This is a genomic window from Chitinophaga filiformis (assembly GCF_900102545.1).
Taxonomy (GTDB): domain Bacteria; phylum Bacteroidota; class Bacteroidia; order Chitinophagales; family Chitinophagaceae; genus Chitinophaga; species Chitinophaga filiformis.
In genome coordinates, this window is sequence record NZ_FNBN01000003.1 from 718146 (window position 1) to 775816 (window position 57671).

Consider the following 57671-nt stretch of genomic DNA (forward strand, 5'->3'; position numbering starts at 1 on the left):
TCTATAGACACTTTTTATAGCTTTGCTATCAGGGTGTATGTGATAAGCCGGTCTTTCCGGAAAGCCATCCATTTTGATCGTATTTACCCCTCTTCTTTCCATTTCTTTTTTCAATATCACTTTATTTTCTTCCGGAAGATTGGTCCTTGTAAGATCAATGTTTTCTAGCTGCGTCTGTTCCGTAACATATTCAGTCAGCAGTTCTGCTGATGCAGGGGCCAATTGATTGGCCTTAGCTCCTAAAGCCCGTGTAGAGGGGGCATAACCAAGATCAAGGCTTTTGATGCTTTTATTCGTTTTCAGCGCAGTAAACAGGCGTTGCATGCCTTTATCGGCAATACCGCAACTAGCCAGGCTCAGGTCCTGCAAGGTGGTATTGCTGCTTAATGCCGGCGCCAGTGCAGCCACACCTTCATCGCCAATGTTGTTTACACTCAGGTACAGGGACTTCATATGGCTGTTGCGGAGCAGCATATCATTTACATGTTTCATGGTGCTGGTAGTCAGGTAGTTTCCGCTGAGATAGAGCCTTTCTATGGTGTCATTCTCTGCAAGGAATTGCAGTAGTGTATGTAATTCTTCACCTACGCAGGTATTGACAAGATCAAGCGTGCGGATGTGTTTATTTTTTGACAACAGCTGCATAAGTGATGCTACACTTTCTCCACCGATCGGGTTCCTTTTGAACCAGATGCTTTTTACACTTTGGTTTTCTTCCAATGCTTCGCAGATAGCTTTACTGCCTGTATGTTCAATATAATTGCAGCCCAGGTAGACGGTTTCAATAGTACTGTTTGTCTTCAGCAAATCTGCTACTGCCATAGCCCCGGGATCACCAAAGGCATTAGTCCCCAGTAGTATATGTTTTATGACCGTATTGGTCTTTAATGCGGCTGTCACCAGTTCAATACCTTCCACACCTAGTTTCTGTTTACACATATCCAGGCGGCCGTCTGCCGTAACGGTGCCAACGGGGAAAGCCTTGTCTGTAGCCGGCAGCGGCTCATTGCCTGACAGAGAGTCAATAACTGGTTGCAGCTCCTGTCTGGAGAAGGGGAAGGTAGTCACTACGTTATCAACCGGACAAATTACCTGTGCTGTCTGCATATAAATGGATCTCTTGTTTTTATAGTTATTAGTGTTGGGTTACCACGCGTGTGGCAGATAGTCTTTGAGAAAATGGCCGAACAATGGCAGTTCAGGTAAGGATATACCTCTCGCTATGGGATCATATATCCTTGCCATACCGTCTGTTTCATCCAGCGGAGGTACGAAGCTTTCTTCTTCATACAGGCGTTCTTTTTTAGGATGGGGATTCTCCTGGGTGATCCAGCCGGTATCCACGCTGTTCATGAATATCTGGTCCTGCGCGTACTCCTGTGCAGATGTTCTGGTCATCATATTCAGGGCCGCTTTGGCCATGTTTGTATGAGGGTGGAACGGCGTTTTGGAGTCACGGTTAAATTGTCCTTCCATGGCTGAAACGTTGATGATAAATCGCCTTTCAAAGGGAGATTGTTTCATCATCTCTTTCAGCTGACTATTAAGCATGAAAGGTGCTGTGACATTCACCAGCTGCGTTTCCAGCATCTCTCCGGGATGTATGTCCTGGAGGAGTGTGCTCCAGCTATTGCTTGTTCTCAGGTCCACCTGCTGCCTGTCCTTATCATAGCGGTTTTCCGGAAACGCTGTTGCTGTTTCATGTGGCAGTAGCTGTTGTTCATAATTGCCAGTCAGGAACTGAAAAGGCGTTGAGAAAGCGAGGCATTGTCTTACGGCTTCCGGCAGCATATCCACATTGCTTTCTTCAAATTCAAACAGGTGCCGGTAAAAGGCTACCGGTCGTTTGATAGTTTGGGCGGCATTATTTATGAGGATGTCCAGGTGCTTTTCCTGTGTTTGCAGGTATTGTATAAAGCTATTTAACTGAGACAGGTTACGCAGATCCAGGGCTACTATTTTCAGCCGATGGCTCCAGGCGGAGAAGTCTGCTTCCTGGCTAAACCGCATGGCACAGTCTTTTGCAAAGCGGGTAGTTACCCATACTTTGGCGCCATCCCGTAACATACGCAAGGCAGTGAGATAGCCTATTTTTATCCGTCCTCCGGTGATCAGTGCAATTCTGCCTTCCAGGTTGGCCTGCTGATTTCTACGGGTATAATTGGTATCAGCACAGGTAGGGCAGAGCATATGATAAAAGAAATGCACCTGCTTGTACGGTGTTTTGCAGATATAGCATCGCTGGTATTTATTAAGTTCCAGCGGCTCGTTGATATCGGGTACATGCTCCGAATCAGGTAACTCGTATTTGCGATGCATGGTGGTGCGTGCCAGTACTACCTGCTTATCGTATTGTTTCAGTAAGCTTTGTCGCCGGGATAACTTTTGTACCTTTTTTAACGACAGGAGATGTGTTGATACGACAGGCGTGTCCAGTATTGCTTCAGCAGCCTGTTGTTTGTTATCTTTTTTGGCCCGCTTATAGAGTTTGGTTACCAACCCTTTCAGGCTCAGGGTGTCCAGTGATTTATCAGGATCCCGGGATAACACCTGCAATACCTTAATACACGTATCCCACTCTTCTTTTGTGAAATCATTCTTCATAGGAAGGGATCTTTAGAGGGATAAAATTATAAAATATATATCTATCTAAAGAACTTGTCTGGAACGCTGCTATTCAATAAAGGTTCTTCCATCGTGGATCGTGTATAATCCGCGATGGAAGTGGATTGAAAACCAGTGCGTTAGTTAGGTGTCTGGCAGTTGCATAAGGGGAAGGAGTTTACCGATATCTACAATGAGATAGTTACATCAGGTATATAGTGGGGATTGCTTTTTTGAGGTCACAACTTGTGACCTCAAACTGTCAGATTCATGTGTGTTATATGATCTAATGTAGCATCAGGAACGTGCGTATGCCCTGCAACGTAACACTCGGGAATATCCCCAGCCAGCATATCAGCCCAGCCATGATCACCAGCGTGATATAAGTAGATATATGGAAGAACGGATGTACCGGCTTAGGTATCGCCTCGGCAGATACAGTTGTAGAGAACAGGGAATTAATGACACGCAGATAGTAATACAACCCGATCACACTGCTCAGTACCAGCACTATCAATGGTAACCAGACAGCCTGGTGTACACCGGTAGACAGTACAAAGAACTTCGCCAGAAAACCGGCTGTCAGTGGAATGCCTGCAAGAGACAGCAACGAGATAGCCAGTACAGTGGCGATGATAGGCCTTTTCCATATCAGGCCATCATATGTATGCAGCTCTTCCGCTTCATGTTGCCTGGAAGATAGGAGGATAATCACCCCAAAGGCGGATAATAAGGTAATAGAATAAGCCGCCAGGTAAAAAATAGCGGCTTCAGTCCCGGCATCGTTGCCCGGAAGGAATGCCACGAGCAGATAGCCGAAATGCGCAATAGATGAATAGGCCAGCAGGCGTTTCAGATTACGTTGTTGCAGCGCCAGTATATTGCCCGTTACCATAGAGGCAATAGCAATAACAGAGAAGATAGTGACAGCTAACGGATACTGCTGCAGATGAATGCTCTGTGCAAAACGGAGTAACATGGCAAAGGTGCCTATCTTGGAAATGGTGGCAATGAATGCAGTAACAGGAGAAGGGGACCCCTGATAAACATCTGCCGCCCACAGATGGAATGGCACCAGGGCCAGTTTAAAGCCGATAGCGACGATAATAGTACCCAGTCCCATCAGGAATAAAGGCGTTGATCCTACTGTTTTCAATTGCTCCGCAATACCGGAGAATTTCATACTACCTGTTTCCATGTAGATGAGTGCCATCCCAAACAGCAGGAAGGCGGAAGAAAGCGCTGCCAGTACAAGATACTTCATGCCTGCTTCCACTGCATTGTTCCTGTTGCGCAGGTAAGCAATCAATGCATACAGGCTTACACTCAGTAATTCGAGTCCGATGAACAGAGAGATGAAATGCTGGCTGATGGTCAGTATCGCGGCTCCCAGCGTGGCAAGGAAAAGGAGTATATAATATTCTTTCGGGTTCTCTTCCCGTTCTTCAAAATAGATATATGAAAACAGCCCGATTACCAGCACCGAGAAAATGATCAGACCCGTGAATACTGCTGCCTGCCCATCTACGATAAAAAGTGGTGGTATCTCTTGTGGCAGTGTATCCCTGACATACCAGGTGGCAAAGACAACCAGGCACATCATCAGGAAGCCTACCACCTGAATAACAGTATGGCTTAAGCGGAAAGCGATCAGCAATATAACAACGACGGATGCCATTGCCAGCACAATGAAAGGAAGCAGGGCTGAAAGTTGTAGCTCATTCATGGAGTAACGGATGAATAGTAGATAAATGTTGCACGGTATTGATAACAGGTTGCGGGAATAGTCCCAGGGCCACTATACTGATGCTCAGCGCGGCCATAATAACCAGTTCCCTGGCACTGATGTCTTTTACAGGCTCTGTAAAGTGCTGTTGGCCCATGAAGACTTTCTGCAGCATACGCAGGGAATATATCGCTGAGAGGATCAGACCCAATGTGGCAATGATGCTGAATACCGGATAATTCACAAATGCTCCCAGTAGCACAAAGAATTCAGCAATAAAGTTGCCAAGTGCCGGCAGGCCGGCAGATGCCATGGTAAACAGTATCGCAATGCCTCCCATACCTGACATAGATGTCCACATGCCTCCCATACGATCTATGTCTCTGGTATGCAGTCTTTCCTTCAGCATGCCTGCCATGACGAAGAGAGCGCCTGTACTGAGACCATGTGTCAGGATCTGCATCACGACTCCCTGCATGGCGATATTATTGAAGGAGAAAACACCTACCAGCACAAAACCCATATGACTCACAGAAGTATATGCGATCAGGCGTTTGAGATCAGTTTGCGAAAAGGCCAGCAGCGCGCCGTAGATAATGCCTGCTACGCCGAACAGTATCATAATGGGTGCGATGTCTACAGCACTTTCCGGGAAGAGTGGTAGTACAAAACGGATGATACCGTAAGCACCTGTCTTCAGTAATAAACCGGCCAGTACAAGACTACCTGCTGTAGGCGCTTCTCCATGTGCATCCGGCAGCCAGTTATGGAAAGGTACTACGGGCAGTTTAATGGCAAATGCAATGAGGAATCCGAGCATAATCCATTTCGCTACGCCCGGAACCATCGTGGTATGCAGCAGGCTGAAATAGTCGAAAGTATATTTGCCTGTCTGGTCGCCGTGAATGAAGTATAAAGCCAGTATAGACAACAGCATCAGCAAACTGCCTACCTGTGTAAAAATGAAAAACTTATAACCTGCATACCGGCGGCGGGCATCCCCCCACAAGATGATGAGGAAATACATGGGTATCAGCATTATTTCCCAACAGAAATAAAACAGTATCATATCCATGGCAACGAATACCCCACTGATACCTGCCAGCGTCCATAAGAGGTTAAAGAAATAGAACCCCGTTTTTTCCTTAATCTCCTTCCATGAACAGAGTACGGCCAGGATGCCGAGGAAAAAGGTAAGGAGCAGCAGTACATGGCTGAACCCATCCATGGCTACATGGAAGCTGATACCTAATGCCGGTATCCAGTTTGCCTGGTGATTGATATACCAGGAAGTATTATCCGGGAAGGCCTGGTAGACGCTAAAGAGCCAGCATGTGATCAGTAGATCAACCGTAACGGCAAGCAGGGCAATCCACTTTGCCAGCAAGGGCGAGGTTCGTGCCACCAGCCAGCTTACGATGCCTCCTGCCAGTAATATGCATATCATCCATATCAGTATCATAACAGTAATTGTAAGGTGATGATAAACAGGATACCTATCAGCACACCCGTTACATACCATCGCAGGGAACCATTCTGGGATACAGAAAAGATCCTGTTGAGATAGAGATTCGCATTAGCGATGGCAGTGTATAGTTTATCGGATACATCAGATTTATTAATGCCGGTAATGAACATGAAAGGTCTTACCAGCAACATATCATAAAGCTGGTCGAATTTCCAGCCTTTGTACAGGAAATGCCGTACGTTCATCAGGCCATCAGATTGCTTCCAGCGCATGAGCAGTTCGCTTTGTCCGTAGTACAAGACATAGCCGGTATAGATGCCGAGCAGGGATACTACTACGGCGATGAACTGAAACACTATTTCATGCGGCAGGTCACCCTTCATGATTGTGGTAGGTAAGGCCTGTTGTACCAACTCAGAGAAAAGGGAAACGTGCATAATATTGTGCGGCCATTCTATCCATCCAACGGCTACTGAGAAGAACGCCAGTATGACCAATGGAATGGTCATTGCGTTGCCCGGAAGATGCCCCGGTGTTGTTTTCATCTCTCCCCAGAAAACGACCAGTATCAGCCTTGTGGAATAGAATGCAGTGATGAACGCACCCATCAATGCTAATGCCCAGAGTACAGGATGGCCGCCATTGGCACTCCAGGCATACCAGAGGATCTGATCTTTACTAAAGAATCCTGCAGTCACCAGTGGCAATGCGGCTAATGCTGCTGCGCCTATTGTAAACGTATAAAAGATGACAGGCATTTTCTTTCTAAGTCCCCCCATTTTAAAGATGTCGTGTTCATGGTGCAGCGTTTCAATAACCGCACCTGCGGCAAGGAATAAGAGGGCTTTAAAGAAGGCATGTGTGAAAAAGTGAAAGATGGCAGCGCTCCAGGCGCCTACACCCAACGCCAGGAACATATACCCGATCTGGCTGATGGTAGAATAGGCGAGTATCCTCTTAATATCTGTCTGCACCATGGCACTGCAACCTGCAATGAACAGTGTGACCGCTCCTATGATAGCTGTAACCTGCATGGCAATAGGGGAGAGTTCAAACAAGGTATGCATCCTTGCGATGAGATAAACACCTGCTGTGACCATGGTAGCCGCATGGATCAATGCGCTAACAGGCGAAGGACCCGCCATTGCATCGGGCAACCATGTCTGGAGTGGGAGTTGTGCGGATTTGCCTATTCCTCCCGAGAGTAGTAATAACGCGATCAGTGTAATGGTGTGAGCACCACTGCTGAATTGCTGGGGCGCCTTTGCCAGTATATCAGGGATATATAGCGTACCCAGTTCTTTGAAAAGCAGAAAGAGACCGATTATCATAGCAGTATCACCGATACGGGTGATTACAAAGGCTTTATTCGCCGCCCGGTAATTGGCGGGTGTTTCATACCAGAAGCCGATGAGCAGGTAACTACATAACCCCACGCCTTCCCAACCGAGGTACATCAATACCAGGTTGTCGGCCATTACCAATGTCAGCATAGCGCAGACGAAGAGGTTCATGCTGGCAAAGAAGCGGGCATAGTCCCTGTCCTCACGCATGAAAGCAATAGAGTAAATATGGATCAGGGCTCCTATGAATGTAATGATGCAGATGAAGACAAGCGACAATGCGTCCATACGCAGACTGACATCTGCTGATAAGTGGCCTGTCACAAACCAATGCCATAATACCTGCCTGTAGGCGCCCGTTGCCGGTGGGGATTGCAGAAAACTGGCACTGGTAATAAGCGCAATGAGTGCGGACACGCAGATACTGCCGGCCCCGATACCTGCAATGAGGTTGCGGGACAGCCGTTTCCCCGCCATTGATAACACCAGGAAACCCAACAAGGGCAGGGCAGGTATCAGATACAGGTAGTGTTGCATATAAAACTTAATCTTTTAGTTCTTTGAGTTCTTCAACATCCAGCGTCTTATGCTGATGCTGGATCTGTAATACCAGCGCCAGTGCAACAGATACTTCTGCTGCTGCCATGGCCAGGATGAACAGGTACATCACTTGTCCGTCAGGCTGCTGCCACCTGGATCCTGCTGCTACAAAGGCCAGTCCGGCGGCATTGAGCATGATCTCAATAGAGAGCAACATGAAGATGATGTTCTTCCTTGTGAGTACGCCTGCCAGTCCCAATACAAACAGGATAGCGGCGACTATTAAGACTGTATGTGCGTGAAGCGTTGACATCAGTTCAGGTTTGGATATGTTTGAAGGAACCTGTGCAGGCTCTTTTTCTTGTGTTTACCGATATGTGCGGCCCCTACGATGCCCGTCATCAGCAGGAATCCTACCAGCTCTACCGCAATGATATATTCCCCGTACAGCGATAAGGATACCTGTTTCGGTGTGACTACCGCAGCAGGCATACCTGTAGGATCGTCCTGCAACAACAGTACTGCCATCTCTGCCAGCAACACCAGCGAGAGTATTGAGGGGCCAAGCCATGCCCGCAATTGCAGCCATTCCTTTTCCTGTTGGGCGGTCTGCTTACCAAGGTTCAGCATCATCACCACAAAGATGAAAAGCACCACAATAGCGCCTGCGTAAACGATCACCTGCAATGCTGCTGCAAAGGGTGCTCCCAGCGAAAGGAATGTTACCGCGAGCGCCAGGAAAGACACTACCAGGTACAACAGCGCGTGGATGGGCTGATACCGCGTGATCACCATGATAGTAGACAGGATTGCAATGAATGACGATATATAGAAGACCAGAGACATATCCTTATATTTTCAGGGTAATAAGCTTTTGATATCTACCGGGGTTTCTTCATCTTTCCCCTTGCCTTTTTCCTTCACACCTGCATCGAGACCCGCCACGTTATAGAAGTTATAACCGGGATATTTCCCTTCGCTGTTGATCAGCAGGTCTTCCTTTTCATACACCAGGTCCTGGCGTTTGTATTCCGCCATTTCAAAGTCAGGGATGAGCTGGATGGCATACGTAGGACATGCTTCTTCACAGTATCCGCAGAAGATGCAACGGGAAAAATTAATGCGGAAGAATTCGGGGTATCTGCGACCCTCTTCATTTTCTGTTGCCTGCAGGGCGATACAATCCACCGGGCATGCAGCAGCACACAGATAACAACCTACACAGCGTTCACCGCCATCAGGATCTTTTGTGAGCACGATACGTCCTCTCCATCGTGGATACAGCGGCACCTTTTCTTCCGGATATTGTATTGTGGCCTTTTTCATGAAGAGGTGCCGGAAGACCAACCACATTGTACGCAGATGACTAATCATTATTATAAGTTTTATGTTACGTCATTTAAGATTTCAGCCAGAGTGCAATTGCACCGGTAACCAGCAAATTGAGTAATACCAGCGGCAACAGCAGTTTCCAACCGTACCCCATCAGCTGATCATACCTGGGGCGTGGCAATGAAGCGCGCATCAGGATGAAAATGCCAATGAAGAAAAATGTTTTCAGGAAGAACCATACCACCGGAGGCAGGAACGCTGGTCCCAGCCATCCACCGAAAAACAAGGTGACCGTCATCGCAGAGATCAATGAAATGCCCAGGTACTCGCCGATAAAGAACATACCGAATTTCATTCCTGAGTATTCCGAGTGGAATCCCGCTATCAGTTCACTCTCTGCTTCCGGTATATCAAAAGGTAGGCGATGTGTTTCAGCGAGGCCGGCGATAAAGAATATAACGAAGCCGACAGGTTGTGTCACAATAAACCACATGTCCTTCTGTGCAGCAACAATGTCTCCCAGGTTGAACGACTTACTCAGCATCACAACTCCCATCAGGGAAAGCCCCATGAACACCTCATAGGCGATCATCTGTGAAGCGCCACGCAATGCACCGAGCAGCGAATATTTATTGTTGGAAGCCCATCCGCCCAGCACGATGCTATACACACCCAATGACGACATAGCAAGGAAGAACATCAGGCCAACATTCAGATCGGCTACCACGATGCCTGGTGCAAAAGGTATGATGGCAAGCCCCATCAACACACTGGCCACGACGATAGCAGGAGCGAGGATGAATACCCATTTATCTGCAAAAGGAGGGATCCAGTCTTCTTTAAAGAAGAGCTTCAGCGTATCGGCCAGTACAATGAACAGTCCGAGCGGACCTGCACGATTAGGGCCTAACCTGTCCTGCCACAAAGCCAGTAGTCTGCGTTCTACCCAGATGAGCCCCGCAGCGATATTCAGGAATACAAAGAGTACGCCTAATACGATCCATATGTGTTGCATTACAGTCATACAGTTACAGTTGAGTGGTTGATCCATGCACCCCAGCTGAGTGCTTCCATACCTGTCAGTCCTGCAGGCACCAGCATAATGCCGTCAGGTAATGATTCATTGATAGAAAGCGGGAGTGCGTATGTTTTTCCATCGCTTTTTACGCTGACAGTATCCCCGTTCTTTAACTGGGCCTGTTCCGCATCGCGTTTGGATAATGAGACATAAGGCTCGGGAGATTGTGAAGCAATTCCTTTTGTGTATACGCTTAATTCGCCGGAACCAAAGAGATGATACTGTGGTAGCAGCATCCATTTGCCAACACGGGGCGTAAATGCATCGGGAATGTCTTTGGAGAATACAGGCGGTGTCGTGGTCTGTTCAAATAGTCTGACGCCGGGATCTCCTCCTTTCAATGCACCACCAGCTTCTTCCTGGTACTTGGTTACAGACTGGCCGGAGTTCCATCCGGGCGCCCAGAAGAAAGGGATAAGGGGAGAAGGCGGCAACCCCCTGTATCCTTCCATTGTATATGACAGCGATGAGTCGTCGTCCTGTAGCGGTTTAGGCTCGCTTACCGTCATGTTGGCCAGCATAGCTGTACGACCGCTATAGCGGTGTGATTCGCGGGGAATACGGGCGCCATGTATACGGAAGTCGTGTGGCGGCGCTACCCGGGATACACCTGCAAATTGCGGGTACTTATTTTCCAATGCCACCAACAGATCTTCCATATGTTTTGCATGGCCATTGGAGACAGTATTCAGCAATGCTTTGACGTCAGCGAGCCATTTGAAGCTTTCCCTGATCTCACTGTTTGCCGGCATGAACACCTGGCTACTGCGTTGTGCACGGGCTTCATTATTTACGAAAGTACCATCAGCCTCGGCGAATGTAGCAGCGGGAATCAGTACATGCGCTTTCTCTGTTGTGCGGTTGTGTAAGGTGTCGAGAACGACGATATGTTTACACTTGCTGAAGAAGGCGTCTACCTTGGCCGCTGGAATACTACGGTAAAGATCGTTTTCCAGGATGATAGCGGTAACATTGTTTGCAGCGCGTTGTATATTGGCGACTGCCCTGTCGAAAGACGACGCACGCATCATAGCGAGCCCCATGCTGTTACAGTCCTGCATAACAAATGCCAGCCCTGCTTTCTTTTCATTGATGTGAAGCGCCGCAGCAATATCAAATGCAGCCCTGATCAGCGCATTGTTCCAGCAGGAGGTGCCCGCAATGATCACAGGATGTTTAGCTTCCTGCAGGGCTTTACTGATGTCAGCAGCTTTGGCAAGGAGCTCTTCGCCTGCATGGGGAACCTCAGGTAGTGAAGGATTAAGTATATGGGCAATGGCAAAACCCAGTCTTGCCATATCATCCGGCGCGGCCTTCATGGTAGCGGAGGATATCTCGTCAAGCGGTGAAGGAAGCATGGTCACGTTGGCCAGGAATCCTTTGTCGTCCTGCACCAGTTCTTTGATAGCCGCATCATGCCAGGTGGGAATGGGTAGTTGTTCAGTAGTATGTGTGGCAGCTGTCTTCATGACCGACTGCCGTACCGCCAGCGCCATAATAGGAGCCGTATTCCAGATGTCTTCACCTAGTACCAGCACAGCATCTGCCTGTTCAATCTCGTGCAGGGAAGGCGTGTGTATACAACCTGCCTGCAAGATGTCCACTATCTTCTGTTCAACATATACCAGGTCGTCTGGTACACCCTGATAAAAGTTTTCTTTACCTACCAGTTCCATGAGGGCATAGTTACTCTCAAGAGACGCTCTTGGGGAGCCGATGCCGATCAGGGTATGTCCGCTTACCAATGTACGCATGTATTGCAGTACCGTGTCATGTCCTGCGGCCTCTATTGCCTGATTGCGGATGAGTGGCTGTGTGATACGGTTTTCGCTGTTGACAAATTCATATCCGAAACGTCCTTTGTCGCACAGAAAATAGCCGTTCACTTCATGGTTATACCTGTTTACAACATTGCGTAGCTGTCCGTAACGCTCGCCGGCAATGGTATTACAGCCAAGACTGCAATGCTGGCAAACGGAAGGTGCATTGGTGAGATCCCATTTGCGGGTATAATGTTCTTTTAAAGTCTTATCTGTAAATACACCTGTAGGGCATACTTCCACCAGGTTGCCACTGAAGGGACTTTCCAGTACACCGTCTTTTTCTCTGCCGAAATAAACATGATTATGCGCGGCGAACACATTGAGGTCTTTTCCTCCTGCATAATCGTGGTAAAAACGCACGCAGCGGTAACACTGGATGCAGCGGTTCATTTCATGATTGATGAGAGGACCCAGGTATTGATTGGGATAGGTGCGCTTTTTGAAATGATAGTGCCGGTAGTTGTGGCCTGACATTACCGTCATATCCTGAAGATGGCAGCAGCCGCCTTCATCGCATACGGGACAGTCATGCGGGTGATTGGTCATGAGCCATGCCACGACCTGTGAACGGAAAGTCTTCGCTGTTTCATCTTCGACAGAAATACGCATTCCGTCTTTTACACCTTCCATACAACTCATGACCAGACGACCACGGGTGTCTTCTTCATCTTTAAAGACCTTTATTGCACATTGGCGGCAGGCGCCAACACTGCCCATGGCGGGATGCCAGCAGAAGTAGGGCAGATCAATTCCGAGGCTCAAACAGGCTTCCAGCAGATTCTTACCTGCTTTTACATCGAAGGGTTTGTTATCAATATAAATTGTAGGCATGTGGAGATGTATTTATACTATTCTTCGTCAGTCATACGGACATTTTTTATGCTCAATATGTTTTTCAAAATCATCACGGAAATATTTCAATGCACTCTGCAATGGTTCCATCGCGCCGGGCGCTAATGCGCAGAAAGTATTGCCGGGGCCAAGGAGTTGCGTATGCATGTTCAGTAGTTCGAGATCTTCCGGTGTACCTTCTCCTTTTTCGAGAGATAGCAAGATCTTTTCCACCCAGGGCAGGCCTTCCCGGCAGGGCGTACACCATCCGCAGCTTTCCTGTGCGAAGAAGTGCTGCAGGTTATGTACGAAACCAACAGGGCAGGTGCCGCTATCCATTACGATCATGGTACCTGTGCCTAAGCGACTGCCTGCGGCTGCAACAGATTTGTAATCCATTTTGATGTCGAGGTGCTGTGTAGTGAGAAAGTCAGTAGAAGCGCCACCGGGTAATGCGCCTTTCAACTCAAATCCATTTTTCATACCACCGGCATGTTCTTCGATCAGCTCGCGCATGGTAACACCCATGGGTAGCTCCCATGTGCCGGGTCGTTTTACTTTGCCACTTACGCCATATAGTTTGGTGCCGCCATCGTCACTGTAGCTGAGGCCTTTGAACCAATCAGCGCCATTGTTGACAATATGGGGCACACAGCAAAGTGTTTCCACATTATTCACGATAGTGGGTTTGCCAAACAAACCGCTGATCTGCGGAAAGGGCGGTTTAGCCCTTGGTGTGGCGCGTTTCCCTTCCAATGCGTTCAGCAGGGCAGTTTCTTCTCCACACATATAGCGGCCTACACCGGTATGCAGGTGCATGTCCAGGTGGAAACCACTCCCCAGGATATCCCTGCCAAGGTAACCGGCATCATATGCTTCCTGGATGCTTTTCCGGATAAGGTCTGCCGCCTTGTGATATGCCCAGCGTAAGAACACATAGGAGATTTCTGCCTGGATGGCGTAAGCGGCCAGGATCATGCCTTCTATCAGCTGATGTGGATTACCTTCCAGCAACAGTCTGTCTTTGAAAGTACCCGGCTCCATTTCGTCGGCGTTGGCAACAAGATATTTGGGATGAGGCGCCTGGTCGCCCATAGGCACAAGGCTCCATTTAATGCCGGTGTTAAAGCCGGCGCCACCGCGTCCTTTCAGGTTACTGTCCTGTACCAGCTTCTGTAGTGCAGCTGGCGACATACCTCCTCCACATACCTTGCGCACGGCAGCGTATCCGCCCGTCATTTCATATTCTTTCAGGTTAAGCGGCGGGCGATCGGGATGAATGTTCCTGGTAAGCGGGCGTTCCATTGTATTATGCATATTTTTTTAAGATATCGTCCAGCATTGCAGGCTCCACATCACTGTACAGATCTTTGTCGATCATCAGCGCAGGAGCGTGATCACAGCAGCCGAGGCATACATTGGGCAGCAGTGTAAATCGCTCGTCTGCGCTTGTTTGTCCCATACGGATCTGCAGCTTCTCTTCGAGGGCTTTATGTAATGCACGGTATCCCATTACATAACAGGAGATACTGTCGCAGAGCAGGATAATGTGTCTGCCCACAGGTCTGCGGAAGATGAGATTGTAGAAAGTAGCGACACTGTCTACTTCCGCAGGACTTATTTCCAGATAGTCTGCAATGGCCTCAACGCTTTCGTCACTGACCCATCCGCGGTGCTGCTGTACAATTTTCAATGCCTCGATCACTGATGCCTTTTTATAAGGCACCAGGCTTATTTCGTGGTCAATTGCCTGTTTTTCTGTTGCTGTAAGCATAAAAAAGTTTATTTCACTATCTATCTATATCTGCCAGTACATAATCCACGCTTCCCAGGATGGAAAGCAGGTCTGCCACTGTATAACCTCTACTGATATATGGCACCATCTGCATATGTGCAAATGACGGAGTGCGTATACGTGTACGATAGGATGAGGTGTTACCATCGCTCACCAGGTAATAGCTGTTAGCTCCTTTTGTAGCTTCCACGCAGCTCATCGCTTCTCCGGGAGGGATAACGGGTCCCCAGCTCACATTCAGGAAGTGATTGATGAGGGTTTCTATATCCTGCATGGTATGTTTCTTAATGGGAGGAGTGGTGAGTGGGTGGTCTGCCTTATAGTTTCCTGCGGGCATATTGTTAAGGCATTGTTCGACGATGCGGAGGCTTTGTCTCATTTCTTCCACCCTAACGAGGGAGCGGTCATAACAGTCGCCATTCTGGGCTATGGGAATATCGAAATCAAACATCTCGTAACCGGAGTAGGGCCTTTTTTTGCGGAAGTCCCATTCGAATCCGCAGGCCCTCAATCCAGGCCCAGTCACCCCCCATTCGATAGCCTCTTCCAATGTATAGACACCGATGCCTTTAGTACGGGCTTTTATGAGGCTATTCCGTAGCACCATGTCATTATATTGCTTCAGTTCTTTCGGGAAGTGGGTGATAAACTCACGTACGAGTTTGTCCCATCCCGCTGGCAGGTCCTGCGCTACACCACCTATGCGGAACCAGTTAGGATGCATGCGGTCGCCGCAGATGGCTTCAATGATGTCGAAGATCTTTTCCCTTTGGGTGAACATGTAGAATACGGGAGATAGTTGACCCAGGTCCTGCGCAAAGGTTCCGAACCATACCAGGTGGCTGTTGATGCGGAATAGTTCGCAGAGCATTACCCTGATCACTTTTACTCTCTCGGGTACTTTGATGCCTGCCAGTTCTTCTACTGCGAGAAGATAGGCGAGGTTGTTCATTACACCTCCGAGGTAATCTACACGGTCTGTATAAGGGATATAGGTGTGCCAGCTCTGGCGTTCACCCATTTTTTCTGCCCCGCGGTGATGGAAACCTATTTCGGGAACAGCGTCTACGATCTCTTCTCCATCAAGTTGCAGGATGATGCGCAGTACTCCATGGGTACCAGGGTGCTGCGGACCGATGTTCAGGAACATAAAGTCGGAGTCTTCGCTGTGTGCCTGCAGGCCCCACTCTTCGGGCTTGAATCGCAGTGCTTCCTGTTCCCGGTCCTGTTTTTCATCCCACAGGTGGAATGGTCCCATTTCTGTTGCCCTGGCGGGATATTCTTTACGGAGGGGATGGCCTTCCCAGGTGAGTGGCATCAGGAGACGAGTCAGATGGGGATGGCCTTCAAAGCGGATTCCAAACATGTCGTATACTTCCCGTTCATACCAGTTGGCATTCTGAAAGATGGTAGTGATGGATGGGAGGCTAGGGTATTCGCCTGCCAGTGCTACCTTGATGCGGATGAACTCATTGTATTTGAACGAGAACAGGTGATAAACAACGGTAAAATCAGCAACAGGTAATTTCTCTTTGCCGGCCCTGTCCCGTTCGTCTATCCCTGATAGATCGTACAGGAGCAGAAAGTGATTTGATTTCAGGTACCCGATAACGGCTTGAATACTTCTCTTACTTGTCCATAGTGTAAGTATTCCGTCGGCTGTTATCTGTTCCTGAAAGGTGTCCGGGCCGAATCGTTGTATCAGTTGTCCGAGTATTTTATGTTCCGTCTCCAGCATATTTATCCGGTTTTATATTTCGTCGATTCCTCTGAAGGAGGTCATGTTAGTACGTATATCGCGTCTGCTTTCTTTCATCGAAGGCATATGTGGTTTTATTACTCCCTGTTCGCCGATAGTCCAGCTGAGCGGGCGGGCTTCCTTACCTACTGCATCGGCGAGTAGTGTCAATCCCTGCATAAATGCGTCGGGTCTTGGCGGACACCCGGGTACATATACATCTACCGGCAGGAATTTATCTACGCCCTGTACAACGCTATATATGTCATACATACCTCCGCTGTTGGCACAGCTTCCCATGGAAATTACCCAGCGGGGTTCCATCATTTGTTCATGGAGCCGTTTGATAATAGGGACCATTTTAATAAAGACGGTGCCTGCGATGACCATGACGTCTGCTTCGCGCGGCGTACCACGGATCACTTCTGCACCGAATCTTGCGACATCATATTTACTGGTGATACTGGTAGCCATTTCAACGAAACAGCAACTTAGCCCGAAGTGGAATGGCCACATGGAATTTTTGCGTCCCCATGCGAGGAGGTCCTGCACGGTAGTGAGCATAATACTTCTGCTGACAGCTTCTTCCATGCTGCCGTTTCCCGAGATATGGCCCGACTGATCGCCTGGCTTACTTAGCCACCATTTCATTTTGTTTCTGTTTTTGTTTGTAGGCTTTTAATATTTTGCTGGCATCTGCTCCTATGTTCAGGGCGCCAATGCCCCACTCGTATATCAGTACGACTACAAGTTGTGCGATAAAGAGCGCTACGCCGATATAACCGGGCCATCCGAGGTCATAGAAGCCAAGGGCCCAGAGCATGATGAATACGGCCTCCACGTCGAAGATGACGAACAACATGGCGACCAGATAGAATTGTACGGAGAAACGAATACGGGCAGAGCCGGTTTGCTCTATACCACCTTCATAGGGCTTGTTGGTGGCGCGGTCGTTGTGACGTTGTCCTAATATATAAGACAATGAAAGGATAGCAGCAAGTAATATTACTACCAGGCCAGCATAGAGCAATAGCGGCCATAAGGGAATACCTTGAGTTTCGTTTCCCATAACGTAAAATTTTCCCGGAAGAGGAATACAGGGGTATTCTCTCCTTTTAATAGAAAAGAAAGATGGTCCTTAATCCGATTTGACATACCATATACCTGACTAACGAAAGCGTAGAAGTGGTACGGACAGTCTAACGTAATTAGTACTTAGCTGATGATGTAATGTTCGAGGTTCTGAATAATGAAGTCTTTGTTGCTGATGACATATTTCAGAATGTCACCGATGGAGATAAGGCCGGTCAATTGATTGTTTTCGATAACGGGGAGATGGCGGATGAACTTATTCGTCATCAATTGCATGCAGTATTCAACTTCTGTATCAGGTGTAACAAATACCGGGCTATCGGTCATAATGTCCCTGACTAGTGTTTCTTTGGAGGAGCGTCCTTTCAGGATGACTTTGCGTGCGTAATCCCGTTCTGTGAATATGCCTATCAGTTGTCCACTTTCGTCCACTACTACTAGTGCGCCTAAATTTTTTTCTTCGAGTACTTCCAGTGCTTCGTACACGGAGCAGGTTGTGCAGATCGTGTAGACCATGTTTCCTTTTATTTGCAGGATATTTCTAACAGTATCCATAACAAAGAATTTAAGGAAGTGACTTTACTATTAAGTTAGGCTTTTTTTGAATAAAAACAACTTTAAATGTGGATTTTAAATTTAGAGAGCTGATAAACGGTATCTGATAGGGGCGTTGCGAGCCCTTTACAGGAGCAGGTTATAGGGATATTTAGTTTAATATATCATCAGGTAGTATATCTATGACGACTAATATGGATAAGTCTGTTGTTATTGTTGCGTCTTTCTTCTGAAAGGTCATCCTGCTGTTCATTTGTTTCAGATGCGAATGGCGCGTAACGTGTTGAAAAATAGCGTACCTTGCACACAAGATTCTCGTTAACAAGCAACTCCAAAACAGCAGCAGGCTTCTACCTGACAGACGGGATAGTATACAGGTATTGTCAAAAGAGCATGTGAATTTTAAAGCCAATTTGTTACTATTGAGCAAATCCACGTATCAGCAATGTGATCCGCAGTGAAGCAAAGCAGTGCGATGAAATTACTATGTTCCAAACAGTAGCAGTGTATAAAGCTTAACCAATTTTAGCTTATCTGTTATCGGCAGCGTTCATCATTTATCACCAAAATCATACACCATGAAAAAGGTTCTCCTTCTTTTCTTGCTCATTCCTCTATTGGGAACAGCACAAACGAAAACAGTACTTTCAATTAACCGCGTATTTGCAAAGAATGATAAAGTCGCCCAATTTGAAAAAGCACTTGCCAGCCATGCGCAGAAATTCCACAAAGGCGATTTGAGCTGGCGGGTATGGAGTATAGAATCAGGTCCGGACTTCGGTGGCTATCTGATTACTGAGGGACCTAATACCTGGGATTCTCTTAATAACCGTGGCGATATCAGTGCTGCACACACGGCAGACTGGAACAATAATATAATGCCGTTGATCGAAGGGCGAGGTTCCGGTGAATATTATGTTTTCCAGGCTGATTTGAGTACCGTGCAGCTCACTGACTATGCTGACAAGGCAGTGATCAACCATATAACGGCGAACCCCGGTAAAATTGCCGATGTGCAGGAGCTTACCAGGAAGCTGAAAAAGGTATGGGAAGCCGGTAAAGAGTCCGTTGCAGTGTACGCTGTGGCCTTTTCCGGGGAGCCCGGCTATATTGCTGTAACACGATTGAGAGAGGGATTAAAAGAATTGTCTGCCGATTACCGCAAACCATTGGCAGCAAGATATGATGAGGCCTATGGTTCGGGTGCATTTGATACCTGGCTGAAAGACTATGCCGGCGCAGTGAAACTCCGTTGGACAGAACTCATCATCTTTAAGCCCGAGTTGAGTTCGAAATAAATACTGATCAATATAACTGGTTAAAAGATCCGGCATCTTTCCTGTTGGCTCCTGTTTTCTCCAGGACAAGCTGCCGGTCTTTTCTGTATCTCCTATGTAGTTATCCGATTCTTTAAGAATAGGAAGAAAAATCCATTTGCTAATCTCAAAAATATATAGTTACTTTGAATAACAAAGTACTTTATTTATTACATAGTGACTCTTTAAAACCCAATACTATGATAGTGCAGAACAAGAGGCTTGCCGGTATTATACTTACCGCCGGACTGTTATTGCTCGTACCATTGGTCGCGATGCAGTTTACCAATGAGGTGAAATGGAGCCTCTTCGATTTTATAGTGGCTGGTTTCCTGTTATTTGGTGCCGGGCTTCTATTAGAGTTGATAATGAGAAAAGCGAAGAGCACAAAATCCCGCATAGTTTTATGTGCAGTTCTTTTTGTTGTTTTCTTCCTGATCTGGGCAGAACTTGCAGTGGGTATATTCGGAACACGGTTCGCAGGAAGCTGAGTAAAGAAGTGCTTTTTTTCAGTATAGCCGGTAAAACTAATTCCGTGCGGGGCAACATTGTTTGTTAGCTTATTAAAAAAAGTTGTCCATACGTTATTACAGATAATCAGGACAAAAGAAAACGCCGGACTGCGGAGTTATTTGCGGCGTAGTTTTTAAATTTTGATAGCGTTATCAACACCTGAGATGCCTGAATATAGCCGCATTGCCTGGTTAAATGTTTTCTTCCACGTCTGTTGTTCCGGCATTAAGGTTATTTATTAATCATTAAAAACATGCCAGATGAACCTATTAAACCCCTGGGGCGGATTAATCCCTTTACGCCCTCAAGCTATTCTATGCACTTTTATACTCTCTGTATTTTTACTTACTGCCTGCAGAAAAGCTGCAATTGAAATAGCAATAAGCCAACCAACCATTTTAAACAGCGAGGCAGACGAGGTTAGTATTGCCGCTGCAAATCCCACAGGTGGCTGGACGCAGACGTCCTACACCTACGCTATACAGACGCCATGGAATCTCTCCCAGAGTAGTCGTTATACCTATTCAGGAGGGGAGCACCGCTTCTGGATCTATCCCGGCGATGCCTGTCAGTTTGAAGGTTGCAGCACCGGCCCTCGCTCTGAACTGCGCATGAATAATAATTATACTTCCGGAAAACATCAGTTTGAAGGAGACGTGTACATTGTTTCCGGTTCAGCAGGAACAGATATTATGCAGGTGTTTGGAGGGGCAACAAATGCAACAGCCATTATGCTCAAAATCCATGCGGGTAGCGGTGGTACTATAAAACGTTATGACAACGAAACATTGATGACCAGCGCTTACGACAAGTGGATACATGTAAACGTACAGCATGATGCGGACAACGGAAAGATATACGTTTACCTGAACGGAACACTTAAAGGCACCTATGCAGATCGTGGAGATGCCACGCATTATTTCAAATGTGGCGTATATAATATATCCGGCTCGAGGTCTGAAACCCGTTGGAAAAATGTAAAGTACTGGAAGAATGGTCCTGTGGGGCAGTGATCAATACAGCCTATTGCTACATCAAGCTATTTCAAACTTAACATACCAGTCCTGGATCTGATCTACAATCGGCAACAGGGCCAATCCCTTTTCTGTCAGCGAATACTCAACCCTGGGAGGTAGCTCTTTATAGGCTACCCTATTTACTATTCCATCTTCTTCTAATTCTTTTAATTGTTCAGTCAACACCTTTCGGGTAATGGTTGGAATGAAAGCATCAATCTGACCAAACCTAACGGTTCTCTGCCTGATTACATGAACAATTAAAGGTTTCCATTTATTTCCAATAGATCCAATGGCCCTTGTAAGTGGACAATGCGAGTTACAGAAATTTTGATCTCTCATATCGGTATTAAAATACTAGTTACCTATTAGTTACTACAAAGTACTAAATTAGTATATTTCAGTAACCATTTAAAATACCTTTACAACTCAATCAAAAAATTATTGAAAATGAATGCATCAGAAGACAAGATGGTAAAGGTATCTGAGGTTGCCAATAATAATACGCTTCATGACTTTTATCAGCGTTACGTTGCGGCTCTGAATGAACGTAATTTCGATGTTGTAGCTACTTTGATACCAGATGAGGTGATGGTGAATGGCCAGCCTAATAAACGGGAAGATGTACTTGCTGCCCTGAAATGGCTTACAGATGTTGTCCCCGATTATAAGTGGCATATTGAAGACCTTTTTATAGATGGTGAACGTATTGCCGTTCGACTGTATGACACAGGCACACCTGCTAAAACTTTCTTTGGTGCTGCACCAACAGGTGGCGCTATCAGGTTTACCGAGTTCGCATCTTACAGGGTTCGGGGCGGCCAATTTGCTGAAATGTGGTATTTGCTTGATACTGCCGCAATAGTAGAACAGCTTAATTCCTAAGCGCCATATAACGGCAAAGTAAAGAAGGTGTCTCATTTTATTTATGAGATACCTTCTTGTTAATAAGTAATATGATCTTTTACGCTGGAGTCATAATACTATAACGCTTTTACTTTACAGTTTCCCTACAATTGTTTGCTGTTACTGAATTTATGCTCTTTATATTCCGCCAGGCGCTTATCAATGATCGACTTCACTATTTCATAGTTACTTTCATTATAGGCTATCTCATTTAATTGCTTCGTCGCAGCCTCCCCGAAATAATTTTCTTTTAACTCAGCGGTTGTTAAGAATGAATATGCAACATCACGGGTATAAAGTATATCGTGTCCACTCATGTTTTGGAGATAAGCATGAATGAACGGTACTTCAGCAGAAAAATCATCTTCCAGGATATAGCCTCTTTTAAGGGCACGTATCCACTCGGTAACAGGCAGCTTTCCTTCTTTAATATCCCTTGCTACGGCTGATTGCTGTTCATCGGTTCTTACTAAATCATTCTCTATAGCCCACTGAAGGAACATCAGATGCGCTGTATTATAAAATTCCTTCGATGACAGGAGTTTTTCAAAACTTTCGTACAGCCATTCATAATAAAAATGATAGAGAGGCATGGGGTTATTCAGTCCGAGAGAAAAATACTTGATGATTTGCCTATCAGTAAACTCAAGCCCCCAGACAATATCATTTTCACTGTCTAAAGGTTTTTTCCATCTGTAAAAGCTTTCACTTCCATCGTCATTCAGCCATATAGGGGAAATCTCGCTACTCTTTAGAGTAGGTTCGCCCAGTTTCATTTTGAGGGATTCAAAATCAGCATTGAAATCCAGGCCCAGGGGGAATTCGGTTTTCGATTTATTATTATACCATCTCACACTGCTCAGCACAGGTATAAAAATTCCCTTTTTATCTCCCTGGATATGGGGAAAATTGTCAAGGTAGATCCGTGCATCAAATAATAAATCAACTCCCAGCTTTTTATTCTCTACCCAATAGGAGGTGTCTGTGCTGCGGTTCGAAATAAAAGGTTTCTTAGGGTATTTGAATCCATTGTTCTCAATAAATGATTTGATCTTGTCATCATCGATCCGTAATCCTACCAGATCTTTAAGGGTATTGAACATTCTTAGGTTTTTAATTTCAAGTTGGGATATCAGTTTACAAAATAGGTAATATTTATACTTTTTTTCTATTTTGCCGGTTGAATTGTGCGTATAACATTTAATCGCATAAAAAAATCTGTGGTTGACGAGAGAAAATGATAGCCTTCTCAGGCTGTCTGACTTTATATTGAGACTATTCAAATTAGCTGATGATACCGGTCCTGAAAGAATACAGGACTAGAGAACTAATTCAAAAAATTTAAGCTGCATGCGTTGCAAGATAATTTTAGCCATTTATTGGACGGCTGTCCTGTTGCTGCTTATCAGCCATTATAGTCTGGGGCAGGATATACGCAGGATGACGCATAGGGAGCTTTATAATTATCCAAGTAAGCAGCTGCTACGCCTGATTGACCAGCAGCCGGAAGATTCTGTAAAAGTGAAGCTCCTTATCGCACTTGGAACTAAAGCCGAATATAAGCCTGGGAGTATAAAGGAAGATATGGATACCGCCAGAGAATACCTGGGGGAGGCTGAGAGGATCATCTATCAACAGAACCTGTACTGGATGAAAAGCGAAATAGCAGAGCTCCTGGGTGTGATGTATTACAATAACGATGAGCCGGAAAAAGGCAGGGCTGCTTTTAGAAAAGGAATTGAATTTTGCAGCAGTGCAGGTTATAAGGAGCAGGAAGCCTCCCTATGGGTGGAAATGGCCAAAATGGAAGATATTGGTGCTACAAGACTGGCTTGTCTGAACAATGCATTAAAATTATTCCAATCCACACACAATAGGTTAAAAGAAGCTGAAACACTGAAAGAGATCGCTGATGTTCACTTAAACCAGGGTAAATATGAATTGTCTGAAAGCGAATTGAACGAAGTGCTGCGCATATACAAAGCTGCAGACTATAAAAGGATCTATTTTACCTACGACTTGCTTTCGGCCGTTTACCACTGGAAAGGAGATTTTGTTAAAGCACAGGAAAGTGCCATGGCAGCCATACAGGCTGCAGAGAAACAAAAGGACTCTGCAATGCTGGGTACCTTTTACTGGCGCCTCGCTGTAGCTTATAAAGACGCTAAGAATTACGAAAAAAATCAGGAGTTCCTGAAAAAATCATTGGCTGTTCAGTTAAACCATCCTTCAGCCTTGCTATATCACGTATTAGGTGAACTGACTGACCAGCTTATCATAGACGGTCAGGTGAAGGAAGCGCTTGACCTTTTATTGCTTGTAAATAAGAAGCAGCCGCCTGCGGATATTCATGACCGGATCAGTCTTGCTTTTTCCACGGCGGACTGTTACCTGGCACTGAAAGATTATGAGCATGCTGAATCTTACTACCTGCGGTATGCGGATATTTTAGGATCTGGCGATGATGTAAACACTGATTTAATTAAGATCTGCCGGTTTTACTTAGGTCGTCATCAGCATAAAAAAGCGGCTGTTTATCTGAAAAGAATGCTGGAAGATGATCCGGTTTACTGGGATTTGACCACCAGCCGGGAAATTAGTTTATTACGCTTCAGGGTGGATTCGGCATCGGGAAATTTGCTGTCTGCAATGAAACATCTGCAACGTTATAATAAGCTGGCTGATTCAGCTTTTGCTATCGAAAAGGTAAAACAGGCGGAAGAGATGCAGGCAAAGTTTGACTTGCAGAATAAAGAAAAGGATAACGAACTATTGAGAGAGCAAAGTGCATTACAGGCAAAGACCATTGAAAAAGAGACATTGGTCAGAAATGGTATTATTGCGGGATGTATCATTCTGCTGCTGCTGTTGGCACTGCTATATAACCGCTATCGAAGTAAAATAAAAACCAATGCTATCCTGCAAAGTCAGCAAGCGGAAATCCGTAAGGCATATGCTGCCCTGGAAAAACTGGTTGGAGAGAAAACCAAGCTACTAAGCGAAAAGGAATTCCTGCTAAAAGAGATACACCACAGGGTAAAAAATAATTTGCAGCTGACTATGAGTTTATTGAATACCCAAAGCAAGTACCTGAACAATGAAGCCGCTATTCAGGCTATTAATGACAGTCAGCATCGCCTGAAGTCTATTTCCTTAGTACATCAGAAATTATATCAGGGAGAGAATGAGGGACTGATCAATATCAAAAATTACATCTATGAGATGCTGGAGTATTTAAAAGATAGTTTCGGTGCAGGCAGGCGTATCCGGTTTAATTTGAACATCGATCAAGTAGATCTCGATGTTGGCAAGGCCGTTTCACTGGGACTGATTTTGAATGAAGCAGTGACTAATATTTTTAAATATGCGTTTCCCGGTACTTCACAGGGACAGATAGATATTACCTTAAGGGTAGTGGAGAGTAGGATCTTTTTCTCTGTCAGCGACAATGGTGTGGGGCTGCCGCCAAATTTCGATATCGCATCCAGCGGTTCCTTAGGACTTTCATTGATTCATCTGCTAAGCACCCAGCTGGAAGGAGAATTAGTAATTGAGAGCAACAATGGTGTGCAGATCGGTTTGACATTTGATATGGAAGATGTGCACGTTGCTACAGTTATTCCCGGGGAGGATTAACTGCCGTATCCTGAAATGCGTCGTCGACGGTTATGGTAGGAACTTTGGTGAGCCCATGTCAAGCGGTCCTTTACCAGGCCAGGGGCCATCAGGAACGGTGAGTTCACTATGAGGCCAGGCCATCCAGTTATTACGTGGCATACTGGCAGCAGTAACCAGGTTTTGCAGCACGACAGAAAGGTCGGCCATCCGCCACACATCTTCATTGGGATCATCCTCCTGACCGGCGGAGGCAGCCATGGCTTCCTGGCCTGTACGCGACAAGACAATTACAGAACAGGGCGGGCTCCAGCAGCCCAGACCTCCAAATACGGCCTGAAGTCTCCCTGCCACTTCAATACCTCCCACCGAATCCATCGTCACCGCACAGGCAAGCGGTTTGCCAAAGAAGGCAGGTGTATTTTCAAAAGCTGTAGCGACTTCGATAAACTGCTGTAGAGGTGAACTCCAGTTGTTCCAATATACCCCCGTTACCACTAAAAAACCATCGCAGCTGGCTAGCAGGTCATATACCTCCCGGATGCCAGGCAGAGGATCAGTAAGCGTCAGTAACGTTGCCTCTTGCTGCAGTTCATTCACCAGTACCTGTACCGCCTGCTTCGCTACTGCCCCTGAATTACCAGTTGTTCCCCGGAGAGATCCATTAATGATTAGTATTTTTTTTACTGTATGTGTCATATGATCCGGCACTCGATTGAGCAATTTTTGTCAGTGCTCTTTTGCTGATTTTAATTTATATCGCCACGAAGGCGCTCAAAGATATGACAAGGCTAGAATGTAAGATACGCTCATAGAGGAATTATTGTTTTTGGTTATTTGAATTATAAATCAATTAGTTGTATTTATTCCCCTCTTCCCGCCACTACATTTTTCTCATTTTTTGCTACAAAAATTACAGCCCGGGCGACGTATTGAACGGTACTTTATAGCGCAATATAAATTCCGCTATGAAGAAAAAAATACGTTATGCAGAAACGGTAACAAGGCTTTGTGTACTTGTTACATAATTACTTACCAGGCCTATACCACCTATGGCCATATTTAATGATTCCAGGGACAATTGAGCGTTTCCACCACCGCTCCAGACATTCCATTCCACATCCTGTTTGCCATCACCCCCTTTAAAACCAATTGTCATATGAACAAATTGCCAAAATCGACAGCATGTTTGCTGCTTATCAAGTTGATGCTATTTTCAGCATTCCTGGCTAATGCCCAGAGCCGTATTGTCAAAGGGAAGGTCACATCGGCCGAAAAAGGGACGCCCCTGAGCAATGTAACGGTACTATTAAAAGGCTCCAATACCAGGACCACCTCCGATGCCAATGGCAGTTTTTCTATCCAGGTACCAGGCAGCAACGCCGTACTCATGTTCTATTTAATGGACTATACTACCCGGGAGCTTCCTGTGCAGGACAAAAGCACCCTGGAGGTTGCGCTGGAGTTAAAGAATGAAAACCTGGGCGAAGTAGTAGTGGTAGGATATGGAACGGTGAAAAAATCGGACGTTACCGGTTCCCTCGTATCACTGAAGTCGAAAGACCTGACACCTGGTGCCAACATTAACGTGGAGCAGACATTGATGGGACGTGCTTCCGGCGTGCAGGTATACCAGAAAAGCGGTGAGCCGGGGAGTGCCATGAGTGTAAAGATCCGTGGCGCCAGTTCTATTACGGCGGGTAATGATCCTTTGTATGTAATAGATGGCATGCCGGTGAACAACCTTGCTCCTGTTACCGGCAGCGGCTCCGGCTTTGTAGCTACGCCCAATCCCCGTAACCCCTTGAACAGCCTGAACCCTAACGATATTGAGTCTATCGAGATATTGAAGGATGCTTCTGCAACAGCTATCTATGGTTCGCGTGGCTCCAACGGTGTGGTGATGATCACTACCAAAAAAGGTAAGAGCGGAAAGTTAAGTGTTAACTACAGCGCTTACTATGGAACGCAGAAAGCATCCAACTCGCTGGAAATGCTGACCGGCCAGCAATATAAAGAGGTGCTGAACGCTATTATTGATGCCGGTGGGGGAGTGGCCTCAGAGAGAGTGACCAACGACCCTGTAAACGTAGACTGGCAAAAGGAACTGTATCGTTCTGCCACTGTGCAAAGTCACGACCTTTCTTTTTCCGGCGGAAAAGATAACACACGGTTCTACGCTTCCCTGGGTTATTTCAACCAGGAGGGTGTGCTGAAAAACTCTTCCGTAAAAAGATATACCGCAAGGTTCAACCTGGAAAACAGCGTCGCGCAGAAATATGCGTTCGGCATGAATCTCAATACCTCTTATATAAGGGACAATTACAACTCCGTAGGTATAGGTGTCAATGAGAATGGTAGTGCATTGTATGCCGCCATCAATTATGATCCTTCCTATCCGGTGTATAATGAGACCGGCGGCTATAACCGCTCTCCCTATATGACCACCATTGACCATCCGCTGATCCTGATGAACGGGCAGTATGCCAACAGTGATGGTTTCAGGACTTTCGGTACTGTGTATGGCGAGTACTTCTTTATACCAGGCCTTTCGCTTAAACTGAAGGGCGCAGGAGATGTGAACATTACCCAGCGGAACACCTGGCTGGATCCGTCTACCATACTTGGATCTCCTACAGGAGGTATCGCTTCTATCAACACCGGTAATGTGAACTATTACATGGGGGAGGCTACGGTGAATTATAAGAAGGATTTTGGAAAAGATCATGTAGTCAATGCAGTGGCAGGTAGCACCTATGAGCATTTTGGTTCTAATTCCTTTGGCGGTAATGGTCGCGGGTACGCTTTACCTGATCTTACCTATAATGCAATAGGTACGGGCAACAGCACATTGAACCAGATTGGCAGTGGCCGTGCTTCTACGAAGATTGTTTCCTTCCTGGGACGCGTAAACTATACCTTCAAAGACCGCTACCTGCTCACCGCCAGCTTCAGGGCTGACGGATCTTCCAGGTTCGGTCCCAATCACCGTTTCGGCTATTTCCCTTCCGCCGCATTGGCGTGGAAAATGCATGAAGAATCTTTCCTGAAGGGCGTGAGTTTTATTGATGAACTGAAGTTCAGGGTAAGTTATGGTGTGATCGGTAACCAGTCCATCGCCAACTATCTTTATATCACTACTTTCTCCGGCGGAGGAGATGCAGTATTCGGTGGCAACCGTTACACCTCCCTGGCGCCTTCCCGTGTAGCCAATCCTGATCTGAAATGGGAATCAGCGAAGCAGGCGGATATCGGTATCGACTTTGCATTGTTCAACAACCGTCTTACCGGTTCCATTGAATATTATGACAGACGGACTTCCGATCTGTTGCTCGACTTACCGCAGCCGCTGAGTACTGGTTTCGGCGTGAAGACACAGAATATCGGTCGCATGAAAAATACCGGTATCGATCTGCATCTTGCCGGTGATATCATACGGAGCAAGCAGGGATTTAACTGGAATGTAGGCGCTGTGCTGTCTACTGTAAAGAATAAAGTGCTGAGCCTTGGGCCTTTGTCGCAGATCCTTACCGGTGGCGCAGGCTTCATTGCCAATGCCAGCATCATCAAGCCAGGAGCTTCTCTGGGATCTTACTATGGATATGAAGTATTGGGCGTATGGCAGACACACGACGATTTTTCTAATGCACCAGCAGGCGTTAAGCCAGGTGATATGAAGTACAGAGATGTGAACAATGATAAACAGATCAATGCTGATGATCGTGTTATCCTGGGCAAGTCATTACCAGACTACACCTATGGCATTACCAATACATTCGGATTCAGAAGATTCTCACTGTCGGTATTCCTGGAAGGTTCTCAGGGCTCCAGCATATTGAACAATGCTGCTATTGACAGTTATTTCCCTGTCAGCTTCCGTAGAAACAAGCTGGCAGAACCTTACCTGAATCGTTGGACACCAGAAAATCCTACCAACAAATATCCATCATTTGTAAATCCTACTTCACAGGGACAGCAAACGGTGAACTCAAGAACCGTGGAGGATGCGTCTTATCTGCGTCTGCAATCTGTGCGACTCAGTTACGACTTCAAGATGCATAACAAGGTAATAAAAGGACTGCAGGCATATGTGACAGGTCAGAACCTGCTCACCATCACTAACTATTCAGGAATTGATCCGGCTGTAAACTCTATCGGTGATGATATCCTGAAGATAGATTACAGTTCTTATCCGATGACCCGCAGCTTTTTATTTGGGGTAAATGTTCAATTCTAAAAACGGTTTTATGCAAAAATTTATCATACTGTCTTTTATTATAGTTTCCCTGCTGGCTCAGACTGCATGTGAGAAAACGCTTGATGTGACGCCTCCGGGAGAGTTTGCGCCGGGCAACGTGTTGACAACAGAGAAGGGCATCCGCTCTGTATTATTCTCTTCCTATGCAGGTATACAAAATCCAACACCTTCACGTTACCTGATCAACAACTCAGAAGTAACTACAGATGTAGGTTATAACACCGGTGGTGCAGAGAACCTGACCCTGGTACAGCTGATCAATTTTACCTGGGATGCTTCCCTGGGTACTTTGCAGGCGGATGTGTGGGCGCCCACCTATCGTGCTGTTCGCGATGCGAATATTGTACTGGAGAATATCGCTAATGTAAATACAACGGATGCAAACCGGAAGATATATGCTGCTGAGGCAAGGTTTCTGCGGGCATATGCTTACTACCTGCTATACAAATGGTTTGGCCCTGTTCCGCTGCGTACTTCCACAGCTTCTGAGGCCAGCCTTGCAAGAGCGACGGATGAACAGATGAAGACTTTTATTGAAACAGAACTGACAAGCGCTATCGCCGATCTGCCGGAACCCGGCAAGGAAGAAGCCTTTGCAAGAGCCAATAAAGGTATGGCCTGGAGTGTACTGGCAAAATTCTATCTCAATACCCGGCAATGGCAAGAGGCTGCTGATGCCTGTCAGCAGGTGATTGGCTTCAACTACTATCAACTGTTCCCTGTATACGAGAATATGTTCAGGGTGGAAAATGAGGGGAACAAGGAGATGATCATGGTACAGCCCTGCAGGAACCAGGACGGTTTTGGAAACTGGTATACAGCAGGTGCGCTGCCACCGGGCTTTAAAACGTCAGATCAGATCCCTGAATATGTATGGGTAAATTCCATGGCCAACTTCGCTACGCAATACAGGATGCGTTCTTCATTCACCAATACATTCGATACGATCAATGACCATAGGTCAAAGCTGCTGATACGTCACTATGTGAATACAAGCAACCAATGGGTAAACCTGCTGTCTACGCCAGATAACGTGAGAAGCCTGAAATACTGGGATAATGCGACCGTGGGTAATCATAGTGGAAACGATGTACCTGTGATCAGGTATGCAGATATATTGCTGAGTCGTGCAGAGGCACTGAATGAGTTAAGCGGTCCTACACAGGATGCGCTGGATCTGATCAACCAGGTGAGAAAGAGAGCGGGCATTGCCGACCTGACTTCGATGGAGGCTACCAGTAAAGAGGTATTCAGAGACCTGATCCTCCGTGAAAGAGCCTGGGAGTTTTACAGTGAAGGACTGAGAAGGGAAGACCTCCTGCGTCATGATAAATTTATTTCACTGGCGAAAGCGAGGGGCGTTACTGTTGCTGCTGACAAACACAAGCTGTTCCCAATACCACAGACGGAAATAGATGCTAATCCGGCATGTAAGCAGAATCCGGATTATTAATAGTAGTAAGCTAAAGGAAGTATTATAAATGATTAAATTAAGACTTGCAATTGTGGGACTGGCATGCCTGATTGCGTATTCATCCTATGGACAATCCGGTCAATACAGTAACCCGGCAGCACCTGTAGGTAACCCGGTGCTGACAGTACCTTCATCTGTAGTGCCTGTGATGGATCAGTGGATGCGCGATACTTATGTGATGACAGGCCCGGACGGATATTATTACATGACTGGTACAACTGCAACACCTGGCCGTTCGTTTCCTGGCGGTCGGGTACATTGCTGGGATTACAACGATGGTCTGTATCTGTGGCGATCAAAAGATCTGCAGCAATGGGAGCCGATGGGCCTCATCTGGAGCTTTGACAGGGATGCTGCGAAATGGCAGCAAAAAGGAAAGCCACTGGAGCCGGGTGCTATGTCGCCCAACAAAGACCGGCTGGACTCTTTCTATCGCGCTGTATGGGCGCCGGAGCTGCATTACATCAGCAGTAAGAATAAGTGGTTGTTAGTGGCCTGTATGAATGGTGGCGCCGGTTCTTTTGTGCTGGAGAGTGTTTCAGGTAAACCAGAGGGGCCATACAAAAATATTAAAGGAAATAAGCAGCAAGCGATATTTCCGAATATTGATCTCAGCCTCTTTGAGGATAATAAAGGCCAGGTATACCTGATAGGGCATAATCACTTTATCGCCAGGATGAAAGATGATCTAAGTGATGTTGCTGAGCCGTTCCGGAAGCTGATAGAAACACCTTATAACCCGGACCCATATATAGAAGGTGTTTTCATCACGAAACATAATGACAGGTATCAGTTGCTGCAAACGGTCTGGTCTGTTAAAAAAGCAGATGGTACTTTTTCATATCTGCGGAATGATAAGAACAGGCAGGATTCTTTATACAGCTATGATGTAGTAGTGGCAGAAGCGGATAATATTTATGGCCCTTACGGCCCCCGTTATGCGGCTATTTTACAGGGAGGGCATAACAATGTATTTAAAGACAAAAATGGTCAGTGGTGGTCCACCATCTTCTTTAACCCAAGAGGGATTATGGGCACAAAGTTTACCGTAACCTGCAGACCCGGCCTTGTGCCGGTAAAGTGGGTGGATGGTAAACTAAGACCCGACCCTGAACGTGCGGCCAGCTTTTATGCGACTTTAAAATCAAATTAATCATGATCAGGAAAATATTTACGGCTATAATTGCAATGCTTCCTGCTGTGGTGTATGCGCAGGAAATAGGCGCTAACTTTAACCATGATCCGGAGATCATCGATCTTGCATATCTGAAGAAAACGCCTGTGGAATGGATCCGTACTACTCCTTACATCTTTCAGTATATACAGGGGGAGAAGGATCCTGCTACGGAACCAGGATTGCAGAAAGTGATCGATGCCAGGAAGGCTGGTTATAAAGTAGCTTTTGGTTTCCGCTGGGATTTTAAGAAGTATAAGTTGCGGATACCTCAGCCTGGCTCTGTGGAGGAGAAAAAGTATTTTGCAACAGCTACTGCCATACTGGATCGTGTAGGTGCTTACATAGATCTGTTTAAGTTGGGTAATGAGCCCAATCTTGAAACCATGGAACCGGATCTGCAGGTGAATGCAGAAGGAGTAGTACCATTGGTACGATTCATGGAGAGATTATTGAATGAAGTGGTGGAACCTTATTACAAGCAGCATCCGAAGCTTAACCGCCCTGACGTCTATGTCGGCTCATTACCTGCTCTTTTTGAAAAGGAACAACAGCAGAAGCCAGGTGTAACAGGATTGATAAAGCTGGCGCAGGAAAATAGCCGCATTAAAGGACTGGCTATTCATCTGCACATCAGCGACTCTCTTGATATGGATAATGCTTTCCGGTTTGTTCGCGCTATCATGCCACACAAGCCTATTATTGTGCCCGAGTACTCTCTCTTCCGCCTGTATAATAGCCATGTATCAGATGAACTGGGTAGCAGTGAGGCTGGTATTAACTTCGCCAGTAAGTATCATTATCCACCTGGTATGAAGTTGTATGAGTGGTACAGCAAAGCCAATACGCAGAGGGTGAGCGCTGACGAATGGGCTGATCTGTTTGCTTCACGTCCCTGGTTTCCGCCACATTTTATGCAGACGTATTACAGGTACTTTCAGCAATATGGCGTGGTGCTGGCAACGTACGGATATCTTAGCCAGTCCGCACCTGCGAAGGTAGGTCCGGGTACTGCAATATGGTTTGTCAATCCGATATTTCCTATGAAAAGTCTGCTACCACAGGCAGACGGGTCCTATACTCCCAATCCTTTATGGTTTAATGACTTTATAGATATTGTTAGTCATGGAAAGAAAAAATAAAGGTTATATCATCCTGCTGCTGATTACACTTTTTGCTGCAGGATGGAGAGATGTAGCGGCACAGTCAAGGCCTAACATCATTATCTTATATGCCGATGATCTGGGTTATGGTGATGTAGGATGTTATGGCGCATCGGCTGTTAAGACGCCTAACATTGACCATCTGGCAGCCAGAGGAATACGGTTTACGGACGCACATTGCTCCGCGGCTACCTGTACTCCCTCAAGGGTTTCGCTGCTCACAGGCATATATGCTTTCAGAAGGAAGGCGGCCGTGCTACCGGGAGATGCGCCGCTGCTGATTCAACCGGGTACTGTTACATTGCCTGGTATGTTACAGCAGGCGGGGTATGCAACGGCGGTGATAGGCAAATGGCATTTGGGATTAGGTAATGGTGTGATTGACTGGAACGGGCATATAACACCGGGGCCAAATGAGCTTGGGTTTGACTACTCTTTTATCATTCCTGCTACAACAGACCGGGTACCGACTGTATTCGTGGAGAATGGCAGGGTGCCTAACCTTGACACTAGTGATCCTATTGCTGTGAGTTACGCCGGAAAGATCGGTGATGAACCTACAGGGCTATCGGATCCGCAGTTGTTGAAACAGCGGGCGGATACGCAGCATAGCAATACTATTGTCAACGGTATCAGCAGGATCGGCTTTATGACGGGCGGGAAGCGTGCCCGGTGGGTGGACGAAGAGATTCCGATGGTGCTGAATGGAAAGGCAAAGGATTTTATTATTCAGCACAAAAGCCAGCCATTTTTTCTTTACTATCCTTTTCCTAATATACATGTGCCCCGTGCGCCAAACAGGAAATTTGCAGGCACTACAAAGCTGGGCCCTCGTGGAGATGTGATTGTGGAGATGGACTGGATGGTGGGAGAGGTTACACACCTACTGGACTCATTGGGAATAGCAGAAAATACGTTGATTATATTTAGCAGTGATAACGGTCCTGTGCTGGATGACGGTTATGAAGATCATGCCGTGAAACTCAACAACGGTCATCAGCCTGCAGGAATATTCAGAGGCGGGAAATACAGCGCGTTTGAAGCTGGTACCCGCGTGTCTACCATTACCTATTGGCCGGGCACTATAAAACCCGGTGTTTCGGCTGCTTTATGTTCACAGGTGGATTTACTGGCTTCCCTGGCTGCATTGACAGGTAGGCAGCTGCCGGCAGGCGCTGCACAGGATAGTCGTAATGAGCTGGATGTATGGCTGGGTAGGTTAAAGCAGGGCCGGCAATATTTGCTGGAAGAGTCTTATACACTTTCTCTCCGCAAGGGCACGTGGAAGTACATTGCTCCACAGGAACAGCCGGTACCTGAATGGCTGAAGAATAAGAAAATTGAACCGGGCCTGGAGCAGGTGCCGCAGTTATATGATCTGCAGCGGGATCCCCGCGAAGCGCATAATGTGGCGGATCAGCATCCGGAAATTGTAAAAGCATTGAAAGCAGAACTGGAAAAAATAAAACTATGAAAGCGCTGACTGTATTTTTATCATTGATCCTTTTATCATCCTGTGCGGGAAGTCGTAAGAACAACAAAACCCCGGGTAAGGACGAGCGGCCCAATATTGTGCTGATACTGGCAGATGATCTGGGTTATTCTGATATTGGCTGTTATGGTGGCGAGATACAAACGCCTAACCTGGATTACCTCGCAGCAAATGGTTTGCGCTTCAGGCGTTTCTATAATACTTCGCGTTGCTGTCCGACGAGAGCCTCACTGCTGACCGGCTTATACAACCAGCAGGCAGGTATCGGCGAAATGACAACAGAAAGAAGTGAGCCGGGTTATCGCGGTTATATCACGGAGAATACGGTAACGCTGGCAGAGGTGTTGAAGGACGCAGGCTATCATACCGCGATGTCCGGCAAGTGGCATGTGTCCAATACCGTTGAGCAGTCATCACCGGAGGCACAGTTAAAGTGGCTGAATCATCAGGCATCCCATCCTTATTTCTCACCAGTGGAGCAATACCCGGTGAACAGAGGCTTTGAGCGATACTATGGCAACATCTTCGGGGTAGTGGATTATTTTGATCCTTTCAGTCTGGTGAACGGCACTACACCTGTCGACAAGGTCCCTGAAGGTTATTATCATACAGATGCTATCAATGATACTGCTGTCAGCTATATCAGAACGCTCAGTAAAGAAGATAAACCCTTTTTCCTCTATGTAGCGCAAACTGCACCGCACTGGCCTTTGCAGGCATTGCCGGAAGATATAAAGAAATATGAGCACACTTACGAGGCTGGCTGGGATGCCATCCGCGAAGCCCGTTATAAGAAGATGGTGGCGCAGGGGTTGATCAATCCGACAACTACACCTTTGTCCCCACGGATCAATAAGGCATTGAGCTGGGAACAGAATCCGGACAAGGCGTGGGATGCGAGAGCGATGGCTGTGCATGCAGCAATGATAGACAGGATGGACCAGGGTATTGGCCGCATCATTCAGGCATTGCGTGAAGCTGGTAAGCTTGACAATACGATCATCGTGTTTCTGAGCGACAATGGTGCAAGTCCGGAAAACTGTATGCGGTATGGGCCGGGCTTTGATCGCCCCGGACAAACCAGAGACGGAAAAGAGATACACTATCCTGTGAAAAAGGATGTACTACCCGGCCCTCAGACCACTTTTGCTTCTATCGGTGAAAGATGGGCCAATGTGGCGAATACGCCTTATCAATATGCCAAGGCACAGTCTTACGAAGGAGGGGTGCGTACGCCGATGATCGTATACTGGCCAAAAGGGCTTAAGGAGAAAGGTGGATTTACGGACCACATGGGACATGTGATGGATTTTATGCCCACGTTCCTGCAGGTGGCAAAAGCACATTATCCCGCAACTTACAAGGGGCATAACATCACACCTTATACTGGTGTGAGCCTGTTACCAACATTCGAAGGTAAAGAACGCCAGGAGCATGATGCATTGTATAACGAGCATTTTAACGCACGTTATGTACGTGAAGGCGAATGGAAACTGGTATCGTTGGCCGGCGATACTACCTGGCGTCTATACCGGATCAACCAGGATGAGACAGAACTGAATAATGTAGCTGCTCGATATCCTGATATAGTATCCAAAATGGCCGCTCAATGGAGGCAATGGGCCAATACACACAATGTTTTTCCTAAACCCGGTAAAAAGTAAAGCTATGTTTACAAGACGAGTAATGATGCTGATGGCCTGTGGCCTGTTAATTGTCACTATGGCTACAGCGCAGGACAAAAAATGGTCCGCCGAAAAGGCAAACGAATGGTATGCTAAGCAGGGATGGCTGAGGGGAAGTAATTTCCAGCCGTCTACCGCCATCAACCAGTTAGAAATGTTCCAGGCTGAAACATTTGATACGGCTACTATTAACCGTGAATTGGGCTGGGCGGAAAACCTGGGTTTGAACCTGATGAGAGTTTATCTGCATCACCTGGCCTGGGAAGCAGACAAGGCGGGATTTAAGAAACGATTAGATACTTACCTGGCTATCTCTTCAAAGCACCACATCAAAACCCTGTTCGTATTTTTTGATGATTGCTGGAATGATACGGCCTGGCTGGGAAAACAGCCTGCACCAAAAACAGGCGTGCATAATTCAGGCTGGGTAAGAGACCCCGGCACGATGATATACACTCATCCTGATACAATGAAAGTGCTGGAGGCATATGTAAAAGATGTGCTGACCACTTTCAAGAACGATGACCGCATCCTGCTGTGGGACCTTTACAACGAACCCGGCAATAACAAACAGTTCGGTAAAAGCATGCCTTTGTTGCAAAACGTATTCCGGTGGGCATGGGAAGTAAGGCCCTCACAGCCAGTATCTGCGGGTGTCTGGAACGATAGCGCACCATTTAAAGACCTGAACAGATTTCAGCTGGAGAACTCGGATGTGATCACCTACCACAATTATTCGTACATTGACGACCACCGTCATACTATCGATACATTGAGAAAGTATGGCAGGCCGCTGATCTGCACGGAGTATATGGCCAGAAGGAACGGCAGTTTGTTCCAGCTGATCATGCCGATGCTGAAAGCAGAAAATATAGGCGCTATTAACTGGGGATTCGTAAGCGGAAAAACCAATACGATCTATGCATGGGACACTCCAATGCCAGACGGAAAAGAACCGCAGTTATGGTTCCATGATATTTACAGAAAAGATGGAACGCCTTTCAGTAAAGAGGAAGAGGCCTTTATTAAAAAGCTATGTAAATAGTGTATTCATGTGAGGTTCCATAAAGGGAACGAAAAGGACAAATATTCGTGGATGAAGAGAGTGATTTTTTACTGTTTGATATTCCTGTACTTTCAGAGCAAGGGGCAGCTGATACGCTTCCGGAATTATTCGGTGGCGGAAGGGCTGCCCTCGAGCACTGTGCGTGCTATTGCACAGGACGACCAGGGATATCTCTGGTTTGGTACCAAGAACGGGATCAGTCGTTTTGATGGGTATCAGTTTAAGAACTTTCAGTATAAAAAGAACGATTCAACTTCCCTCGGCAATAACTTTATACATTGTATTACCCGCATAGACAGTACACACCTGTGGCTAGGAACTGAGAACGGCGTTTATACCCTTGACCTGGAGAAAGAGCAGTTCTCTCATTTTGGTCCACCGAAGAGGGAGAGTGTTTTTGATATCATACGGGATAAGGATGGCATAGTATGGTTCACATCGCGGCTGAGTGGTCTGTTCAGCTATGATCCTGTGAAAAAGTCCCTGCGTAATTTCAAAGCAAGCAACTCAGGGCTGTCCAGTGACCAGGTTACCCGTATGGCGCAGGATGACGACGGGAATATCTGGATCGGCTCATATGGGAACGGTATAGATGTTTATAACCCGACAACCGGATCCTTCACTAACCTGCGTTCGGATAACAGCGGTCTGAGTAATGATTTCATCAATGCGATCTACAAAGGAAGGGACGGTGTAATGTGGGTAGGTACTATGAATGGTGGCTTGTGCAAATGGCAGCCGCAGCAAAAGACTTTCCGCGTTTATCGCAATGACGGCAGTCCTAATTCTATTAATGATGATATTGTACGGGCCTTGTGCCAGGTTTCTCCCGACAAGATATATGTAGGCACTGAGAAAGGATTGAATGTGCTGGATATTGCGACTGACAGGTTTACGGTGTATACTAACCATGGCAATGATCCCTTCAGCATCAGTGACAACGCTATTTATTCTTTATTCCCTGATAAGGCGGGCACGATGTGGGTGGGCACTTTCTTCGGAGGAGCCAGTTACTTTAATGAGAAAGGGCCTGCTTTTGAGCTGTATTATCCGACAGGAGATCCACATGCGTTGTCTGGTCGTGCGGTGAGCTGTTTCCTGGAAGATGGTCCGGGGAAATTGTGGGTAGGTACAGAAGATGGAGGACTTCAGTATTTCAATACTGTTACACACACCTTTCAGCAGTATCCTTTTCTGCCTGGTCAGCAGAAGCTATCGTATCATAACATTCATACACTGGTGAGAGACAAAGCGGGCAAGATCTGGATCGGATTATTTGCCGGAGGTGTGAATGTACTTGATCCTACGACAGGCAAGGTGGAATATTTTCAGCATCAGCCGGATAATATTCATTCGCTAAACAGCAATAACGTTTTCTGCATTTACCAGGACAACGACAACAGGATATGGATAGGAACAGACAAGGGACTGGATCTGTATGACGCCGGACGTCGTGATTTTACAAGAGTACTGCAGGAGGGCGTAAGCAATACGATCATCTATGACATTTATGAAGATAAAAATAAGACCTTATGGTTTGCTACGTATAATGACGGCCTGATATTCTACAATAAGAAAACCGAACAGTGGGACAGGGTAACAGCTGATGGCATGAACAAGCTGACCTGTCTGTATGATGATCACCAGGGCAACCTGTGGATGGGTTCAGATGGTGGTGGACTGCATAGATATAACTTCAGTACAAAGCAGGTAGAGCCTTACAATGATAAAGCGGGTATTAATGCGAACGTGGTGTATGGTATCCGGCAGGATGATGCAGGGCTCATGTGGGTCACTACGAATAATGGTATTTACAGTATAGACCCTGCAAAGGGGAAAACGAGGCACTTTACGCCGCAGGACAATCTGCAAAGCCGGCAATTCAATTACAGGGCATTCTATAAAATGTCTGACGGTAAGTTATTTGCCGGTGGTATCAAGGGTTTTAATGCTTTTTATCCTGAGAAGGTTTCTACAGCTACTGATAAGATCCGTGTATCTTTCACCAACTTCCAGTTATTCAACAGGAATGTACCTATATCTGAAGATGGTACATTGCCAAAGCAGATCAATTACACCAATAAGCTGGTACTAAAGCATGATCAGTCGGTCATCAGTTTTGAGTTTGCAGCCCTCAATTTCAGTGCGCCTGAGAAGCTGAGTTATGCGTATAAGATGGAAGGCTTTGATCCGGACTGGAACTATGTAGGTGACCAGCGGAAAGCTACGTATACTAATTTGTCGCCCGGCACTTATACATTCAGGGTAAAAGCCACGGCGGAAAAGAGCAACTGGGATGTGCCTGAATCCACTATGAAGCTGATCATACGACCACCATTCTACCGGACTACGCTGGCGTATATCATTTTTACCCTGCTGGCGCTGGCGGTGGCGTACTGCATATATCGGTATTCCTCCAATCGTATCCGAAGGCAAAACCAGATCAAAATAGAGCGCCTGAAGAATAAGGAAGAGCAGGAGTTTTATGCAAGAAAAATTGAATTCTTTACGGTCATGGCGCATGAGATAAGGACACCTTTATCGCTGATCATTGCGCCATTGGAGAAACTGCTTGCTATGAACAAATGGCAGCATGAAGAAAAAGAACAGCTGGCTATTATGGATGAGAATGCGGAGCGATTGATGGACCTGGTGAATCAGCTGCTTGATTTCCGGAGGATAGAGAGTGATGCGTATGAGATTCGAAAAGAGGAAGTAGAAATTATATCGCTGGTACAGTCTATTTATTCCCGCTTTTCTTCACTGCCTTACCAGAAGGATATTGAGTTCACCATGAGTACTCGGGTGAGCAGGTTATCGTTACATGCAGATCCTGAAGTATTGAATAAGATACTGAGTAATCTCCTCATTAATGCATTCAAATTTGCAAAGAAGAAGGTAAACATCACTGTTTTTGATATGGCAGGTGCTGAAGGCGAAGACCCGCGGCTCTGTATCAGTGTGGAGGATGACGGCATTGGTATTCCTGCTGCTGATATGAAGAACATTTTTAAGCAGTTCTTTACCATGGCGAGGGAGAGCCAGGAGTACCGGAATCCGGGCGCAGGTATAGGTCTGGCGTTGGCTAGCTCGCTGGCTGAAAAGCACGGTGGTAAGCTGTTGGTGGAAAGCAGGGAAGGGGAGAAGACTATTTTCACATTGGAACTGCCAGTCACAGCACAGCGGCCATCACTCCCTGAGCGCAGTTATGAGGAAAGGATCATCGACGAAGAAAGGCCATTGATCCTGGTGGTAGAAGACGACGCAGCTATACAATCGTTCCTTGCTGACAGTTTTCATGAAAACGGGTATAATGTTGTGAAGGCGGCTAATGGTAAAGCCGCTCTGCAACTGATAGAGGAACATTCCATTGACCTGGTGATCTCTGATATCATGATGGCAGAGATGGATGGTCTGGAGTTATGTCACGAGGTGAAAACGAATATTGAGTACAGTCATATTCCTTTTGTGCTGCTTACAGCGAGAGGTAACAGCGAGTCAGAATTAAAGGGAATAGAGGCAGGCGCCGATGCTTATATCATGAAACCGTTCAAATGGAAGCACATTGCAGCGGTAGTCAAGAACCTGATCGCTTCCCGGGAGAAGCTGCGCCTGAAATTCTCCGAGCAGCCCAACAGTGATGTGAGTGTACTGGCTACCAATAGCAGGGATAAAGCGTTTATGGAAAAGGTGGTGAGTATTATTGAAGAGCGGATCATTGATCCGCAGCTTTCTGTGGAAGAGTTGAGCCGGGATATGGCGATGAGCCGTTCCAACCTGCATAAGAAACTGAAGTCGCTCTCAGGCTATGTGCCTAATGAGCTCATAAAGCTGGTGAGGCTGAAGCATGCTGGAAGGCTGCTGCAGGTGGGTGAGCATACGGTGACGGAAGTGGCTTATATGACTGGGTTTAGTTCTCCGTCGTATTTCTCGAAGTGTTTTTTACAACAGTTTAAGGTAACGCCGAAGGAGTATGCTGATAATAAAACGAAACTGGGTGCGCAGGATGTGGATGATCTGATTAAGTAGTAACTTGTCCCGGATATTATTTTTTTACCCCAATGATGGTACTATCCTGTTACCAACACGACTTCCTATAGATATCCTATTAATAACCATTAGCTATCCTTGAAAATTGCTTAAGCTACGACTGTGTAGACTATTGAGCATAAGTCCTTAAAACCCAAATCAATGAGAACACAACAATGGATCAGAGCAGGCGTGATGTCCTGTGCTTTCCTGATGATGTCTTTATTTTCCTTCGCACAATTTAAGGTGATCGGTTACATGCCCTCCTGGTCAGGGGATGTAAATGCTGTGCAATACAGTAAACTTACTCACATTAACTATGCGTTTGTCCTACCTACTGCTACAGGCGGTTTGCAGGGTGTTGACAATCCTTCAAAACTGCAAAGCCTTGTTTCGCTGGCGCATGCCAATGGCGTTAAAGTGCTGATCTCCATTGGTGGCTGGAACAATGGTGATGACAGTGGATTTGAATCATTGGCGGGGAACAGTAGTTACCGTACTAATTTCACCACGAGCGTTATGAATTTTGTGAATCAGTATAACCTGGATGGTGCTGATATTGACTGGGAGTATCCGGATCCGGGAGCTTCTGCCAATAATTATACTGCCCTGATGACTCAGTTGGCTACTGCTTTACATGCACAAGGCAAACTGTTGACTGCAGCGGTAGTAGGTACTGGTGGTGAAGGAGTATCCAGCGCTGTATTCTCTCAGGTAGATTTTCTGAACCTGATGGCTTATGACTATAACAACTATGATCACTCTACCTATGCCTATGCATCACAATCTATATCTTATTGGAAAGGTAGAGGATTACCTGCCAACAAGACCGTACTGGGTGTTCCTTTTTATGGTCGTCCGAGCTGGGAGAGCTATGCTGCATTGATAGCAAGAGGCGCCAGTCCGTATTCCGATACTTATAGTGGTGTTGGTTACAATGGTATCACTACTATTAAAAGTAAGACTGACCTGGCCTGGGATCAGGGTGGCGGTATTATGATGTGGGAACTTTCCCAGGATGCTGTTGGTACTTATTCCCTGCTTTCTGCTATTCACGATGAAGTGGTTATAAAAGGCGGTGGCAATGGAGGTAATAAAGCGCCAGTGGTGAATATTACTTCTCCTGCAGGAGGTGCCGCCTTTAATGCACCTGCTTCTGTTACTATTACTGCTTCAGCTTCTGATCCGGATGGTTCAGTTACTAAAGTGGAATTTTATAATGGCGGTGTTAAGCTGGGAGAAGCTACTTCCAGTCCTTATTCCTATACATGGACAAATGTAGGGGCAGGTAATTATACGCTGAGTGCAAAGGCTACCGATAATGCAGGAGCAGTTACTACGTCTTCAACAGTGGCTATTGTGGTAAATGGTACCGGTGGTGGTAATTGTGACGGCATTGCTGCATGGTCAGCTTCGGCAGTGTATACAGCAAACATGCAGGTTGTTTACAATAGCAAAATATATACTGCTAAATGGTGGACACAGAATGAACAACCTGACACACATGCTGGCGACGGACAGGTGTGGAAATATGAAAGAAATTGTGGTGGTACGAATCCTGGTAATACCTCCCCGGTGGTAAGTATTACTTCTCCTGCGGGCGGTGCTTCATTTACAGCTCCTGCTTCAGTGACTATTACTGCTTCTGCAAGTGATGCAGATGGTAGTATTGCTAAGGTGGCATTTTACAATGGTAGTACTAAACTGGGTGAATCAAGCAGTGCGCCTTATTCTTATACCTGGACTAATGTTGCTGCAGGAAGTTATACACTTACGGCGATTGCTACAGATAATGGTGGTGCGACTACTACCAGTGGTGGAGTATCTATCTCTGTGAATGGAACAGGAGGAACAGGTAACTGTGCCGGTGTACCTGCTTATGCACCATATCCTGCGGTATATAACATGGGAGATAAGGTTGTGTATAATGGAAATCTCTATGAATCACTTTCCAACGGGCTGTATAACGTTACGCCAGGAACTGCTGATTATTGGTGGAAGCCATTGGGTGCTTGCTCCGGTAGTGCAAAACTGGCGGTGGCGAATATGACATCTGTTAGTCCTACTCCAGCGGTTAAAGCACTGGTTGTTTATCCGAACCCAGTGACTGGTTCAACTGTGCAGATTCAGGTGAATGCAGCGGCTGCTGAGAAGATTTATGTAGAGGTATGGGGTATTAAAGGTGATAGGCCTGTGTTGCGTAAGCAGTATGTTGGTAGTGCGAAAGGTCAGCAGGTGATCAGTGTTGATATTAGTGAGGTGCCAAAGGGTACCTGGATTATAAAGACAGTTAATGCGGCTGGTACGCGTAAAGAAAGTGCGAAAATAGTTCGCATGTAGTTTTAAATAAGTGAAATGAAATGATGAAGGCCGTCTCGGGGTGAGGCGGCCTTTCCTCGTGCGCAGTTCCTGTGAGGTGCAATTAATCAGAGCATGACACATCGAAGGTTGCAGCAGCTTGGTTGTTTCAATTCCGTACGGTACAATTCAAACAGTAAATAAAGCCCTACTAACGGAAATAATAGCACAGTTTCAATTCCCCTACGGGTACAATTTATACTCCGAATATCGCGTGCTCTTTTAAGGCCTATCAGCGGTTTCAATTTCTCTGAGGCACAATTGAGAGATAGCGCAATCTGCTATGCCTGTTTTCATAGCGTAAATGTATCAATTCCTCTACGGTACAATTCAAATTATTTTGACCGGCCACTAAACTGATTTATACGATATTTCAATTCTCTACGGTGCAATTTAAACACTCTGGATCTATAACAAAAGACGTGTAACCTTTGTTTCAATTCCTTTGGGTACAATTCAGACAAACACCACCACGCGGGCTTACAACCTCGATGTGAAGTTTCAATTCCTATATAGTACAATTGAGATATTACACAAATGCTACCGAAGGGTTAATTGCTGTTGCGTTTCAATTCCTATATGGTACAATTCAGAAGATAGCCATTGATAAATACCGTTTATTGCCGTAGCCTTTCAATTCCTATACGGTACAAATCAGACGGGATATTGAACTCAGTATACAGGTAATCATCACCAATCTTTCAATTCCTATATAGTACAATTCAAACAAATTGGTCTATAAATGTCCTGGCCATGTTTTCTTTCTTTCAATTTCTATATGATACAATTCAGATGACTGCCGTCTCTCATGGTCTGCATTACGGTATCTTCTTTCAATTCCTCCATGGTACAATTCAGACTGTTCTACCTTATCCGCTATCCACGCATAGTCCACCGTTTCAATTCCTCTATGGTACAATTCAGACAGTAATATAACAGATCAGTGTTTGACGCTGTTTCTCGTTTCAATTCCTCTATGGTACAATTCAGACTAATCGGCGATCCGCGCATTAGCGAGATAGTGATCGGTTTCAATTCCTCTATGGTACGATTCAGACCTTTAAAGAATCCAGCAACACCGCTTTCCGGGTTGGGTTTCAATTCCTCTATGGTACAATTCAGACCAGTATTATCCATGTCTTCCATCAAATTATCATCAAAGTTTCAATTCCTCTATGGTACAATTCAGACTGCTGTTGCAGCTCAATCGGCATCATTCAATATCAGGTTTCAATTCCTCTATGGTACAATTCAGACCGGTTAAGGATGAACTGGCAGCCGTATTCGAACTCGTTTCAATTCCTCTATGGTACAATTCAGACCAGTAGGGATCAATCAGGCAATCAAGGTAATGTTTGTTTCAATTCCTCTATGGTACAATTCAGACCTTACCGAGAAAGGTCTTAAATGCCGCCAGGCTGGGTTTCAATTCCTCCATGGTACAATTCAGACAAAGACTTTAATAGATAATGCCTCACCAACTACCATGTTTCAATTCCTCTATGGTACAATTCAGACCGGTTATAACCAAGTGTCCATACACGTTTCTTATATGTTTCAATTCCTCTATGGTACAATTCAGACTATCAAAAATACAAAACATGCTAGTCCTGCGTGGAGTTTCAATTCCTCTATGGTACAATTCAGACTCGCACTGCAATTGGATAAATAGAGTGTTCCCCACCGTTTCAATTCCTCTATGGTACAATTCAGACTCTATCTAAATCCGCTTTGTTGTCATCCTCATCATGTTTCAATTCCTCTATGGTACAATTCAGACTATTACCGATAGCCTTCTTGGCTTCCCTTATACGTGTTTCAATTCCTCTATGGTACAATTCAGACAGAAGATCAATAATAAGTTCGCTTAATCTTCTACATAGTTTCAATTCCTCTATGGTACAATTCAGACCGCACACTCCTGAATACAGCTACGTAGTAGGTAAAAGTTTCAATTCCTCTATGGTACAATTCAGACAGGTACCCAACTGTGCCTAACCAGTCTTTTTCGATTGTTTCAATTCCTCTATGGTACAATTCAGACTAATCTGACAGCTGTTGCAATATTCTTTGCAACATTGTTTCAATTCCTCTATGGTACAATTCAGACAAATTTATAGTGTTATTGGTTCGACAAATTGAATAGTTTCAATTCCTCTATGGTACAATTCAGACCATCCATTGTCCGTTTCACGCGCCACCTCTATCTCGTTTCAATTCCTCTATGGTACAATTCAGACTTGATTAGTAACTGCATGCGTTAGTTTTTCTTACCTCGTTTCAATTCCTCTATGGTACAATTCAGACAGGTCTGGCAATAAATGCATGGTCCGGATCATCACGTTTCAATTCCTCTATGGTACAATTCAGACCAACCAGTATGCGGCTTATCTGCTCCGTTGCATCATGTTTCAATTCCTCTATGGTACAATTCAGACCCGCTTAAAAAAAACAAATCAAATATCTGATTATCAGCGAAATAATCTAGTCTCAACTACAGCGGTTACATCTCCCAAGTCGTCCACCTATAAAAGTAGAATTTCTCCCGGACTTAGACGACGATTCTAATAATTTGACAATTAATATATTGTGTATTTGGGCATAAGTCTGCGAGTTCAAAGCTCCAAATAATTCTTAACCTCGACGCTTACAACATATTATCAATTTCATTCTTTTCTCTTCCGATAACCTGTTTTTCCAGCCATTTTTCCTGTCGGGTTTTAAAGATAATAAGGCTGTCTTTCCGGGTATCCATAATTAACTCAGCTTCAAAAATGAGCTCCTTTAATTGCACCGGACTTAATTCCCCTTCAAATACGCTGTTTTGGATCCAATGAAGGTATCTTCTGCAGAGTTTAAGCATTTTGGATACTCGCTTTTCTTCAATATCGTATACAAGTATAATATACATGATTACCACCACGCTTTAAAAGGTTTATACTCCTCTATATTTAGCATATGCTTGGTTAATTTGTAGCATTCCAGTTTAACGAGGTGTTTGTAGCTGACATTCCTGCCAAGAGACCGGTGTTTGATCGTTTCGTTGATTTTCTCATCCCAGGCTTTAACAATGATCTTTCTTCCGCTTTCCTTCAATAGGCAGCTATTTAAATTGTGGTCGAAGTCACCAGGTTGTATTTGTTTCTTATTTAGTAGGGAAAATATTAGACGGTCTGCCAGTATTGGCTTGAAGATCTCGGACAGATCTAAAGCCAGTGAATACCGTCGCTCACCTGGTTGATGCAGGAAGCTGATAGTGGGATTGAGCTGGGTATGATAAATCATTTCAAGGCATAGGGTGTAGCATAGGCTGTTAATAAAAGAGATCATTGCATTGACTTCATTCGAAGGCGGCTGCTTGCTACGTTGACCCATTTCAAAATCGTTAATAATAGCGGAAAAAGCGTCATAATAGCTTAATCTGACGTTTCCTTCAATCCCCATTAGCATTTCAATATCAATTGCTGATGATATACTTTCGGTTAAAATTTCGATCCGGCTGATCTGTTCTGATGTGTCTTTCTGCCGGTTGTTGTAATATCTAAGATTCTTCAGCATATTAAAAGCTGCTCCTTCCGTTAATTTCTGTGCGAGGGATAATCTTTTTCTGGCGTTCGAATAAAGATTTGTTTGGGCAATGAGCATTTTTCCTGCCAATAAATAATCTTTTGGCATATAAGACCCGGTATAGTGCTCATAATAGTCGAAGAAGTGAACACTGATGTGTTCTTTTCCAAGGAAGTTATAAAGTGTGCTATTGGTGTCCAGACTGCCGAAAACGTATAGGTTATCAACCGTTTCAACAGGTATGTACTTTGTGGAAGATTCATTCCCCCGCTCATCTATTGCAGAGAATTTAAGTGTATTGTCTTTCCGGCTCATTCGGCCGGGGTTAAACAAATAGTATGATTTTTTCATCTAGCCAGAAATTATTCAGAAGAGTAACAAAATTCGTAGTAAGAGCATCTTTTGCAAATTGAACTGTTCAGAAGTTGAGGACATACCGGATTATGTATGATTGTGTTGATTTGTTCAATACAAAGTTGCAGATATACCCGGTCACTATCTGAGAAAGATATTGATTTTGTTTGCCGTAATTTCGGATACTCAATAATACCTGTAACGCCGGTCACGTTATTCTGCGCCAGCAACCATATATAATATTTGACCTGCCATTCATGCGCATCTTCCATACTGCCCGATTTCTTTATTTCATGTATAACCTTGTTCTTCGCATCGTAAAAATCAATTTTACTTCCTCCTATTTCAATCTCCGTATATTTTTCGGCTCTTTGTGGATAACTGTTTTCTCCAATTAGTTTCCCTTCCGCGACTAAATCGGACGTATGCTCAAGTGTAATACCATTTGTGAATAACCACAATTTTCGATGGCAAACATGATAGTAGTTAATATGGGTTGCTGTTATATTCATTCCTATCGGTACAATTAACATCGGACAGATAATCAGTTAGCCTGGTTTTCAAAGTCAAAATGGCCAATCATTTCCACCAATCTCTGCTCTGCCTTCTCCAGCGCGTCAGCACTTCCTACTGAACCTGCTATATGACTTGAAGCAATTGGAGTAATGAATAACTCAGCCTTTGTTGATTCATCAATCTTAGGGACTGCCTGAGGACGTTCTGTATCGTCTCTTAAGTCGCCCCGAATGGCATAGGCAATCTGATTGGCGTTGTCACTTATAGCCAAAGCAACAGTTTCCATCAGGCTAAAAGTGCGGGACTGGTTGGATGTTATCCTCCAGTTAATTAAGGCCTTGGCTAAAGCGGGAATGATCTCTTCTCTTCTTTCTTTCGGGCAGATCAGGCATTTACCGAATATATTAGCCCCTTCTAACCAGCCTTCGGACCGAAGCTTCTTTTCAATGTTCGGGAAGAGCTCAGGTTCGAGTTTATTGGTAGAAACACAGAACAGTGTGCGTAAGTCAATAGCAACATCGTAGGTAAATAACCCACTGACGCGGGTCTGATCCTGTATAAATGCCCGGCTGGGTAAGGTTCTCTTGTTGCTTGTCAGCCACTCATCCAATTCTTCTTTCGAGAGTTGCGCACCACGCTTTTTGTTATCTAACCAAAACACTTTTACTTCATGGTGTTCCGGATGAGACGTTCTGTCGAAGGTGAGATTTTCAGTTGGGTACTCAATGCCTCCCAAAAGTGGATGTAAAGGACGCATGGCGGAGAAGGAGAGAGGACTTCTTCTTTTTACCCCGAAGCTTCCGCTTTCAGCCTTCATATACCCCCCCAGCAGCTGGTCGGTAAAAGAAGGATCACATGGAGAGTGAGGTTCTTTCTGGCTTGCCTTATTATCTTTTTTGTCGATTTCCCAGTTGAAGGTCATTGCAGAGAAGGGCATATTTAATGCTTCCAAAACAGAGCGCTTTACCTGCTGACCACTGGAGTAAGCCATTTTTCTTCCAAATTGTGGATCAACATAAAATTTCTGTCCGTCGTTTACTGCAAATACAGTATGTTGGGCATGACGTAGCCCTCTCAGGTAAATGAATGGTATAGTTTTCATGTGTCTACTTATTAATTATTTACTTTTTGATAAGCATATTCAAAACGGATAAGCGTTACAAAGAGAGGAAAGTTGTCCGAAGGCATCCTGATAACCTGATCAACCACATTACGGAAAACATCTTTGTTGTCTGCTTGCAGTATCTGGGTAAGCCGGTCAATAAATGTCCGGATATTGGATGCGCTTCTGGTTTCTTCTGAAAGCGTATCCAGGTCTTTTTTTCCCCTGTTGGGGATGCGTTCAAAGTCGATCAGTGATTTCGCGACTTCTGAAGCTAATTGATGCAGGTCTGTTTTGTTAAGCATAGCAATTATCCATAGTTTTAAAAGGTGATAATGAATGAATGATGTCTCGTCCGAAAATTTGAAGTCTTTGCCCTGGGCATAAGGAACTGAACCCTTAGGCATGAATTCCCTGAGCTTAGCTGGTTCCATTGCTCTTAAGCCTATACTTCCGTTTCTGCAGGCGGACTTAAAATTGTAAAATGTTTCGAGTGATTCAATATGTCCGTCATTTAATACAGAACCTTCTTTATTAATGAAGACTTTATCCCTGAATTCGTATAAATGCTGAATGTCTGGAAGATATACCTTAATAAATCCGATGGTTGTATTGGTTTGTGAAAGGTTGTAGGCATATATGATGATTTCTTTTGAAGGGTATTTCTTAGACAGCCGGAAAAATACCTTAGACCATTTCTGAGTAGGAATAGCCAACCCACCAATCCCTTCAACAGGCTCAATGTCGTTATAGTTAAAGCTATCTTCTTCAAAATCTTCCAATAGGGTTAGGGATAGCCAATGCCCATTCCATGTCTCAATTTGTTTGTCCTTTACATCAGGTGTTTGCTGAAGGAACTTCCGGTAATGTTTCCAGCCATTGAAAAGGCTTAACAGTATTTCTTCTTCATCGATCAGCATAGCAAATCCGCCATTAACTCCTATAGCTAATGCTTCACCTATCCATGAAGCATAGATCTCTTCCTCATCGATGTTGAAGTTCATGTTTGTTAATTGGCCGGAAGACGTTGCCTGTATCTCCTCTGCGGCAAATCCTACGTAAGTCGCCCCACTGGGAATGCCAGTTCTGATCTTATTTTTCAGGTTCTCAAATTGTGCCAGAGACCTGCCGCCATGCCTGGCAACATCTTCTTCCCTCGGCCTTTGGAAGAATGGAGAATTCCCCACATGCATTAAATGTGATTCGTCCCGGAAGAACAGAGGAAAGAATACCTCTTCAAAGAATTGAGCGCCTGAATAGCTTTCATCTTTGTTGTATCTTTTTCTGTAAAGATTAAGGAATTTCTTTCCGATATAGCTTGTATACATTTTATAAGAAATTATCGTGTTCAGTTAATTGTAACCCAAACATATTATAAGCATCCGCACGCTGAGGTATTACGAAAGGATATGAACCCACTTCTAATTGCTCATATCGGTTTTTATATTTCATAATAGTCTGGTAGTTGACAGGGATTTCAAATTGTTGCCTGGTCTCCCAATCAGCATTTAAGTAGGCATCTCTGTCGCTTTCAAGGATGCAGGCGGCTCCCTCTATTTTCAGCGCATCTATTAGAATAGACTTTTTATTGTCGGTAAGTTCTTTAAGGATATATCTATCGTTTCTATAAACCAGATGTATGTCAATTTCTTTAGTGTTTATTTCCGGATAAACCTTATCCAGCTTTTCCTGCAAGGAATTTTCTTTTAGTAATCCGAAGTTTTCCGGTAGTTGATCAAAGCTGGCGTTAAGTATGTCCGATTTATATGGCAAGGGGTTGCCGCCAGGCTTGATAACATGAATTGGTTTGTATTTACCTAATGTATGCTCGTTCCTTATCCTGTTTATTCGTCCAAATCGTTGTATTAGGCTGTCCAATGGTGCACATTCCGTGATCATTCTATCAAAGCTAATATCGAGGCTGACCTCCACCACTTGTGTAGATACAACAATGCAAGGCCTTAATCCGGACGTCCCGTTAACAGAGCCCCCTCCGTTAAATTCCCGTTTTAATTTTGTTTCCAATGTAACCCGGTCCGCTCTTTTAAATCTGCTATGAATAAGCATTTTAGGAATGTTCGGGAAATCATCCAGAAGTTTTTCAAATGCAGACTGCGCCTTTTTAATTGTGTTGAATATCAGGAGTACTTTTTCACCGTTTGCGAACGCCTCCTCCAGGATGTCATTTATCGGTTCTTCATCCTCTAGTTTATCTATAAGATGCCGGTCAAATGTATGGAGAACAGGAGCAGGTAACTTTACTTCATAGACCTTGTCTGCTCCACCTAATATTTCGAATAGTTGCTTATAAAGAGCGGTAGGCATGGTTGCAGTGCCTATGTGAACGTTGCAGTTTAATCTGATCAATGTTTTTACAAGTTCCAGCACCATTGCCATAGAAAAATCTGAATAGGTATGGATTTCGTCGAGTATGATATCAGTACCTTGCAGATCCAGTAACATGTTTTCATATCCCTTTATCCCGAATATGATGGCTGCCAGTTGATGAGGAGTAAGCACTTTTACTGAAGAACCAACTAATGGTTGAAGGATTTGCTCATCGTTGTTGTCTTTTGTGACGATTCGGGATGTTGCATGCAGCAGACGGATATCTTTATTGGGAACATTTTCCTTTATTCTTTCCCACATTGCGTTGATTGAGGCCTGGAATGGCAGTATATAAAAGATCCTGTTCCTGCATCTTCTGAGAAGGAAGTCGGTTTTTCCCGCTCCTGTGGATGCTATTAAAAATGTATGTTTTCTGATGTCGTCAGAAGAAAGTAAGGATAGAGGATAGATACTATTTTTCCGTTTTTCCCCATGGTAATATTTCAAATCGGGGACTTCAAATAAAGATCCTAATTGCTGCTGTGTGTTATGCATAAATGCTGAAGCAAAATGATCAGCTGATTTTAGTAAGCCGCGTAGCAGAGATACCCCATTTTTCTTTTTATCACAGTAATTGACTACATAATTTAGTGCTGCCATTGCTTCTTCTCTGGATATTTCCCTGGTCGGAAGTCCAAAATGCCTGATCACGTCCATGCCATGAATGCGCCATTCTTCCCAATCTTTCAGATGGTTGTCCAGGGTATCCCGGAATCTTGTAAGATCCAGAATGCCTTTACCTCCCGGATCATTAACAATTGACTTATGATGTGCAATAACAAGATCTATTAAAATATCCCATTCGGGTGCAGGAAAGCAGGGGAGGAATGCTAAGGATGAGATTTCATGTCTATGAATGAAGTCCCATTCAAAATTGCCCAGTAAAGATGTTCCTTTTTGATGGTATATCTTTCTCTGGAAATGTGGATGAGCTTTACCCAGATCATGCAAAATAGCTCCTTTCCTGGCTGTTTCCGGGTCTATATTCAGATTGAATTTTTTTACAAATAGTTCTATTGCCGACACTACATGCTGTGTGTGCTCAAGTAGCGATAAATTACCTTCATGAACACTTTTGGCCAAAATAGGATATGTCATCTTCATAGCGGGACCTGATTGGGTTACCATATATTTTTAACTCGCCAAACATCTCAACTGCATTGTTATACCGGTTATGCCCGACCTTGAATCCGGTTTCGGCTGTAGCCGCCAGCAATTCAAAGCCATCAAGCTTTTCCAGTATTTCTTCATCAGCCATAAATTGATGTTCAGGAAAAAGCAGATCTTCATTTCTGCATAAACAGACTGTTTGTGTCATTGCAATCTCAGCGTCAGATTGATTTTCAAAGGCGAGATATAAGTTTGGATTGATTAGTATTCCCCGGTTTATTATACCAATGTTGGTTTTATATTGATTCTTATCCTTATAAATATTGATTCCGCCCTTTGACCAGGTTCTTTCCTGTTGAATGTCTATGCCCTGATAGTTGAGGCGATGGCGCTTGATTTTTAATATTTTTCCATGGAAATCTTCATTTAATAAATCAGGGAATAGTTTTTTCTCAATACCTTCAATTATGGAAGGTGTCAGGAATTGTTGGCTGAAGGTTTCGCTGTCTCTGACAGCTGTCCAGGGTTTAATAAACCCGAATGGTCCCGAGTACTTTACGATATGATAATTCATGCTTTTTCTATTTTAATGCACCAAAGCCAATGCCTGTACTATTACCTACCCCCACATGCCAGGCAAATTCAATCTGTTCAGGCGTACCTTCTATAATAACCGGGCAGATATTAACCCTGTTCCCGATTTCTTTATACTTAATAATCTTTGTTCTGGGACTTGGATATGCCGCATCAAAAGCTACTCTGAGACCTTCACCGGGTAAGCCGGCAATTGCTAGTTTTTTCTGAAGTGCTTCTGTCAGGTATTGGCTGGCATTGGGATCATTGTGCTCTATATGCTTTTCATTATTGTCCTGCCTTCTTTTAATAAGTATTGGACTGGCGGTACGAAAAACTTCCTTGTTGGAAAAGACCGGAGGTGCTGTTATTTGTACTCCGGAAACCTTAATCCCGAACCCGATTACAGGGTCCAGCCTTATGCCATAAAGTATTCTTTTTAGTAATTTGTCATCATACGCGCTGATGAAGAAGGATGATCTGTCTGTAGTCCTGATGCCATGAGAACTTGTGTTTACTTGTTGGAACCACGAGAAGGAATAGAGACTGGTTTTGTCATGTACCTCATTTTCTGGACCTATCCATTTGTGAAGCACTCCGGTCAGGTAGTGTTGATAATTGAAGGGCACCGTTTCAGTGCTCCTGGTGATCTGTAGGTGTAATCTCATAGTAGTGAAATATTTATTGGAATCAAAATTCACCAGGTATGGGGACATCGTATGAGCGCGATATTACTAAATGAAGACCTTGAATAGGTTAATTACATGTTAATAGGGAAAAATCCCCCTCGGCGTTAATCAAATAATTGCAGCCTGCGCTATCTGTATGTTGGGGCGCCTTCTTTTGCCTGGCGTAATATTTGAATCTTTCAGCTGTAACAATAAGCTGAGATCAACATGAATACGAAAGGTGAATTCTATTCCGGCACAAGCGGACTGGTGCTGCCCGTAGCCAATAAACTAGGCTTCCTGCCAGCTTATAAAGATAAAAGCAGGCTTTCCTATTATGCTTCTATGTTCAATAGCCTTGAGGTAAACAGCTCATTTTATAAAATTCCAATGGCGACAACTACAAGGCGGTGGGCAACAGAAGTACCAGCCGGATTTAAGTTTACATTTAAATTATTCAGAGGAATTACTCATAATAAAGCACTTGCCTTCGAGGAAGCACTGGTAGAAAAGTTCATGCATGTAATAGACCAGGTAGGTGTCAAGAAAGGCGCCTTGTTGGTGCAGTTCCCGGCGAGTATACGCTTTGACAGTTTCTCACAGTTAGAACTCCTGCTGACTATCATTCGGGAATACGATCCGAAGAAAACATGGCAATTAAGTATTGAGTTCAGGCATATCTCATGGTATCGGAAAGAGACATATAAACTGTTGGCAAGATATCACGCAGCAATTGTCATTCACGATATGCCCAAATCCATTCCTCCTGAGGTAAAGTCCCGGCTTGACTTCGAGTATGTAAGATTTCACGGACCTGCAGGAGATTATAAAGGTGGGTATTCAGATGAGGTGTTACAAGGATATGCAGATAAGATCAATACCTGGTTAGCAGAAGGGAAGACTGTTTACGTCTATTTCAATAATACCATTGGCGATGCACTCAAAAACTTGATAAAGCTCAATGAATCTATTGTGAAATAAACGCACATTTGTAATATGATCATCCGCAAAAGAGAACATTGGTTCAGAATGTTATTTGTATGGCATGGGTCAGTGCTACCCAAGCTATTACCACGATTAATACTGTTATTCAGCATTGCTGTTGCCGTAGTCTATTTTCACGGAAGGCTCCTGACATACAAAATCCCATTGAACCCCGCGCCGTTCACCCTGTTTGGGATAGCGCTGGCCTTGTTCCTGGGTTTCCGCAACAATGCAAGCTATGACCGCTTTTGGGAGAGTCGTAAGCTTTGGGGAGCATTATTGAATGATACACGTTCCCTTACGAGGCAGGCATTATCTTTTACGAACTTCGCAGATGGCGACAAGACAGCACTCAGCTTCGTACAGCTGTCGATCGCACTTACTTATGCACTGAAGCACCAGTTAAGAGGGACAGACGCGCAGGATGATCTGAAGAAAAGACTCTCAGAAACGCAGTTCGCAGTTGTTGAGAATGCACATTTCAAGCCTATTATTATCATGCGGTTGATGGCAGAATGGGTACAACATTTAAGGCTGCAGGGAAGGATAGACACTATTCAGCAGGTGGCTATTGATCAGAACCTGGATAAACTGTCTGATATAATAGGCGGTTGTGAGCGGATAGCATCTACGCCTATACCTTATAGCTATCGTGTACTATTGCACCGGACAGTCTACATATATTGTTTCCTGCTGCCGTTTGGATTGGTGGATAGCCTTAGCTGGTTTACGCCATTTATTGTGGCGTTTATTGCGTACACGTTTGTTGCGCTGGAAGCAATAGCGGATGAAATCGAAGATCCTTTTGGAACAGAAGCGAATGATCTTGCACTGAATGAGATGTGCCGGGTGATTGAAGGGAGTTTAACAGAGATGACCGGCGAACCGTGGCGTGATGGTGATGTTGTGAGAGGTAAGGTGATCGATTAGCCACACACTGATTAGCATCAAAAATGCGAACAATATAAGTACCTGGAAAACCATCACCAGGCATAGCTCCGCCAACCTACTTTTAAAGTGGGGGCAATACATGTCAAAATAATCTGTGCTGGCAAATTGAAAAATATACAGACAAAGCTCCTCAACCAGCAGGAAGCCATTCGTAAACAGTGAAGACGGTTTTATGTAAGTAGCAACTCCTTCACCGTCTGACACCCCGGCAAATTTTCCGCTATTATAGCCGATTCCAGGCCGATGGTAAGCCGACAGCAAGCTATCCGAGCGCTGCGGAAAGATTAACTAACTCCTATAGGTCTATCTTTTTGATGTGCCTGGTCGATTCAACTTAAACAGTAAAATCGCGGTCACTATATTTCGCGAAACCCATCGTCATGACACGATATACAGTGTACTGAGTTGCTGAATATTTTACTTAATTTATTGATAATCATCTGGTATATTCGGTGGCATAGCTGTTGCGAAGAGTATTTGGACTTATAGCATATAAACCACCTTTTACTCAAAACTTACCTGATGGAAACAAATAGCATGACTGTAGTGAATGTAGGACCAATACTGGAGGACCTGCTTACAACGATAAAAAAGGAAGCTATTCCTGAATATGTTTACCTGAATCGTTCTGCTCCTGCACTTCATCGGAATGCGTTAGGCATCATGGAAGATACATTGCCTGAGATATTAGTGCTATTAGGTATTCGTAGCCTTATGGTGAATAGCAGTTATGATTACACCCCACTGAATACATTACGTATTGACATTCCCGAAGCTACGAAAGAAGAATATTTATGGCCCTATCTGAGAAAGGATGAAGTGATCAGAGAACTACAGTCCTTGTTCAGGAATTGCCGTATGGTAGGTTTTGATAACTGGGCGGCCATGTCAAGTGCTTCAAGTGTATGGGATGGGCTGTTAAGTGACGTAATCAAGCCCCTTGAACGGAATGACCTTGAATTCCTGTTTTACCTTGGAGATCCGGTAGAGAAACTATCCTTCCAGGTCGGCGAGGCACTTGACATTGTAAGCGACTTTTCACAAAACGGACAGGTGACTTTTGCCCTTGATGAAGGGGAGGCCATTAACCTGTGGAAGATGCTTAATGGCGTTGGTAAGGATGTTTCATTGGGAGAACAAACCTATGTAGATTTCCGGAGGAAGTATTATTCCATTTTCAGAACAATGGATATTGCCCGTGTACTGATTTATTCAGCCTCCACCGCAATGGTATTTACCGCGAAAGAGCAGTTTGCCATTACCCGGAAAATAGTGGATCATGAAATAGAAGTGGCTCCGGATGCACGTTTGAATTATATTGTTGGCTTTAGTACAGGATTAGCCCTGGGGCTTAGCATGGCGCATTGTATCGCGCTGGGACTGATTGTATTCGGGGCACAGGGAGAACTGAAGGCAAGTCCGGAGAAAAAGGACCTCGTGAGGTATACAGAAGAGTGGATTGCTGATT

Annotated in this window: 45 protein-coding genes and 1 CRISPR repeat array (2 of these 46 cut by a window edge); of the genes, 17 read left to right on the forward strand and 28 right to left on the reverse strand. The window is 45.1% G+C overall.

Translation table 11 applies throughout. The features are described 5' to 3' along the window. From BLR32_RS15120 to BLR32_RS15195, 16 genes are all read right to left on the reverse strand, one after another. On the reverse strand, positions 1–1107 hold the 5' portion of the coding sequence (locus BLR32_RS15120) for a leucine-rich repeat domain-containing protein (RefSeq protein WP_089833182.1). It extends 3 nt beyond the left edge of the window; 1107 of the gene's 1110 nt are visible here — the first part of the coding sequence; the start codon lies at positions 1105–1107; its stop codon lies off the left edge, out of view. A gap of 39 nt (positions 1108–1146) precedes the next feature. Beyond that, positions 1147–2604 carry an SDR family NAD(P)-dependent oxidoreductase gene (locus BLR32_RS15125; protein WP_089833184.1) on the reverse strand — a complete coding sequence of 486 codons (1458 nt, stop codon included), beginning with the start codon at positions 2602–2604 and terminating at the stop codon, positions 1147–1149. A gap of 286 nt (positions 2605–2890) precedes the next feature. Then, a complete protein-coding gene (locus BLR32_RS15130; RefSeq protein WP_089833186.1) occupies positions 2891–4330 on the reverse strand; it encodes an NADH-quinone oxidoreductase subunit N in 1440 nt (479 codons plus the stop codon). Continuing rightward, positions 4323–5792: a complex I subunit 4 family protein gene (locus BLR32_RS15135; protein WP_089833188.1), complete on the reverse strand. Its 1470-nt coding sequence runs from the start codon at positions 5790–5792 to the stop codon at positions 4323–4325. Before BLR32_RS15135 ends, BLR32_RS15130 begins: the two co-directional genes overlap by 8 nt. Next, positions 5789–7678, reverse strand: coding sequence for an NADH-quinone oxidoreductase subunit L (nuoL, locus tag BLR32_RS15140; protein WP_089833190.1), 1890 nt, complete (start codon positions 7676–7678; stop codon positions 5789–5791). The genes BLR32_RS15135 and nuoL overlap by 4 nt, the downstream gene beginning before the upstream one ends. A 7-nt stretch (positions 7679–7685) precedes the next feature. Next, positions 7686–7994 carry an NADH-quinone oxidoreductase subunit NuoK gene (gene nuoK, locus BLR32_RS15145; protein ID WP_089833192.1) on the reverse strand — a complete coding sequence of 103 codons (309 nt, stop codon included), beginning with the start codon at positions 7992–7994 and terminating at the stop codon, positions 7686–7688. Beyond that, positions 7994–8527: an NADH-quinone oxidoreductase subunit J gene (gene nuoJ, locus BLR32_RS15150; protein WP_089833194.1), complete on the reverse strand. Its 534-nt coding sequence runs from the start codon at positions 8525–8527 to the stop codon at positions 7994–7996. The genes nuoK and nuoJ overlap by 1 nt, the downstream gene beginning before the upstream one ends. Before the next feature lie 12 nt (positions 8528–8539). Then, the gene (gene nuoI, locus BLR32_RS15155) at positions 8540–9055 is read right to left on the reverse strand and encodes an NADH-quinone oxidoreductase subunit NuoI (RefSeq protein ID WP_089833196.1); all 516 of its coding nucleotides are present in this window, start codon (positions 9053–9055) and stop codon (positions 8540–8542) included. A 25-nt stretch (positions 9056–9080) separates the two neighbouring features. Next, positions 9081–10037 (reverse strand): NADH-quinone oxidoreductase subunit NuoH, encoded by a 957-nt coding sequence (gene nuoH / locus BLR32_RS15160; protein WP_089833198.1) that lies wholly within the window; start codon positions 10035–10037, stop codon positions 9081–9083. Next, positions 10034–12745 (reverse strand): NADH-quinone oxidoreductase subunit NuoG, encoded by a 2712-nt coding sequence (gene nuoG, locus BLR32_RS15165; protein ID WP_089833199.1) that lies wholly within the window; start codon positions 12743–12745, stop codon positions 10034–10036. The genes nuoH and nuoG overlap by 4 nt, the downstream gene beginning before the upstream one ends. Before the next feature lie 27 nt (positions 12746–12772). Continuing rightward, positions 12773–14050, reverse strand: coding sequence for an NADH-quinone oxidoreductase subunit NuoF (gene nuoF / locus BLR32_RS15170; protein WP_089834174.1), 1278 nt, complete (start codon positions 14048–14050; stop codon positions 12773–12775). Positions 14051–14054: 4 nt separating this feature from the next. Then, the gene (nuoE, locus tag BLR32_RS15175) at positions 14055–14519 is read right to left on the reverse strand and encodes an NADH-quinone oxidoreductase subunit NuoE (protein ID WP_089833201.1); all 465 of its coding nucleotides are present in this window, start codon (positions 14517–14519) and stop codon (positions 14055–14057) included. 16 nt (positions 14520–14535) lie between these two features. After that, the gene (nuoC, locus tag BLR32_RS15180) at positions 14536–16278 is read right to left on the reverse strand and encodes an NADH-quinone oxidoreductase subunit C/D (protein WP_089833203.1); all 1743 of its coding nucleotides are present in this window, start codon (positions 16276–16278) and stop codon (positions 14536–14538) included. A gap of 12 nt (positions 16279–16290) precedes the next feature. Then, positions 16291–16929: a NuoB/complex I 20 kDa subunit family protein gene (locus tag BLR32_RS15185; RefSeq protein WP_089833205.1), complete on the reverse strand. Its 639-nt coding sequence runs from the start codon at positions 16927–16929 to the stop codon at positions 16291–16293. Beyond that, on the reverse strand, positions 16910–17347 hold the full coding sequence (locus tag BLR32_RS15190; RefSeq protein WP_089833207.1) for an NADH-quinone oxidoreductase subunit A: 438 nt from the start codon (positions 17345–17347) through the stop codon (positions 16910–16912). Before BLR32_RS15190 ends, BLR32_RS15185 begins: the two co-directional genes overlap by 20 nt. A gap of 146 nt (positions 17348–17493) precedes the next feature. Further along, positions 17494–17925, reverse strand: a complete 432-nt coding sequence (locus tag BLR32_RS15195; RefSeq protein WP_089833209.1) for a CBS domain-containing protein — start codon at positions 17923–17925, stop codon at positions 17494–17496. 578 nt (positions 17926–18503) lie between these two features. Between BLR32_RS15195 and BLR32_RS15200 the strand changes: the two genes are divergently transcribed. The 3 genes from BLR32_RS15200 to BLR32_RS15210 all read left to right on the forward strand — a co-directional run bounded on the left by BLR32_RS15200 (position 18504) and on the right by BLR32_RS15210 (position 20767). After that, the gene (locus BLR32_RS15200) at positions 18504–19223 is read left to right on the forward strand and encodes a hypothetical protein (RefSeq protein WP_089833211.1); all 720 of its coding nucleotides are present in this window, start codon (positions 18504–18506) and stop codon (positions 19221–19223) included. A gap of 218 nt (positions 19224–19441) precedes the next feature. After that, positions 19442–19732, forward strand: a complete 291-nt coding sequence (locus tag BLR32_RS15205; RefSeq protein ID WP_089833213.1) for a hypothetical protein — start codon at positions 19442–19444, stop codon at positions 19730–19732. Positions 19733–20014: 282 nt separating this feature from the next. Then, positions 20015–20767, forward strand: a complete 753-nt coding sequence (locus BLR32_RS15210; RefSeq protein ID WP_089833215.1) for a polysaccharide lyase family 7 protein — start codon at positions 20015–20017, stop codon at positions 20765–20767. A 21-nt stretch (positions 20768–20788) separates the two neighbouring features. Here the strand turns inward: BLR32_RS15210 and BLR32_RS15215 are convergent, their stop codons facing one another. Continuing rightward, on the reverse strand, positions 20789–21112 hold the full coding sequence (locus BLR32_RS15215) for a winged helix-turn-helix transcriptional regulator (protein WP_089833217.1): 324 nt from the start codon (positions 21110–21112) through the stop codon (positions 20789–20791). Positions 21113–21220: 108 nt separating this feature from the next. On the opposite strand from BLR32_RS15215, the gene BLR32_RS15220 reads away from it, so the two are divergent. After that, positions 21221–21655, forward strand: coding sequence for an ester cyclase (locus BLR32_RS15220; protein WP_089833219.1), 435 nt, complete (start codon positions 21221–21223; stop codon positions 21653–21655). A gap of 125 nt (positions 21656–21780) precedes the next feature. Here BLR32_RS15220 and BLR32_RS15225 read toward each other — a convergent pair whose 3' ends face one another. Beyond that, positions 21781–22779 carry a hypothetical protein gene (locus tag BLR32_RS15225; RefSeq protein ID WP_089833221.1) on the reverse strand — a complete coding sequence of 333 codons (999 nt, stop codon included), beginning with the start codon at positions 22777–22779 and terminating at the stop codon, positions 21781–21783. Between the two features lie 247 nt (positions 22780–23026). On the opposite strand from BLR32_RS15225, the gene BLR32_RS15230 reads away from it, so the two are divergent. Beyond that, entirely contained in the window at positions 23027–25312 is a 2286-nt protein-coding gene (locus BLR32_RS15230; RefSeq protein ID WP_089833223.1) for a tetratricopeptide repeat-containing sensor histidine kinase, read from the forward strand. Positions 25313–25342: 30 nt separating this feature from the next. Here BLR32_RS15230 and BLR32_RS15235 read toward each other — a convergent pair whose 3' ends face one another. Continuing rightward, positions 25343–25990 (reverse strand): NAD(P)H-dependent oxidoreductase, encoded by a 648-nt coding sequence (locus BLR32_RS15235; protein WP_089833225.1) that lies wholly within the window; start codon positions 25988–25990, stop codon positions 25343–25345. Between the two features lie 286 nt (positions 25991–26276). After that, positions 26277–26450 (reverse strand): hypothetical protein, encoded by a 174-nt coding sequence (locus tag BLR32_RS34035; protein WP_176842293.1) that lies wholly within the window; start codon positions 26448–26450, stop codon positions 26277–26279. Here BLR32_RS34035 and BLR32_RS15240 point away from each other — a divergent pair, their 5' ends adjacent. From BLR32_RS15240 to BLR32_RS34040, 9 genes are all read left to right on the forward strand, one after another. Continuing rightward, complete coding sequence (locus BLR32_RS15240; protein ID WP_089833226.1) at positions 26451–29528, forward strand: SusC/RagA family TonB-linked outer membrane protein; 3078 nt, start codon at positions 26451–26453, stop codon at positions 29526–29528. 10 nt (positions 29529–29538) lie between these two features. After that, a complete protein-coding gene (locus BLR32_RS15245) occupies positions 29539–31002 on the forward strand; it encodes a RagB/SusD family nutrient uptake outer membrane protein (RefSeq protein ID WP_089834175.1) in 1464 nt (487 codons plus the stop codon). A gap of 28 nt (positions 31003–31030) precedes the next feature. Then, on the forward strand, positions 31031–32176 hold the full coding sequence (locus tag BLR32_RS15250) for a family 43 glycosylhydrolase (RefSeq protein ID WP_089833228.1): 1146 nt from the start codon (positions 31031–31033) through the stop codon (positions 32174–32176). A gap of 2 nt (positions 32177–32178) precedes the next feature. Then, complete coding sequence (locus BLR32_RS15255) at positions 32179–33339, forward strand: hypothetical protein (RefSeq protein WP_089833230.1); 1161 nt, start codon at positions 32179–32181, stop codon at positions 33337–33339. Beyond that, the gene (locus tag BLR32_RS15260) at positions 33323–34834 is read left to right on the forward strand and encodes a sulfatase family protein (protein ID WP_089833232.1); all 1512 of its coding nucleotides are present in this window, start codon (positions 33323–33325) and stop codon (positions 34832–34834) included. Before BLR32_RS15255 ends, BLR32_RS15260 begins: the two co-directional genes overlap by 17 nt. Further along, positions 34831–36516, forward strand: coding sequence for an arylsulfatase (locus BLR32_RS15265; RefSeq protein WP_089833235.1), 1686 nt, complete (start codon positions 34831–34833; stop codon positions 36514–36516). The genes BLR32_RS15260 and BLR32_RS15265 overlap by 4 nt, the downstream gene beginning before the upstream one ends. Positions 36517–36520: 4 nt before the next feature. Then, positions 36521–37582 carry a glycoside hydrolase family 2 TIM barrel-domain containing protein gene (locus BLR32_RS15270; protein WP_089833237.1) on the forward strand — a complete coding sequence of 354 codons (1062 nt, stop codon included), beginning with the start codon at positions 36521–36523 and terminating at the stop codon, positions 37580–37582. Between the two features lie 51 nt (positions 37583–37633). Then, on the forward strand, positions 37634–41632 hold the full coding sequence (locus BLR32_RS15275; protein ID WP_143011481.1) for a hybrid sensor histidine kinase/response regulator transcription factor: 3999 nt from the start codon (positions 37634–37636) through the stop codon (positions 41630–41632). 162 nt (positions 41633–41794) lie between these two features. After that, the gene (locus BLR32_RS34040; protein WP_176842294.1) at positions 41795–43972 is read left to right on the forward strand and encodes a glycosyl hydrolase family 18 protein; all 2178 of its coding nucleotides are present in this window, start codon (positions 41795–41797) and stop codon (positions 43970–43972) included. A 516-nt stretch (positions 43973–44488) separates the two neighbouring features. After that, positions 44489–46428: a CRISPR direct-repeat array (repeat unit 30 nt; unit sequence GTTTCAATTCCTCTATGGTACAATTCAGAC). Positions 46429–46637: 209 nt separating this feature from the next. Here the strand turns inward: BLR32_RS34040 and cas2 are convergent. From cas2 to cas6, 8 genes are read right to left on the reverse strand one after another with little or no spacing between them, the layout of a single operon-like run. After that, on the reverse strand, positions 46638–46901 hold the full coding sequence (cas2, locus tag BLR32_RS15285) for a CRISPR-associated endonuclease Cas2 (RefSeq protein ID WP_089833242.1): 264 nt from the start codon (positions 46899–46901) through the stop codon (positions 46638–46640). A 2-nt stretch (positions 46902–46903) separates the two neighbouring features. Next, positions 46904–47908 (reverse strand): type I-B CRISPR-associated endonuclease Cas1b, encoded by a 1005-nt coding sequence (gene cas1b / locus BLR32_RS15290; protein ID WP_089833244.1) that lies wholly within the window; start codon positions 47906–47908, stop codon positions 46904–46906. An 11-nt stretch (positions 47909–47919) separates the two neighbouring features. Further along, positions 47920–48423, reverse strand: a complete 504-nt coding sequence (cas4, locus tag BLR32_RS15295; protein WP_089834176.1) for a CRISPR-associated protein Cas4 — start codon at positions 48421–48423, stop codon at positions 47920–47922. Between the two features lie 32 nt (positions 48424–48455). Next, positions 48456–49529, reverse strand: coding sequence for a CRISPR-associated protein Cas7 (locus BLR32_RS15300; protein WP_089833246.1), 1074 nt, complete (start codon positions 49527–49529; stop codon positions 48456–48458). Between the two features lie 11 nt (positions 49530–49540). Continuing rightward, a complete protein-coding gene (locus tag BLR32_RS15305) occupies positions 49541–50857 on the reverse strand; it encodes a hypothetical protein (RefSeq protein WP_089833248.1) in 1317 nt (438 codons plus the stop codon). Between the two features lies 1 nt (position 50858). Then, positions 50859–53021 (reverse strand): CRISPR-associated helicase Cas3', encoded by a 2163-nt coding sequence (gene cas3, locus BLR32_RS15310; RefSeq protein WP_176842295.1) that lies wholly within the window; start codon positions 53019–53021, stop codon positions 50859–50861. Beyond that, positions 52981–53601 carry a hypothetical protein gene (locus tag BLR32_RS15315; RefSeq protein ID WP_089833252.1) on the reverse strand — a complete coding sequence of 207 codons (621 nt, stop codon included), beginning with the start codon at positions 53599–53601 and terminating at the stop codon, positions 52981–52983. Before BLR32_RS15315 ends, cas3 begins: the two co-directional genes overlap by 41 nt. A 7-nt stretch (positions 53602–53608) precedes the next feature. Beyond that, positions 53609–54268, reverse strand: coding sequence for a CRISPR-associated endoribonuclease Cas6 (cas6, locus tag BLR32_RS15320; protein ID WP_176842296.1), 660 nt, complete (start codon positions 54266–54268; stop codon positions 53609–53611). 228 nt (positions 54269–54496) lie between these two features. Here cas6 and BLR32_RS15325 point away from each other — a divergent pair, with 228 nt between their 5' ends. The 3 genes from BLR32_RS15325 to BLR32_RS15335 all read left to right on the forward strand — a co-directional run. Further along, entirely contained in the window at positions 54497–55249 is a 753-nt protein-coding gene (locus BLR32_RS15325; protein ID WP_089833256.1) for a DUF72 domain-containing protein, read from the forward strand. Between the two features lie 15 nt (positions 55250–55264). Continuing rightward, complete coding sequence (locus BLR32_RS15330) at positions 55265–56182, forward strand: bestrophin family protein (protein ID WP_089833257.1); 918 nt, start codon at positions 55265–55267, stop codon at positions 56180–56182. 543 nt (positions 56183–56725) lie between these two features. Beyond that, a protein-coding gene (locus BLR32_RS15335; protein WP_143011482.1) for a hypothetical protein crosses the window boundary here: on the forward strand, positions 56726–57671 show its 5' portion. Its footprint extends 38 nt past the window's final position; 946 of the gene's 984 nt are visible here — the first part of the coding sequence; the start codon lies at positions 56726–56728; its stop codon lies beyond the right edge, outside the window.

What these genes read in the sequence shown, in the direction of transcription:
- BLR32_RS15125 (WP_089833184.1), bottom strand. Translation starts at nt 2,604, where the DNA reads ATGAAGAATGATTTCACAAAAGAAGAGTGGGATACGTGTATTAAGGTA.
- BLR32_RS15130 (WP_089833186.1), bottom strand. Translation starts at nt 4,330, where the DNA reads ATGAATGAGCTACAACTTTCAGCCCTGCTTCCTTTCATTGTGCTGGCA.
- BLR32_RS15135 (WP_089833188.1), bottom strand. Translation starts at nt 5,792, where the DNA reads ATGATACTGATATGGATGATATGCATATTACTGGCAGGAGGCATCGTA.
- nuoL (WP_089833190.1), bottom strand. Translation starts at nt 7,678, where the DNA reads ATGCAACACTACCTGTATCTGATACCTGCCCTGCCCTTGTTGGGTTTC.
- nuoK (WP_089833192.1), bottom strand. Translation starts at nt 7,994, where the DNA reads ATGTCAACGCTTCACGCACATACAGTCTTAATAGTCGCCGCTATCCTG.
- nuoJ (WP_089833194.1), bottom strand. Translation starts at nt 8,527, where the DNA reads ATGTCTCTGGTCTTCTATATATCGTCATTCATTGCAATCCTGTCTACT.
- nuoI (WP_089833196.1), bottom strand. Translation starts at nt 9,055, where the DNA reads ATGATTAGTCATCTGCGTACAATGTGGTTGGTCTTCCGGCACCTCTTC.
- nuoH (WP_089833198.1), bottom strand. Translation starts at nt 10,037, where the DNA reads ATGACTGTAATGCAACACATATGGATCGTATTAGGCGTACTCTTTGTA.
- nuoG (WP_089833199.1), bottom strand. Translation starts at nt 12,745, where the DNA reads ATGCCTACAATTTATATTGATAACAAACCCTTCGATGTAAAAGCAGGT.
- nuoF (WP_089834174.1), bottom strand. Translation starts at nt 14,050, where the DNA reads ATGGAACGCCCGCTTACCAGGAACATTCATCCCGATCGCCCGCCGCTT.
- nuoE (WP_089833201.1), bottom strand. Translation starts at nt 14,519, where the DNA reads ATGCTTACAGCAACAGAAAAACAGGCAATTGACCACGAAATAAGCCTG.
- nuoC (WP_089833203.1), bottom strand. Translation starts at nt 16,278, where the DNA reads ATGCTGGAGACGGAACATAAAATACTCGGACAACTGATACAACGATTC.
- BLR32_RS15185 (WP_089833205.1), bottom strand. Translation starts at nt 16,929, where the DNA reads ATGAAATGGTGGCTAAGTAAGCCAGGCGATCAGTCGGGCCATATCTCG.
- BLR32_RS15190 (WP_089833207.1), bottom strand. Translation starts at nt 17,347, where the DNA reads ATGGGAAACGAAACTCAAGGTATTCCCTTATGGCCGCTATTGCTCTAT.
- BLR32_RS15195 (WP_089833209.1), bottom strand. Translation starts at nt 17,925, where the DNA reads ATGGATACTGTTAGAAATATCCTGCAAATAAAAGGAAACATGGTCTAC.
- BLR32_RS15200 (WP_089833211.1), top strand. Translation starts at nt 18,504, where the DNA reads ATGAAAAAGGTTCTCCTTCTTTTCTTGCTCATTCCTCTATTGGGAACA.
- BLR32_RS15205 (WP_089833213.1), top strand. Translation starts at nt 19,442, where the DNA reads ATGATAGTGCAGAACAAGAGGCTTGCCGGTATTATACTTACCGCCGGA.
- BLR32_RS15210 (WP_089833215.1), top strand. Translation starts at nt 20,015, where the DNA reads ATGAACCTATTAAACCCCTGGGGCGGATTAATCCCTTTACGCCCTCAA.
- BLR32_RS15215 (WP_089833217.1), bottom strand. Translation starts at nt 21,112, where the DNA reads ATGAGAGATCAAAATTTCTGTAACTCGCATTGTCCACTTACAAGGGCC.
- BLR32_RS15220 (WP_089833219.1), top strand. Translation starts at nt 21,221, where the DNA reads ATGAATGCATCAGAAGACAAGATGGTAAAGGTATCTGAGGTTGCCAAT.
- BLR32_RS15225 (WP_089833221.1), bottom strand. Translation starts at nt 22,779, where the DNA reads ATGTTCAATACCCTTAAAGATCTGGTAGGATTACGGATCGATGATGAC.
- BLR32_RS15230 (WP_089833223.1), top strand. Translation starts at nt 23,027, where the DNA reads ATGCGTTGCAAGATAATTTTAGCCATTTATTGGACGGCTGTCCTGTTG.
- BLR32_RS15235 (WP_089833225.1), bottom strand. Translation starts at nt 25,990, where the DNA reads ATGACACATACAGTAAAAAAAATACTAATCATTAATGGATCTCTCCGG.
- BLR32_RS34035 (WP_176842293.1), bottom strand. Translation starts at nt 26,450, where the DNA reads ATGACAATTGGTTTTAAAGGGGGTGATGGCAAACAGGATGTGGAATGG.
- BLR32_RS15240 (WP_089833226.1), top strand. Translation starts at nt 26,451, where the DNA reads ATGAACAAATTGCCAAAATCGACAGCATGTTTGCTGCTTATCAAGTTG.
- BLR32_RS15245 (WP_089834175.1), top strand. Translation starts at nt 29,539, where the DNA reads ATGCAAAAATTTATCATACTGTCTTTTATTATAGTTTCCCTGCTGGCT.
- BLR32_RS15250 (WP_089833228.1), top strand. Translation starts at nt 31,031, where the DNA reads ATGATTAAATTAAGACTTGCAATTGTGGGACTGGCATGCCTGATTGCG.
- BLR32_RS15255 (WP_089833230.1), top strand. Translation starts at nt 32,179, where the DNA reads ATGATCAGGAAAATATTTACGGCTATAATTGCAATGCTTCCTGCTGTG.
- BLR32_RS15260 (WP_089833232.1), top strand. Translation starts at nt 33,323, where the DNA reads ATGGAAAGAAAAAATAAAGGTTATATCATCCTGCTGCTGATTACACTT.
- BLR32_RS15265 (WP_089833235.1), top strand. Translation starts at nt 34,831, where the DNA reads ATGAAAGCGCTGACTGTATTTTTATCATTGATCCTTTTATCATCCTGT.
- BLR32_RS15270 (WP_089833237.1), top strand. Translation starts at nt 36,521, where the DNA reads ATGTTTACAAGACGAGTAATGATGCTGATGGCCTGTGGCCTGTTAATT.
- BLR32_RS15275 (WP_143011481.1), top strand. Translation starts at nt 37,634, where the DNA reads ATGAAGAGAGTGATTTTTTACTGTTTGATATTCCTGTACTTTCAGAGC.
- BLR32_RS34040 (WP_176842294.1), top strand. Translation starts at nt 41,795, where the DNA reads ATGAGAACACAACAATGGATCAGAGCAGGCGTGATGTCCTGTGCTTTC.
- cas2 (WP_089833242.1), bottom strand. Translation starts at nt 46,901, where the DNA reads ATGTATATTATACTTGTATACGATATTGAAGAAAAGCGAGTATCCAAA.
- cas1b (WP_089833244.1), bottom strand. Translation starts at nt 47,908, where the DNA reads ATGAAAAAATCATACTATTTGTTTAACCCCGGCCGAATGAGCCGGAAA.
- cas4 (WP_089834176.1), bottom strand. Translation starts at nt 48,423, where the DNA reads ATGAATATAACAGCAACCCATATTAACTACTATCATGTTTGCCATCGA.
- BLR32_RS15300 (WP_089833246.1), bottom strand. Translation starts at nt 49,529, where the DNA reads ATGAAAACTATACCATTCATTTACCTGAGAGGGCTACGTCATGCCCAA.
- BLR32_RS15305 (WP_089833248.1), bottom strand. Translation starts at nt 50,857, where the DNA reads ATGTATACAAGCTATATCGGAAAGAAATTCCTTAATCTTTACAGAAAA.
- cas3 (WP_176842295.1), bottom strand. Translation starts at nt 53,021, where the DNA reads ATGAAGATGACATATCCTATTTTGGCCAAAAGTGTTCATGAAGGTAAT.
- BLR32_RS15315 (WP_089833252.1), bottom strand. Translation starts at nt 53,601, where the DNA reads ATGAATTATCATATCGTAAAGTACTCGGGACCATTCGGGTTTATTAAA.
- cas6 (WP_176842296.1), bottom strand. Translation starts at nt 54,268, where the DNA reads ATGAGATTACACCTACAGATCACCAGGAGCACTGAAACGGTGCCCTTC.
- BLR32_RS15325 (WP_089833256.1), top strand. Translation starts at nt 54,497, where the DNA reads ATGAATACGAAAGGTGAATTCTATTCCGGCACAAGCGGACTGGTGCTG.
- BLR32_RS15330 (WP_089833257.1), top strand. Translation starts at nt 55,265, where the DNA reads ATGATCATCCGCAAAAGAGAACATTGGTTCAGAATGTTATTTGTATGG.